A 54,093-nucleotide genomic window follows, 5' to 3' on the forward strand; every position below is an offset into this window, starting at 1 on the left:
CGAAGTTCTGTTCGTCGACATGTCGAACGGCTTCAAGTTCGTGACCCGTTCGTGCGCGAACACCAAGGAAATGGGCAAGACCGACGACGGCCGCGAGCTGCCCCTGTTCAAGCTCGACACCACGAGCGAATCGCACCCCTTCTACACCGGCACGCAAAAGTCGGTGGACAACATGGGTGGTCGCGTCGAGAAGTTCCGCAACCGCTTCGGCAAGACCGCTGCCAAGTAATCAGGCACGCGCTCTGGCGTCGAGGGCAGCCCGGTTTACCGCGCTGCCCTTTTTCTTTCCAATCACCCCTTCGCCTCTTCCGCCTCGCCCTTGAACCAGCCGACCCCCGCGATCGTTGCCCAGAATGCCGTACGCCGGCTGCCGCGCGTCGCGTTGCTGCTGCTGTGCGCGGCCTATCTGCTGCCGGGCCTGCTCGGCCGGGGCCCCTGGAAGAGCGCCGACATCACGGCCTTCGGCTACATGGCCGAGCTGGCCCGCAGCACCGAGGGCATCGCCCGCTGGTTCGATCCGCTGCTGCTGGGCATGCGCCCCGAGACCCCCGCGCTGATCCCCTACTGGATCGGCGCCTGGGCGATCCAGCTCGCCCCGTCGTGGGTCAATCCCGACTTGGCCGTGCGCTTCGTGTTCGCGCTGATGCTGTGGGGCACCTTCACCGCGACCTGGTACGCCGTCTACTACCTGGCCCGCACGCCGCGCGCCCAGCCCGTGGCCTTTGCCTTCGGCGGCGAGGCACGCCCCACCGACTACGCCCGCGCCATTGCCGACGGCGGCCTGCTGGCGCTGATCGCCTCGCTGGGCCTGGCTCAGCTGGGGCATGAAACCACGCCCGCGCTGGCGCAGCTGTACTTCGCCTCGCACCTCTTCTACGGCGTGGCCGCACTGCCCTACCGCCGCGTCGGCCCGGTGATCGCGCTCGTGGTCGGCACCCTCGGCATGACGCTGAGCGGCGGACCGACGGTCGGCCTTGCGCTGGCGATCGGCAGCGCCGTGTACATGGCCTACGAGCGCCACCAGCGCGCCATCCGTGCAGCGGAAGGCCGCAGCGACGACGAGAGCCCCGGCTTCACCCTGCCCGCCCTGCTGACGATGGTCGGCATCACCGTGCTGGCCGCCGCGCTGGTCTTCGGTCTGGGCCTGGCGCAATGGAAGATCACGCTGGGCCACTCGCTGCTGTCCGACGTGCGCAGCCAGGCCAAGCTGCTGCTGTGGTTCACCTGGCCGGTCTGGCCGCTCGCGATCTGGACGCTCTGGCGCTGGCGCCGCCAGTGGCTCGAGCGCCACGTCGCGCTGCCGCTGTGGTTCGCGCTGGTGCCGCTGGCCGCCACCTGGACCACCGATTTTTCCGACCGCTCCCTGCTGCTGGCCCTGCCCGCCTTCGCCACGCTGGCGGCCTTTGCGCTGCCGACCTTCCGGCGCAGCGCGGCCGCGCTGATCGACTGGTTCAACGTGCTGTTCTTCAGCGGCCTGGCCGTGCTCGGCTGGATGTACTGGATCGCCATGCTGACCGGCGCGCCGCGCAAGCCGGCCGCCAGCGTGGCGCGGCTGGTGCCGGGCTTCGTGGCCGAGTTCTCGCCGGTGGCCTTCGTGCTCGCCCTGGCCGCCACGCTGGCCTGGTGCTGGCTGGTGCGCTGGCGCACCGGGCGCCATCGCGCCGCGCTCTGGAAGACGTTGGTGCTGCCGGCCGGCGGCACCGCGCTGTGCTGGATGCTGCTGATGACGCTGTGGCTGCCGTCCATCGACTACGCGCGCAGCTACGTCCCGCAGGTGCGCGCCGTGACCGAGCGCATCGGCCACCCGCGCTGCGTCGCCGAGCTGGCGCTGAGCCGGCCGCACGTCGCGGCGCTGCGCCACCACGGCAACCTCAACCTGCAGCCGCTGCTGCTGGGCAACGACTGCCCGTGGCTGCTCGTGAGCCCCGACACCATCGAGCGGCTGCACACCATCATCCCGCTGGAACAGTGGCGCTTCAGCGGCACCCTGCGCCGTCCCAGCAGCCCTGCGGACGACCTGCTGCTCTACGAAAAGATCGTGCGCTGACCCGTGAGCAGCAGCACCGACAGCACACAGAAGAACACCACCAGCGAACGGGGACTCATCGCACGGCACGCCGGCACGGTGCTGATCGGCCAGCTGGCCGTGATGGCCTTCGGCGTGGCCGACACCATCATCGCGGGCCGCTATTCCGAAGGCGCACTGGCCGCGCTGTCGGTGGGCGCCGCGATCTTCGTCAGCGTGTATGTCTCGCTGATGGGCGTGCTGCAGGCGCTGCTGCCGGTGTGGGCCGAACTGCACGGCGCCAACCGGGGCAGCGAAATCGGCCGCTCGGTGCGCCAGTCGCTCTACCTCGCAGCCATCGCCGTCGTGGTCGGCATGACCGTGCTGCTGCTGCCCGGCGCCGCGCTGCGCTGGACGCAGGTGCCCGCCGACATGCGCGGCGAGGTCGAGGCTTACCTCGCGGTGCTGGCCTTCGCGCTGGCACCCGCCCTGCTCTTTCGCCTCTTCAGCACGCTGAACCAGAGCCTGGGCAAGCCCAAGCTCGTGACCTGGCTGCAGCTGGCCTCGCTGCTCGTGAAGCTGCCGCTGTCGGTCTGGTTCACCTTCGGCGGTGCCGGCCTGCCGGCGATGGGGCTGGTGGGCTGCGCCTGGGCCACGCTGTGCGTGAACTGGGCCATGCTCGGCTGCGCGGTCTGGCTGCTGCGCCACGGCGCGTTCTACCGCGGCTACCAGCTGTGGGAACGCATCGAGGCGCCCGACTGGCGCCAGATCCGCCTGTTCGCGCGGCTGGGCGTGCCCGGGGGCCTCGCGGTGCTGGTGGAAGTGACCTCGTTCACGCTGATGGCGCTCTTCATCGCGCGCCTGGGCACCGCGGCCGCGGCCGCGCACCAGATCGCCTCGAACCTGCTGGCCGTGGCCTACATGACGCCGCTGTCGCTCGCCATCGCGACCAGCGCACGCGTGAGCTTCTGGCTCGGCGCCGGCGACAGCGCCCGGGCACGCCGTGCCTGCCGGCTGGGCTTCGAGCTCACCGCCCTGTTTGCCCTGCTCTATGCCGGCGCGATGGCCGTGTTCCGCATGCAGCTCGCCAACGTGTACTCCGACAACCCGGCCGTGATCGCGATGGCGGCGGCGCTGCTGACCACGGTGGCGCTGTATCACATCGCCGATGCGTTCCAGACGCTGTGCGTCTTCGTGCTGCGCTGCTACCGCGTGACGCTGGCGCCGCTGGTCGTCTATTGCGCGATGCTCTGGGGCATGGGCCTGGGCGGCAGCTACCTGCTGGCCTACCGCGGCCTGGGGCCGTGGCCGGCCATGCAGTCGCCGCTGGCGTTCTGGATCATGAGCGCCGCGGCACTGGCGCTCACCGCGCTGTTGTTCGTGGCGCTGCTGCGCTGGACGATGAAGGCGCGGGCCCGCTGAAGGCCACGCGACTCGCTTACTTGCTCATCACGCGCGCTTCGCGCACGCGCGTCGCCGGGAACAGCAGCGCGAAGCGGCTGCCCTTGCCCACCGTGCTTTCGATGCGCAGCTCGGTGCCGTGGCGCTGCGCGATGTGCTTCACGATCGCCAGCCCCAGCCCCGTGCCGCCGGTCTCGCGCGAGCGGCTGCGGTCGATGCGATAGAAGCGCTCGGTGAGCCGCGGAATGTGCTCGGCGGCAATGCCCGGGCCCGTGTCGCGCACGGCGTATTCGCCGCGCCCGTCAGGCAGCACCCGCCAGGTCACGACCACCTCGCCGCCGCCCGGCGTGTAGCGGATGGCATTGCTCACGAGGTTCGACATCGCACTCTGCAGTTCGGTCGGCGCGCCCGACAGCTCGGACTCGGCTTCCGACGTGAACGTGAGCCGGTGCCCCTGCGGCGTGAGCCGGCCCGACAGGCCGCGCCCCTCGTCCTCGCACTGCGCCAGCAGCGCGCGCATGCGCACCCACTGGTTGCCCGACGGCGCCGCGCTGCCTTCGAGGCGCGACAGCGTCAGCAGGTCGTTCACCAGCGTTTCCATGCGATGCGACTGCTGCCCCATCAGCGACAGATAGCGCGTGCGCTCGTCGGCATCCAGCGGCAGGTTCTGCAGCGTCTCGACAAAGCCGGCCAGCACCGTGAGCGGCGTGCGGATCTCGTGCGACACGTTGGCCACGAAGTCGCGCCGCATCGCCTCGGCCTGCTCCAGCGCCGTGATGTCGCGCGTGAGCAGCATGCGCCGGTTGCCGGCGTAGGGATGCACCTGCACCGACAGCCGCACCGGGTGGCCGCGATGTTGTGCATGCACGAGGCCGGGCGCGTCGATGACTACATCGCGGCTGTAGTTCCACGACGCGAGGTAAGCCACGAACGCCGGATCGCGCACGAGGTTCGCCAGGTGCTGCAGCAGGTCGCGCTCGGCATCGATGCCGAACTGCCCCGCCGCTGTCTGGTTGCACCACTCGATGCGGCCCTGCTCGTCGAGCAGCACCACGCCGTTGGGCGAAGCCTGGATGGCGGCCAGGAATTCCTGCAGCCGGTCTTCGGCCTGTCGGGTCTGTTGTTCACGCTCGCGCAGCAGCTTGCGGATGCGCTCCGAGAGCTCGCCCCACACGCCCGGACCGCGCGACGGCAGCCCGGCAGCGTCGTTGCGCAGCACGCGCAGCAGGCGTTCGGCGCGCCAGGCATCGAAGCCCAGCCAGAGCACCGCGCCCAGCCAGGCGCCCAGCCAGCCGTACTTCCAGCCGAAAAGGCCGACAGCGCCCGCCGCAATTACGAGGGACGCTATTAAAAAAGTAGCAATACGGAAAGGCATGGCGGGCGATTATCCGCGCCCGCCGCCGAGGCTCACGGCGCTGCTCACACCGTGACTTGGGCCGTCAGCCGGTAACCCGCTCCGCGAACGGTTTCCACCATCGGCGCAGCCGCACCCAGCGACTCGCGCAGGCGCTTGACGTGCACGTCGACCGTGCGTTCCTCGATGTAGACGTGGTCGCCCCACACCTTGTCCAGCAGCTGCGCGCGGCTGTGCACGCGCTCGGCATGCTGCATCAGGTAGGCCAGCAGCTTGAACTCCGTCGGGCCGACCTTCAGCGCCCCGCCCTGCCACGTGACGCGGTGGGTGGAGGTGTCGAGGGCCAGTTCACCGATCTCGACGCGCTCGGTCACCACCTCGGGCGCGCGGCGGCGCAGCACGGCGCGGATGCGCGCCAGCATTTCCTGCGTGGAGAACGGCTTGGTGATGTAGTCGTCGGCGCCGGCATCGAGGCCGGCGACCTTGTCGGGCTCGTCGCCGCGCGCCGTGAGCATCAGGATCGGGATGGCCTTGGTGCGCGGGTCTTTGCGCCACTGGCGCGCGAGCTGCAGGCCGCTCTGGCCCGGCAGCATCCAGTCGAGCAGGATCAGGTCCGGCAGGAAGGCGTCGATTTCACGCTGGGCGGCGGCACCGTCTTCGGACCAGATCGGCTCGAAGCCGTTGTGGCGCAGGTTGACGGCGATCAGCTCGGCGATCGAGGATTCGTCTTCGACGATCAGGACTCTTGGTTTCTTCATGCGTTATGGGGAGTCTTTGCGGCGACGGTCGTCACTGCAATGCCGACTCGATTTCCTCCATCGAAGTGTGCCGCACATCGGCGCCCTTGACGATGTAGATGATGAACTCGGCGATGTTCTTGGCGTGGTCGCCGATGCGTTCGATGGCCTTGGCCAGGAACAGCAGGTCCAGGCTGGCGGAGATGGTGCGCGGGTCTTCCATCATGTAGGTGACCAGCTTGCGCACGAAGCCGTCGAACTCCTTGTCGATGAGGTCGTCGTCCTTGAGGATCGACAGCGCAGCGGCCGTGTCCAGGCGCGCGAAGGCGTCCAGCGCGGTGCGCAGCAGGTTCGAGGCCAGGTCGGCGGCAATGCGCAGTTCGGTGGTGGGCAGCTGGCGGGCCGATCCGCTTTCGATGATCGACTTGACCATGCGCGCGATCTTGTTGGCCTCGTCGCCCACGCGCTCCAGGTTGGCGGTGGTCTTGCTGATGGCGATCAAGAGGCGCAGGTCGCGTGCCGTGGGCTGGCGACGGGCGATGATCGACGACAGCTCGCGGTCGATCTCGATCTCCATCGCGTTGACGCGATGCTCGGTCTCCATCACGCGGTCGGCGGCTTCGGCGTCGAACTGCAGCAGGGCGTACACGGCCTGGTGGATCTGCGACTCGACCATGCCGCCGAGCTCCATCACGCGCGACGAGACGCCGTTGAGTTCGCTGTCGAACTGGCTGGAAAGGTGTTTCTCGGTCATGGTGTTTCCTTTGACTTCAACCGAAGCGGCCGGTGATGTAGTCCTCGGTCTCCTTGCGCTGCGGCTTGAAGAACATCTGTTCGGTGGCACCGAACTCGATCAGGTCGCCGAGGTACATGTAGGCGGTGTAGTCGCTGCAGCGGGCGGCCTGCTGCATGTTGTGGGTCACGATGACCACGGTGTACTCGTTTTTCAGCTCGGCGATCAACTCTTCGATCTTCGCGGTCGAGATCGGGTCGAGTGCGGAGCACGGTTCGTCGAGCAGCAGCACTTCGGGCTTGATCGCGATACCGCGCGCAATGCACAGGCGCTGCTGCTGGCCGCCGGACAGGCCCGAGCCACTTTGCTGCAGCTTGTCGCGCACTTCGGTCCACAGGGCTGCCTTCTTCAGGGCCCACTCGACACGGTCGTCCATTTCGCTGGCCGACAGATTTTCGAACAGCTTCACGCCGAAGGCGATGTTGTCGTAGATCGACATCGGGAACGGCGTGGGCTTCTGGAACACCATGCCGACCTTGGCGCGGATCAGCGCCACGTCCTGCTTGGACGTGAGCAGGTTCTCGCCGTCCAGCGCAATGGTGCCTTCGGCACGCTGCTCGGGGTACAGCTCGAACATGCGGTTGAAAGTGCGCAGCAGGGTCGACTTGCCGCAGCCCGACGGGCCGATGAAGGCCGTGACCTTGTTCTCGGGGATCTCGAGGTTGATGCCCTTGAGCGCGTGGAACTTGCCGTAGTAGAAGTTCAGGTCCTTGACCGAGATCTTCGAGCGCGACGGTTGTTGTTGTGCGACGGTGTTTGGCATGTTGGCGCCTTCTTGATTTAGTGTTTGTTGCGCGTCAGCACGCGCGCCAGGATGTTGAGGGCAAGCACGGCGACGGTGATCAGGAACACACCGGCCCAGGCCAGTTGTTGCCAGTTCTCGTACGGGCTCATGGCGAACTTGAAGATCGTGACCGGCAGGCTGGCCATCGGCTGGCTCACGTCGGCGGTCCAGAACTGGTTGTTCAGCGCGGTGAAGAGCAGCGGCGCGGTTTCGCCGGCGATGCGGGCCACGGCCAGCAGCACGCCCGTGACCACACCCGCGCGCGCGGCGCGCAGCGTGATGCTGAGAATGACCTTCCACTTCGGCGTGCCCAGTGCGTAGGCCGCTTCGCGCAGGCCCGGCGGCACCAGCTGCAGCATGTTCTCGGTGGTGCGGATCACCACCGGAATCACGATGAGCGCCAGCGACAGTGCGCCGGCCAGGCCCGAGAAGGTCTTGAAGTAGGCCACCACCACGGCGTAGACGAACAGGCCGATCACGATCGACGGTGCCGACAGCAGGATGTCGTTGACGAAGCGCGTGATCGAGGCCAGCAGGCCCTTGGGGTTGTACTCGGCCAGGTAGATGCCGGCCATGATGCCGATGGGCGTGCCCACGAAGGTCGCCAACATCACCATCACGAAAGAACCGAAGATGGCGTTGGCGATGCCGCCCGCCTCGTTCGGCGGCGGCGTCATCTCGGTGAAGGTGGCCAGCGCCAGGCCGCCCACGCCCTGGCGCAGCGTTTCCCAGAGGATCCACACGAGCCAGAACACGCCGAACGCCATCGCGGCGAGCGACAGCGTGAGGGCGATCTTGTTGACGCGGTTGCGCGCGGCGAACTTCGCCTGGCGCGTCTCTGCCAGGGTCTTGGCGTTGATCAGGTTTTGCGCGGTGCTCACGACTTGGTTCCTTCGCTCTTCTTCATCTGGGCCAGCAGCATCTTCGAGAGCGACAGCACGACGAAGGTGATGAAGAACAGCACGAGGCCGAGGTACATCAGCGCGGCCTGGTGCAGGCCCGCGCCGGCTTCGGCGAATTCATTGGCGAGGGCCGAGGTGATGCTGTTGGCAGCCTCGAACACCGACAGGGAGTTGAGCTGGTTCATGTTGCCGATCACGAAGGTGACGGCCATGGTCTCGCCCAGTGCGCGGCCCAGGCCGAGCATGATGCCGCCGATCACGCCGGCCTTGGTGTAGGGCAGCACGACCTTGGAGACGACTTCCCAGGTGGTAGAGCCCAGCCCGTAGGCCGACTCCTTGAGCAGCGCGGGCGTCACTTCGAACACGTCGCGCATCACCGAGGCGATGAACGGAATGATCATGATCGCCAGGATGATGCCGGCCGACAGAATGCCGATGCCCACGGGCGGACCGGACACCAGGGCACCGAGGTACGGCACGCCGGCCAGCAGCTTCTGCAGCGGCTGCTGCACCCAGGTGGAAAGAATGGGGCCGAAGACCAGCAGGCCCCACATGCCGTACACGATGGACGGCACGGCAGCCAGCAGTTCAATGGCGGTGCCCAGCGGGCGCTTGAGCCAGTTGGGCGAGAGTTCGGTCAGGAACAGCGCGATGCCGAAGCTCACCGGCACGGCAATCACCAGTGCGATGAACGAGGTGGCCAGCGTGCCGTAGATCATCACGAGGCCGCCGTACTCGTCCTTCACCGGGTCCCACACGCTGCTCGTGAGGAAGCCGAGGCCGTACTTCGAAATGGCGGGCCAGGCGCCAGCGACGAGCGACAGCAGGATGCCGATCAGCATCGCGAGCGTCAGCAGCGCGGCGCCCTTGGCGGCCCAGCCGAAGAGGCGGTCGGCCATGGGGCCAGAACGGGCCGCCTTGACGGGCGGCGGAGGAGCAGCGGAGGTGCGCGCGCGCTCGGCCGCGAGGTCGAGGGAGGCGGCAGCAGCGGGGAAGGTGGATGACACGGGTCGCTCCGGCAAAGACGAAAGCGGCGCGTCCTGGAGCGAAGAGTTGCTCATGGGCGCGCCGTCCTGGAGGGTGGATGAAGGGTTGCTTCTTACTTGAACGCGACCGGCTTGCCCGATGCGTCCTTCACTTCACCCCATGCCTTGGCAATGGTGGCCTTCACGGCGTCGGGCATCGGCACGTAGTCCAGCTCGTCGGCCGTCTTGTCGCCGCCCTTGTAGGCCCAGTCGAAGAACTTCAGCACGGTGGTGGCGCTGGCGGGCTTGTCCTGCACCTTGTGCATCAGGATGAAGGTGGCGCCGGTGATGGGCCACGAATCCTTGCCGGCCTGGTTGGTCAGCACCTGGTAGAAGCTCTTGTTCCAGTCGGCACCGGCGGCGGCGGCCTTGAAGGCGCTGTCGTCGGGCGAGACGAACGTGCCGGCGGCGTTCTGCAGCTGGGCGTAGGTCATCTTGTTCTGCTTGACGTAGGCGTACTCGACGTAGCCGATCGAGTTGGGCAGGCGGTTCACGAAAGCGGCGACGCCTTCGTTGCCCTTGCCACCCGCGCCGGTGGGCCAGTTCACGGCCGTGCCTTCGCCGACCTTGGACTTCCACTCGGCGTTGACCTTGCTCAGGTAGTTGGTGAACAGGAAGCTGGTGCCCGAACCGTCGGCGCGGCGAACCGGGGCGATGGCGGCGTCAGGCAGGGCCAGCGAAGCGTTCAGTGCCTTGATGGCGGGGTCGTTCCACTTGGTGATCTTGCCCAGGTAGATGTCGCCCAGCACCTGGCCGTTGAGCTTCAGCTCGCCCGGCTTGATGCCGGGGATGTTCACCACGGGGATCACGCCGCCGATGACGGTGGGGAACTGCATCAGGCCCTTGGCTTGCAGCTCGTCGTCCTTCAGGGGAGCGTCCGAAGCGCCGAAGTCGACGGTCTTGGCTTCGATCTGCTTGAGGCCGGCACCCGAGCCGACCGACTGGTAGTTGATCTTGACGCCGGTGGCCTTGTTGAAGTCGGAGGCCCACTTGGCGTACAGCGGTGCGGGGAAGCTGGCGCCGGCGCCGGTCACGTCTTGTGCGAAGGCGGAAATGGAGAACAGCGCGGTCACGAGGCCGGCGGTTGCAAATTTGAACGTCGTTTTCATAAAGCTTCCTTGAGAAGTAAGAAGTAGTCCCTTTGGGGGCTCGAACGGACTCTAAAAAGCTTTTGTGACATCGATGTGACACCCCTTCTGTCGAGGGAAAATGCCGCTGCGCCACCCCTGTTGTGTGTGACGCTGTCACACAACCGTCATTCACTCCGCCTAACCTCCAGCCCTCGCCGTGACGTGACTTGGGAGGCGGCGCCTGCTGTCACGGCGCTACGATCAGAGAACCGCCCTCTTCACTACAACATGCAAAACGGCACCCGCCTCGCAGCGGTCGATCTCGGCTCGAACAGCTTCAGGCTGGAAATCGGCCAGGTCGACCACGGACAGATCCACCGCACCGAGTACCTCAAGGAAACCGTGCGCCAGGGCAACGGCCTGGACAGCGCACGCAACCTCACCACCGAAGCCATGCAGCGCGGCTGGGACGCCCTCGCCCGCTTCGGCGAGCGGCTGGCCGGCTTCAAGCGCTCGCAGGTGCGCGCTGTGGCCACGCAGACCCTGCGCGAAGCGCGCAACCGCGAAGAGTTCCTGTTGCGCGCGCGCACCATCCTGGGCTTCGGCATCGACGTGATCCCGGGCCGGGAAGAAGCCCGCCTGATCTACCAGGGCGTGGCACACCACCTGCCGCACACCGACGCGTCCGACCAGGAACGCCGCCTCGTCATCGACATCGGCGGGCGCTCCACTGAAATGATCATCGGGCACGCCCTCGAGGCCGAGCGCATGGAGTCGTACCGCGTGGGCAGCGTCGCCTGGTCGATGAAGCATTTCGGCGAGGGCCAGTTCACCGCCCCCGCCTTCCGCGCCGCCGAAGTGGCGGCCAAGGCCGTGCTGGACGACGCGCTCTCCAGCTACACCCGCGACCAATGGGACGTGGCCTATGGCGCCTCCGGCACCATCGGCGCGGTGGGCGACGTGCTCGCGGCGGCCGGCGGCGAAGCTGGCCTTGTCACGCGCGAGGGCCTCGACTGGCTGCTCGACCGCCTGCTCAAGGCCGGCAGCATCGACAAGCTGCGCATCGACGGCATGCGCGAAGACCGCAAGGCCGTGATCGGCGGCGGCCTGAGCGTGCTGCGCGCGGTGTTCGACCTGCTCGACATCCAGGAAATGAAGGTCGCCCAGGGCGCCCTGCGCCACGGCGTGCTGTACGAATTGCTCGAACGCGACGAGAGCGTGGCCGACATGCGCAGCGCCACGGTGGCGCGGCTCGCTACCCGCTTCGCGGTCGATCCGGCGCAGGCCAAGCGCGTGAGCGACACCGCCGCCGCGCTGTTCGTGCAGCTCGCCCCCGCCGCCCGCGGCGGCAGCACCTCGAGCCGCGCCGGCCGCGCGCTGCGCAAGCTCGGCTGGGCCGCGCAGCTGCACGAGATCGGCGCGCTGGTCTCGCACAGCGACTACCACAAGCACGGCGCCTACATCCTCGACAACACCGACGCCCCGGGCTTTGCGGTGAACGAACTGCACGCCCTCGGCCAGCTGGTGCTGGGCCAGCGCGGCAAGCTGCGCAAGCTCGAAGCCTCGCTGGACGACGAGACCTTCGTGATGCAGCTGCTGGCGCTGCGCCTGGCGGTGATCCTGTGCCACGCGCGCCGCGACCCCGAGCCGCAGGCGCTGAACCTCGCGGCACTCGGTGCCAGGGCCTTCACGATCGCCTGCGCACCCGACTGGGCCGAGATGTACCCGCAGTCGGCGCACCTCCTGCGCGAGGAAGTGCTGGCCTGGCAAAAGACCGGCAACTGGCGCGTGGAACTCAGCGGCGCCTGAGCCGTTTCACTTCGTGTCGATGCCGGCCGTCTGCGTGACCGCCGCAGCGCTGGCCTTGCGCGGTTCGTCTTCCCCGAACAGGCTGACATAGGCCGGCTGCACGATCTGGTCAAGCCCGCGCTTCAACCCTTCGCGAGCGCCTGCGGTGTCCTTGAGCAGGCCGTCGTACAGGAGATAGGTCGGCTCGCTCAGGTCGGCGACCTGCAAGGTCTGGCCCACGACGGACTGCTTCTCGTCCCTCAGCAACTGCTCCACCCAGACGTACGGCTTGAAGCTCGATGTCGCATCGGCCGCGCCATAGGACGTCGTGATCCGCAAGATCAATGTGCTGTAGCCGGGCGTCGGCTGGAGTTCCTGCACCTGCATCTGCGCGTGCTCTCCGGTCGCGCGGAAGAAAGGCGTCAGCTTCACCTCGCGGCCACTGTCCCGCAGGCGCGCCGCCAGTCGCTCTGCGAACTGCCTGTTGAGCCCCATGGTCACACCGCTGTTCTTCACTGCGGCCGTGAACTCCTTGCTGCGCTGGTCGGTCCGGGCGGCCATCGTCAGTCGGCTGTTGGTATCGACGGAGATGGCCACCAGCGCAGCGACGGGTCCCAGAAACCCTGCGAAGCCCGTCAGCCCCGACCCGCCGCCATCCGTGACGATCAGTTGGTCTTCCTGGTTGTAGATGAGCTCGATCTTCTCGATCGACCGGGCGACATCGTGACGGGTCGGCGCCATAGGCGCGGCGGTGTTCGTCGCGCACCCCGACAGCAGGGCTGCGGCAACCAGCAGAAAAATCAGCGCCTTCAACCGCACGTCCGCGTCTGCACGCAGCATGTTCACGAAGCTTCCTGGCAGTGTGTTGAGCGGTTTCATGCGTCTTCCCCAGTGATGTGGTCGACCGGCACCGCTTCTTTCCCGCATCGGCGTCAAAAGCACGCTGCCGTGGAATCACACTGTAGAAATTGCGCCGCGCGCGCGCATGAGTGGTTCGCCCCTTTTTCCGGGAGACAAGCGCCCTGCCGCCTCTGCCCGCGACCGTGACAAAGCGCCTGTCCGCAAGCGTCAGGCAGGGTGTCCGCGGGGAAGGACGGCAGCTAGAGAAGTTCGGGCGCCTGCACCGTCACCACGACGGTCTGCACATCGCCGTCGCGCTCGCGGGTGCGGATCCACCACAGCGAGCCCTTGCGCACCGGGCAGCTGTCCTGCTTCAGGCCGAGCAGCAGCGAGATCGCCTGCCCCAGCGAGGGCTGGTGGCCGATCACCAGCACCACCGACTTGCCGTTGGGCCAGCCCGTGGCGGCCAGCAGTGCGTCGGGGGTGGTGTCGGGCGACAGCTCGGAACGCACCTTGTACTTGCGGCCCAGCGCCAGGGCTGTCTGCTCGCAGCGGCGCGCCGGGCTGCACACGATGCGTGTGCCGTCGGGCAGTTGCCGGTCGAGCCAGGAGGCCATGCGCTTGGCCTGTTTTTCGCCGCGCGGCGTGAGCGAGCGCTGCATGTCGTCACATCCTTCGGTCCAGTCCTCGGCTTCGGCGTGACGCCAGAAGATCAAGTCCATGCTCATCGTCTTTCGAACTTCTTCTTCAACTTCAATTGGAGGACGCATCACGGTGGTTTCCTCGTGATGCATAGCGGCCCATCAAGGCGGCCTGGGCGCCATGCGCTTCGATCGCGGGGGACGCACCCGCCTCGCCGGAGTGCGTGTCGTGGTCGACACGTCGGTAGACACCGTCGCCGCCCAGGTCCCAGGCGTCGCGCCCATCGTGCAGGTAAGCCACCAGGCACTCGTCGATGAGGCGCTGGCGCAGGGTGGGATCGGTCACGGGCCAGGCCAGCTCGATGCGCCGCATCATGTTGCGGTTCATCCAATCGGCGCTCGACAGGTACAGCGACTCGTCCTCGCCATGGCGGAAATAGAACACCCGCGAATGCTCGAGGAAACGCCCGATCACCGAGCGCACGCGCACGTTGTCGGTGAGCCCCGGCACCTGCGCCGGCAGCGTGCAGGCGCCGCGCACGATGAGGTCGATCTTCACGCCCTTCTGCCCCGCGCGAATGAGCGCGCCGATGATGGCCTCGTCGGTCAGCGCATTCATCTTGGCAACGATGCGCGTCGGCTCACCGCTGGCAGCAGCCTGCCCCAGCGCATCGATGCGCGCGACCAGGTTCTTGTGCAGGTCGAACGGTGCGAGCCACATGCGGTTGAGCTTGGGCAGGCGGCTCTGGCTGGCCAGATGGACGAACACGGCTTCCATGTCGGCCGTGAGCGCGGGGTCGGCCGTGAGGTGGCTGATGTCGGTGTACAGCCGCGCCGTGCGCGGGTTGTAGTTGCCGGTCGACAGGTGGCCGTAGCGGCGCAGCTGCTTGCCCTCGCGGCGCGTGACCAGCAGCATCTTGGCGTGGGTCTTCAGGCCCACCACGCCGTACACCACCTGGGCGCCGATCGACTCGAGCATCTCGGCCCAGTTGATGTTGGCCTCTTCGTCGAAGCGAGCCTTCAGTTCGACCACCACCGTGACCTCTTTGCCGCGGCGCACGGCTTCACGCAGCAGGTCCATCAGCTCCGAATCGGCGCCGGTGCGGTAGATGGTCTGCTTGATGGCGAGCACCTGCGGGTCGAGCACCGCGTCGCGCAGGAAGGCCAGCACGCCGTCGAAGCTCTCGAAGGGCTGGTGGATCAGCACGTCGCCGCGCTGCAGCCGGTCGAAGAACGACTGCGCAGGCGACAGCGTGACGGGGAACGACGCCGCGTACGGCGGAAAGCGCAGCTGCGGCTCGCCGATCAGGTCGATGAACTGCGTGAGCCGGGCCAGATTCACCGGGCCGTGCACGCGGTACAGCGCCTGCGGCGGCAGGTTGAACTGCGCCAGCAGGAAGCTCGCGAGCGATTCGGCGCAGCTGGCCGACACCTCGAGCCGCACGGCCTGGCCGTAGTGGCGGTGCTGCAGGCCCTGGCGCAGCGCGGTGCGCAGGTTCTTGACGTCTTCCTCGTCGACCGCGAGGTCGGAGTGGCGCGTCACGCGGAACTGCGAGAAGTCGCCCACCTCGCGGCCCGGGAACATGCTCGACAGGTGCGCGCGCACCACGCTCGACAGCGCCACGAACAGCGTCTTGCCGTCCGACACCTTGGCCGGCATCTTGATGAGGCGCGGCAGCACGCGCGGCAGCTTGACGATCTGGATCGGGTTCTCGCGGCCGAAGGCGTCCTTGCCGCCCAGGCGCACGATGAAGTTCAGCGACTTGTTCGCCACCTGCGGGAACGGGTGCGCCGGATCGAGCCCCACGGGGATCAACAGCGGGCGCACTTCGCGCTCGAAATACTCGCTGACCCACTTGCGCTGGGCCGGGTTGCGTTCGCCGTGCGACACGATGTGGATGCCGTGCGTGGCAAACGCCGGCATCAGCTCGTCGTTGTACAGCGCGTACTGGCGCGCCACCAGCGCATGGGCGGCCTCGGCCAGCCGCTCGAAGGATTCGACGGTGTAGGTGCCCTTGTTGTCACCGGCGCTGCCGGCGATCAGGTGCGGCGCGGCGCGGACTTCGAAGAACTCGTCGAGGTTCGACGACACGATGCACAGATAGCGCAGCCGCTCGATCAGCGGCACCTCGGGGCGGCGCGCCCAGTCGAGCACGCGTTCGTTGAACGAGAGGATGCTGTGGTCGCGGTCCAGCAACGCGAACGGAGGCGCCTCACCAGCGCGCGACGGGTCAGCGAAGAGGGAAGGCATGGGCACTGATTCTGGAGCAAGCGGCACGGGAGAACACGTCGGCTGAAATATGACAGTGTCAACGTCATCCATGACAGTTCCATGACATTCGCGTGACGCGCCCTCCCCCGCAGAGAGCGAACCTGACACATTCGACGACAGCGAAGCAGCGTGCGGCCCGGCGTCGGGCCGGATGGCCGCCGGCTTCATGCGCCGAGAAAGTGCTTGCGGTAGCGCGCCGGCAGGTCGTCGATGCGCATCAGCATCGGCAGGTCGGCGGTGTTGAAGTCAGGGTCCCAGGCCGGCGCGCCGAGCACCTTGGCGCCCAGGCGCAGGTAACCCTTGATGAGCGCAGGCGGCTCCACGTCGAGCGCGCTGTCGAGCCGTTCGACCGGCAGCGGCAGGCGCGGCTGCACCTGGTACTGGATCGGCGCGAGGTGGCTGGCCGAGAGCTGGCGCCAGATGCTGGCCGCCGCGTCGCCGCTGGTCACGCCGTTGTGTGACATCGGGATGCTCGCGCAGCCGATCATCGTGTCGAGCTTGTTGCGGTGCATGAAGCCGGCCAGCGCGCCCCACAGCGCGAGGATCACGCCGCCCTGGCGGTGTTCGGCGTGCACGCAGCTGCGGCCCAGCTCGACCATGCGCTCGCGCAGGTCGCGCAGGCGGGTCAGGTCGAATTCGGTGTCGCTGTAGGTGCTGCCGACGCGGCGGGCCTGCGCCGGGGTCAGCACGCGGTACGTGCCGATGACCTGGCCGGTGAGTTCGTCGCGCACCAGCAGGTGTTCGCAGAAGTCGTCGAAGAGGTCGATGTCGTGGCCGGCCAGCGGCGTGCTCAGGCGCGCGCCCATCTCACCGACGAACACATCGTGACGCAGGCGTTGCGCGGCGCGCACGTCATCCAGATGACGCGCCCAGCTCACCGTGATGCCCGGCTTGGCTTCGGCGGCCGGCGGCACGATGACGGCCAGGGGCGCCTCGGGGACCGACGTGCGGGTGGCCAGTGCGGCGACGGTGGCGGCGGCAGCAGCAACGGCGGGGGTTCCGGCAGCGGGTGCGGGCCACAAGGCTGCGCGCAGTCCGAGCTGCGAGAGCGGAAACGTCGGGTTCGGCAGTTCTTTCATGGGAAATCCCTTTCTGCTGACCGAGTCTGGACACGCGCAATGAAACCGGCATGTCAGCGGCGTGGCAGACACATGACGTTGTTACATCGCGCGTCAGCGTCGCTTTGGCGCCGCTTCGGCGTCTAATGCGGGGCATTCGCGACACGGAGTTCGACCCCATGGCCACCGACGCACCAGGCGCCCCCAACAGCCGCCTGCACCAGACTTTCCCCGTCCTCAGTGACGCCGAGATGGCACGCATCGCCAGCTTCGGCAGCGTGCAGCGCTTTGCGCGCGGCGAGCGACTGTTCACCGCCGGCGAGACCGGCGCCGGCATGTTCGTGCTGCTCAAGGGCGTGGTCGCCGTCACGCAGCGCGACGGCCTGGGCCATGTGGTGCCGATCGCACGCCAGGGGCCAGGCGAATTCCTCGCCGAGGTCGGCCAGCTGAGCGGGCGCCCTGCCCTGGTCGACGGGCATGCCGACGAAGAGGTCGAGGCGCTGGTCGTGCCGCCGGACCGCTTGCGCGCGCTGCTGGTGGCCGAGGCCGATCTGGGCGAACGCATCACCCGCGCGCTGATCCTGCGGCGCGTGGCGCTCATCGAATCGGGTGCGGCGGGGCCGGTGCTGATCGGGCGGCCCGATTCGCCCGAGATGGCGCGGCTGGAGAACTTCCTGCGCCGCAACGGCCATCCTTATCACCTGGTCGATGCAGCCGCCGATGCCGATGCCGCCGCGCTGCTCGCGCAATACGGCCCCGACCAGCTACTCGCCGTGTGCCCCGATGGCTCGGTGCTGGTCAACCCGAGCGACGAAGGCCTGGCGCGCTGCCTCGGCATGGTCGACACCGCCGCGCGCGACGAGCTCTACGACGTGGCCGTGGTCGGCGCTGGGCCGGCCGGCCTCGCGACCGCGGTGTATGCCGCCTCCGAGGGGCTGCGCGTGATCGTGCTCGACTGCCGCGCCTTCGGCGGACAGGCAGGTGCCAGCGCGCGCATCGAGAACTACCTGGGCTTTCCGACCGGCATCTCCGGGCAGGCCCTGGCGGGCCGCGCGTTCGTGCAAGCGCAGAAGTTCGGCGTCGAGATGCTGATCCCGGCGCAGGTGGCGGCGCTCGACTGCTCGCGCGAGAACGCGCTGGGCAGTCTCGCGCTGAAGCTCACCGACGGCCGCACGATCAGCGCGCGCACGGTGGTCATTGCGAGCGGCGCGCGCTACCGCCGACCCGGCGTGCCGCGCCTGGCCGAATTCGAAGGCCGTGGCATCTGGTACTGGGCCTCGGCCATCGAAGCCAAGATCTGCGCGCAACAGGAGGTGGCGCTGGTGGGCGGCGGCAACTCGGCCGGTCAGGCGGCGGTGTTCCTGTCGCGCCATGCGGCCAAGGTCAACGTGCTGGTGCGCGGGCCGTCGCTGGCGGCCAGCATGTCGCGCTACCTCATCGACCGCATCGAGGCCACGCCCAACATCTCGCTGCAGCCGCACACCGAGCTCGTGCGGCTGCACGGCGCGCCCGAAGAGGGCCTGACCGGCGCCACCTGGCGCTGCCACACCTCGGGCCAGGAGCACGACTGCCCCGCGCGCAACATCTTCCTGTTCGTCGGCGCGGAGCCCGAGACGTCATGGCTCGAAGGCTGCGGCGTGTCGGTCGACAAGCACGGCTTCGTGCTGACCGGTGCGGCCGCGAGCAGCGGCTTTCCGGCACGTCCGGCCACGGCGCTCGAATCGAGCGTGTCGGGCGTGTTCGCGGTGGGCGATGTGCGCTCGGGCTCGGTCAAGCGCGTGGGCGGTGCGATCGGCGAAGGCGCCGCGGTGGTGGCGCTCATTCACCAGCACCTGTCGTCGGCCTCGGCCGTGGCCTGAACCCATTCTTCTTGTCCTGAGACACCCATGCCCATTCAAGCTTGCGAACACCTTCCCGCCGACCTCGCCCCACCGCACACACCCCGCGGCTGCGAAGACTGCCTGAAGACCGGCGACACCTGGGTGCACCTGCGCCTGTGCGTGCACTGCGGCCATGTGGGCTGCTGCGACTCGTCGAAGAACCGCCACGCCACGAAACATGCGCGCGCCGAAGGGCATCCGGTGATCCAGTCGATCGAGCCCGGCGAGCATTGGATGTGGTGCAACGCGCACGAGCGGCAGGTGGGGTGACCAGCGGCTGAACGGCCAATGCCCGCACCCGCACGCGTCCGGATGCGCGTGTATATGCTGCCGTTCTCCCGTCACAACCCTCTCACTCCGGAGCCCGCGACATGCCCGCATCGCCCATCGAGGTTTATTCTTGGCCCACGCCGAACGGCCACAAGATTCACATCATGCTCGAGGAGTGCGGCCTGCCGTACCACGCGCACCCGGTGAACATCGGCACCGGCGACCAGTTCGCCCCCGAGTTCCTGAAGATCAGCCCGAACAACAAGATCCCCGCCATCACCGATCCCGACGGACCGGACGGCCAGCCGATCTCGCTGTTCGAATCGGGCGCCATCCTCGTGTACCTCGCGGGCAAGACCGGCAAGTTCCTGCCCACGGGCGACCGCGAGCGCTACGACGTGCTGCAGTGGCTCATGTTCCAGATGGGCGGCGTCGGTCCGATGCTCGGCCAGGCGCACCACTTTCGCATCTACGCGCCCGAGAAGATCGCCTATGCCGTCGACCGCTACACCAACGAGGCCCGGCGCCTGTACGGCGTGATCGACCGGCAGCTGTCCAAGCACAAGTTCATCGCCGGCACGAGCTATTCGATTGCCGACATTGCCATCTTCCCGTGGCTGCGCAGCTGGGAGAACCAGGGCATCACCCTCACCGACTACCCGCACCTGAAGGCCTGGTTCGACGGCATCGCCGCGCGCCCCGCCGTGCAGCGCGGCGTGAAAGTGCTGGCCGACCTGCGTCGTCCCATCACCGATGACAAGGCGCGCGAGATCCTTTTTGGCAAGACACAGTACGAGAAGCGCTGAGCGGCCTCTTATTCGGGCTAGAATGGAAGGCTTGGCGGGGTGTAGCGCAGCCTGGTAGCGCATCTGGTTTGGGACCAGAGGGTCGAAGGTTCGAATCCTTTCGCCCCGACCAAAAGAAAAGTGAAAGCCTGCAACGATGAAAATCGTTGCAGGCTTTTTTCTTTTCCGGGCCGCTCGCGATCACCGCGAATCTCACCGCCCTTTAGACGTTTCGTAGCACGACCCACGGCTTTCCGTACATCGGGCAACGCCGCTGCCTTGTTGTTACACCGTCAAGACAACCTTTTTCTTAAGGAACTACCCGCGAGGCCCTCGGCGCTCACGCAGAATCGAGCCAATCGTGATCGTGTTTACAAAGTAAGCGGAATCGCGTTTACAAAGCCGAAGAGCTGAGTCAGGGATGGACGTCGCAACAGAACCCTCACCCCTGGACCCTTTTCCGATGCTGAATTACTTTTCCCGCTGTTCTTGCGGCCTCAGGCATCTCGCACGCATCGAGCGCCGGCCATGGATGCGGCTCTTCTCGAGCCTGCGCTTCTACCAATGCAGCGCCTGCGGAAAGAAGCAACTGGCGTCCGAACGCGCGGTGAACGACGCGGTCTGGAAGTACCGCTCGGAAAACGTCTGACGCCCCTTCGGCCCCAGCGATCCACAGAGGCATCGGACGGTCGAAACGCCGTCCTTAGCAATCTGTTGCGCGTGCAGCCCTTTCGCTGCATGCCCTGCGCCCCCACAGAATCGAACGCGGGTGCTTCACGGTTGCGCAAACCGCGAAGCAGCGTCGGGGAAAGAGTGTCGACACCTTCCCGGTTTGAACTCTTCTGTGATGCTGCTGAATCTGTTTCTCCGATGTTCCTGCGGCCTGGCCAGCCTTCGCCGCATCGAGCGACGAGCCTGGATGAGGATGCTGCCGGCCCTCAGGTTCTACCGGTGCAGCACCTGCGGCAAGAAGCAGCTCGTGTCGAAGCAGGCCGCCGAGGCCGCCAGGGTGTCGTCCCGCGCCAGCCCCGCCCTTTCGCCCTCTCAACGACCGCCGCCGAAGGCGTCGTGCATGGAGGGATGTAGGTAGAATCCGCGCTTCCCCGGTCAGAGGCAGAAGCGTCCAGACCGTTGATTTTTCGGGTCTGTTGCCGCATCCCTTGCGGCCCGAGGACCGAAGGCTCCGGCCCTCGCTTCTCGACTTGAATCTGCCCGTAGCTCAGTTGGATAGAGCACCTGCCTTCTAAGCAGGTTGTCGGGGGTTCGATCCCCTCCGGGCAGGCCACTTGCGTCTCCAACCGCAACGGGTTTCTCCAACTTTTGCGCCGTTGCTCCGCCGGAAGGACGACGCACAGAGCACGCATGCGCGAGCTATCGTCAAGTCGACACGCTTGCTGCCCATGGATGCGGCAGTCGATTTAACCCGCCCGTCGCCTGCTCGCTCCCTCGCGGTACAGCCCCCTCCGATCTCTCCCAAGACCGCCCAGCCATCCTCCGAAAGGTGATCGCTGCCGTGCTACCGGTATCCGTTGACTCCCACAAATGCGGTATTTGGTTTGCAAAATGGCATGGATAGATTCGGGTCTTCCACCACGAGGAGACGTCGATGAATTACAAGAACCCGCTATTGGCATTCGGCCTTTTTCTTTACGCCGCCCTTGCGGGCGCCAATGAAGCGCAGCGCGCATGCGGGGACTTCGACAGCGCCGTCATGACAACGCGCGCGCAATGCCAGCGCGAGCGAACACAGGACGACAGAGAGTACTGCGCAGCCACCAGGCTCAAACGCGCCCAAGACGCACACGCCTCGTGCCTTGTTCGATTCAACACCCGGGGAGCGGGATCCGTTCAAGAAGCGAGGGAGCGCTCAAATCGCATCCGGCGGGAACCCTGAGGCGAAATAAAGCTTGCAATTCATCATTGACCAACAGGGTTTTATAGGAGTTCACATGATTCGATTTTCTCTCGCCATCTTGCTGGCATTCGTCTCTTCTCATGCACTCGCCAGCAATTGGACGACATCCATGGACAATAAAAGAAAATGTGAAACTGCCGCTCACGAGGCTGAGAAGAATCGCCGACCGATGGCGGCCAACCATTACAAGCAATGCGCCAAGGACTTTCAGACTGCTGCCCAATATTTTCGGGAGAATGACCAGGCGTACAACGGGAAAACGGCTTTTCAGCGTGGGCTCGACCAATACAACCGGGGGAACATGCAATAGCCAATATGCCTCGGCGCGCCGATCGAGAAGATCGGCCACCAGACTGAGTTCAGTGGTCCAATTTTTCTCTCCTCTCCTCAGGACCACCCTTGCCCGCCTTCGTGCGGGCTTTTTCTTGGCCAGCGCAGTCCCAGCCCACTGGTTTCCGTGGACTCCCACAAAAGAGGTATTTCGCTTGCAAATCGAGCGACTAGATTCGACTGGTCTCACATCGAGGGGATGACGCCATGACGATAAAGACCACCGCGCAAGAACCTAACGCCACCTCCAACCGCCGAGGTCGGCATGGCCTCTTGCACGCGATCCAGATCCCCACCCACTTCCTGTCGGTGCTCGTCCTCTCGGCCTGCGTACTGGCTGTTCCTGCGGACGCTCGGGCTCAAGTCAATCCCGAGATCGCCAACTGCGCCGAGCTCAAGGACGAGGCCACAGTCACCCAGGCCGATCTCTGCGCCGCGCATGTCGGCTGCCGCTTCGTGCTGAACGTGCAAAAGACCTGCGCACGCGCCAAGAGCTACCTGGAGCGGCTGCAGGCGGCCATTGGCGAAGGCACGCGCACGCTGCTGTTCGGCTATCGCAAGGAAGTCACCCCCGATGCCATCTTCACGGCAGAGCTGAACAGCGAGGAGCGCAGCAACGAGCGTGCGCTGGGCGCCCGACCCGACGTCCAGCCCCGTGCACAGGACATCGGCAACCGCGTGCGCGATGCGGGCACCGGCGATACCCTGAGCGGCAATGGCAAGAACGGCACCACCTGGGTCTATTACGGCCAGACCCGGGACGGGCAAGAAGAAGGCGCCGGCACGACGATCTTTTCCAGCGGCGAGATCCAGCGCGGCCAGTACCGGCAAGGCGAGAAGCAGGGGGCATTCGACGTCCTGCACCCCACCGGCGACCGGTTCGTGGGCGAGTATGTGAACGGCAAGCGTGTCGGCGCGGGCGCGTACGGCTTCAAGAACGGCGCCACCCTGGTCGGCCGCTGGACCGACACAGGCGCCGTGCAGGGCACCTTCACGCGCGCCGACGGCTCCCGCTTCGAGGGCCTGCGCGTGGACGGCAAGCCCGCCCAGGGCCGCGAGTACCGCGCCGACGGGTCGCTATCCGAGGAAGGCCGCTACGACAAGGGGGTACTGTCGGTAGGCGCGCGCATCGACACCGAGGGCAATCGGATCGACGTCAACCTGCCGCGCGACCGCGAGGCCGCCGCCCGCGCCGAAGCAGAAAAGAACCGGCTCGCGGCCGAAGCCGAACAGCAGCGCAAACGCGAGCAGGCGGCCCAGGCCGAACAGCAATTCCGAACCAGCCTGCAGACGATGAACCCAGGCCAGCTGTTCGCCCGCGCCGACGAACTGAACGCACAGGGCGACCGCGCCCGCGCGCGCGAAGTGCAGCGCACCTTGATGAGCCGCTTCCCCGACCATCCGCTGGCGGCCACGACGGCGCGGCAGATGACGGGCGAGTCGGGTGGCAGCACGACCGCGGGTGGAGGTTCGTCGCCAGCGGGCACGGCCAACGCGGCCAGCCGCCCGGCCGGAACGCGCCTTTCCAGCCAGACCTGCGAAGCCATGAAGCAGTCGGTCATCGCGACGAAGGTCGCTCCCAATGCCTCGATCACCGCCAGCCAGGAAACGGTGATGTTCATGACGAAGACGGTGCTGGACATGATCGCCTCCAACTGCCCCACCGAACCCGGCGTGACTCCCGCCCAGATCGCCGCGGAACGCCAGACGCGCCAGCAGCAGTACGCCGCCGCCGAGAACGCCTGCAATGCCGTGCAATCCGGCGGGCGCCGGTGCGTTGCGCAGAATCATTTCGGCCCCGGCCGTTGACGCCTGCGAGCGCAGGCCTCACGGCATCACGCGAATCCGTTTTTCCCGGGCCTCAGCACCTTGCCCTGAACTGCTGATCCCGGGCCTCCTTGCGCTGCTCGGCGATCCAGGACTGAGTCGCGCCACTCTGCGGTTGCCGCGCCAAACGGTCGTAGTACGCCACCCGCTCGTTGAAGTGCGCGCAACGCGACGTGTCGCCACTGGCCCCCGTCACACCCGGCGACGTCGCGCCGCGTTGCTGTGCGGCCTGTTGCTGGACCGCGTAGCCCTGCCTGGTTTGCCGGTCGGCCATCTCCACCTGCTGCTCCCATGGCAACCCGGCCGGGACCGGCTCGATGCGCTCGACCAATGCGCCCCGCTCGCGGCAGTGATTCGGCGACCAGAAACGCCCGCCACTGTTGCTCACGCAGAGAAACACCTGGGACGCACCGGCCGCCTCGAGGTTGCGCACCGGCGGCGACACGTCGACCACGCGGCCGCCGCTGCCGCCACACGGCTCACCGCTGTACTGGTTGCCGCATCGATAGACCTGCTGGGCATGGGCCATGCCGCTGGCGATCAGGAGAAGGCTGGCGAGGAAGGTGAGGCGCATGGACGCGATGGTAGTAGCGATGCCTCGCAGTGCACAGGTCATCGACGCCAGCCGCGCCGATGCCCCGCACGAACCCGTCACGCCCCGGCCTAGGCGCCCGCTGGCCGCAACGCCTCCCGCGCACGGGCGGAGAGCGGCACGCTCTCGGGCAGCAGCGACAACGCCTGCGCCCCGCACGCCGCCGTGCCCACATTGGCCACGAAAGTCCGCCGTGCGTCTTGGAACTCGAAGATCAGGTTGAAGGTGCCATAGGCCTCGCGCACGTCGACCTGGCGGATGTCCGCGAAAGGCCGCTCGCGCTGGCGCAGCACGCGATACACCAGCTGCTCGCTTTCGATGCGCAAGACAGGGTTCAGGCTGTTGGTCGCCAGCGCCACCCACGGCAGGCCGCGCAGGCCGGTGAAGGTGGCCACGACGGGCACCGCGCCGCCCTTGATCGCAAGGGGCGCAGCGCCCGCCCGGGGCGCCTTGGGCGTACGGAGCTTCTTCCAGAGCCAGTAGAGGAACCAGAACGACAGCCCTTGAAGGACGATCACTCCGACGGTCCCCAGGACGGTCATCCAATCCATCTGCACGTCGCCTTCCTCTGTGACACAGCCTGGGCCCTCCCCCGGCAAGGCGCCATTAAAGCAGAGGGCTCCACGCGCCAGATGCGCGCCGTCTGTCATTTGAATTCTGGATTCAATACTGTACATTTAAACAGTATTCTCAAGGAATCCACATGCCGAAGAACGCATCCCAGTCCAACGCGTGGGTGAACCATGACCCAAGCTGAACTCTTCTTCCCCCGGCCGGCGACGCCGCCCTCGCCCCTCTTCAACTTCCATGAGCCCGCCGCCGCTGCGGTCGCGCTCGAAGACACCGAAGACGAGCCGCGTGACGCCTTTTCCGCCAAGCTGATCGACTACCCCCATTCGTCGGCCGACGCGGTCAGGGTCGCCGAGCAACGCTTCCGGCGCGAACTCGAAAAGCAACTGGGCGCCGACGTGCTACCAGCCATGCGCGCCTTCCAGAACGCCAGCGAGTCGAGCGACACCGACCTCACCAAGCGCGAGATCGCGCTGGCCGCGCGCTGGGTCAAGGCCTACGACGCTGCGCGCACGGCGGGCTTTCGCGACCTGGGCGACACCGACGAAGCCTACTTCGAGGTCAAGGCGATCTAGCACCCCGGCGAGGGCTCGTACCAGTTTTCGGTGATGGCTCCCTCGAGGGCAAAAAGACACACTTCGACGCGTTTGTCTTGTTTGCTTTCACAGGGGAAGAGTCCATGCCGATCCACGTCCACATCCACGGTGTCCATGGACAACCGTCGCGCGTCCGCGCCCTTCGGCACCTGGCTGCCGTGGCCTTGCTAGCCGCGGGCAGCGTCCATGCGGCCGGCTTGACGCACGGCGATGCGGGCAGCGCAGGCACGAGCAGTTCGGTAGGAACAGGCGGCCTCGGCGGCGCCGCAGCCTCGGCCGCCTTCGACGGCGCGACAGCACTGGGTGCGGGCGGCAATGGCGGGTCCGCGACCTCTGGCGGAACCGGTGGCTCGGGTGGCACCGGTGCCAGCGCCACCGCCGGCGGCGCAACGGCCATCGGCGGCGGAGGGACCGGTGGACAGGGCGACGCAGGCGGCATAGGCGGCGCTGGAGGACGTGGCGCCGTGGCATCGGCGGGCGGGGCCATCGCACTCGGCGCGGGAGCCACAGGCAGCAACGGTTGTTGCGGCAACAACGGCCCATCGGGCGGCAGCGGCGCACAGGCATCGGGCAACGCCGCGGTCGCCATCGGCAGCGCTTTGGGCACCCAACAGGGCGCCCAGGCCTCCGGCAATGGCAGCACCGCCATCGGCGGCGCGAGCGACACCGCCTCGGGCGCCGCAGCACTGGCCACGGGCGGCGTGGCCATCGGCTCGGGCAGCCGGGTCGCGAACGGTGCGAACGGCGGCGTGGCCATCGGCGCGAACTCGGTCACCACCTCGGCCAACACCGTGTCTTTCGGCAGTGCGGGACAGACGCGCGGCCTGGTCAACGTGAGCGCCGGCGCGGTGAACGCCACCAGCACCGATGCCGTCAACGGCGGCCAGCTGTACACCGTCCAGCAGAGCGCGGCCAACGCACAGGCCACGGCCTCCGCCGCCAATGGCACGGCCCTCACCGCCATGGCCGACGCGGGCGCGGCGCAAAGCACGGCCAACACCGCAACCACGGCCGCAGCCACGGCCCAGAGCACCGCCAACACGGCACTGGGCGTGGCGAACAACTCCGTGCAGTACGGCGCGGGTGGTGCCCAGGTCGCGCTGAACGCCAACGGCGGCGCCGGCACCACGCTGAGCAACGTGCGCGCGGGCGTCGCCGCCACCGACGCCGCCAACGTCGGCCAGCTGCAGCAGGTGCAGCAAGGTGCGCTGACCACGGCCAACACCTTCACGATGCAGCAGATCGCCGCCTTGCAGGGCGTCATGAACCAGGCGCTGTCCAACGGCCTGTGCAGCTTCAGCGGCGGCAACGTGACCTGCGGCACCGGCACGCAGGCCACGGGCACGGGCGCCACGGCGCTGGGCACCAACGCCACGGCCCAGGGCGACAACACCACGGCGATCGGCAACGGGGCGCAGGCGCGCTACGCGGGCTCGGTGGCGATCGGCGCGGGCGCGAAGGCGCTGGCCGATCCGACGACCGCCGTCGGCAACGACGCCGTCGCCACGGGCAACAACGCGGTGGCACTGGGCGCCAACACGCTGGCCGCGGGATCGAACTCGGTCGCCCTCGGCCAGGGCTCCTTGGCCACGCGCGACAACTCGGTGTCGGTGGGCAATGCCGCCACCGGCCAGACGCGCAGCATCGCCAACGTGGCGCCCGGCGTGCTGCCCACCGACGCGGTCAACCTGCAGCAGGCACAGCAGCTGACGGCGGCCGCGGTGTCGGAGGCGCGCAGCTTCGCGGCCAAGGGCGTGGCCGCGGCGATGGCGATGGGCGACGCGCCGATGCCGTCCGCACCGGGCAAGACCAGCTGGGCCGCGCAGCTGGCGAACTACAAGGGCCACTCCGCGATGGGTGCCAGCGTCGTGCACCGCCTCGCGACGGACATGCCGCTGGCGCTCTCCGCCGGGGTCAGCGGCGCGAGCGGATCGGTGGGTGTGCGCGTGGGGCTGAAGGGCGAGTTCTGACGCGAGGGCGCAGCCCGTCCGCCGCGCATAAGAAAACACGAAAAGCGTATTTCCCAGCGACGGCCTGGCGCGGGCACAGTCCCACGCCTGTATCGCTCTTTTCCGGCGCGCCCTCGGGGCCGCCCGGCTCTCCATGGCATCCATCCACGACACGCCGACGCGCCCCGCCGCGCCCACGGCTCCCGCCCGCCCTTCCACGCTCGCACCCTCCTCTCAGCAACTCGCCGAGCGCTTCCGTCCCGTCTTCGCGCGCATCGCCGAGCACGCGGCGCAGCGCGAGAACGAGCGCGAGCTGGCCTACGCGCCGGTGGCCTGGCTCAAGGCCGCCCGCTTCGGTGCGCTGCGCGTGCCGCTCGCACACGGCGGCCTCGGTGCGTCGGTCGAGCAGCTGTACGACCTGCTGATCGAACTCGGCGAGGCCGACTCCAACCTGCCGCAGATCCTTCGCGCGCACTTCGGCTTCATCGAGCGCCTGTTCGCCGAGATCGACCCCGCGCTGCACGGCCCGTGGATGCGCCTGGCGGCCGACGGCGTGATCTTCGGCAACGCCACCACCGAACTCGGCGAAGGCGCGCTCGGCGCGCTGCAGACCACGCTCACGCGCGACGCGCAGAGCGCCGACACGTGGCGGCTCGACGGCGACAAGTTCTACAGCACCGGCACGCTCTACGCCGACTGGATCTCGGTCGCGGCCCAGCGCCTGAACGACGACGGCAGCAGCGACCGCGTGATCGCGCTCGTGCCCGCGGAGGCCACAGGCGTGGAGCGCGTCGACGACTGGCGCGGCTTCGGCCAGCGCCTGAGCGCTTCGGGCACGACGCGCTTTCGCCAGGTCCGCGTGAAGCCCGAGCATGTGCTGCTGTACGTGCGCGACCAGCCGACGCCGCTCACCGCGCACTTCCAGCTCACGCACCTGGCCACGCTGGCGGGCATTGCGCGCGCCATCGTGCGCGATGCGGTGGCCTTCGTGCAGCCGCGCAAGCGCGTCTACAGCCACGGCAGCGGCGCCACGCCGCGCGAAGACCCGTTGGTGCAGCAAGTGATCGGCCAGCTCGCGAGCACGGCCTTCGTGGCCGCGTCGACGGTGCAGGCGGTAGCACGCGGCCTGGGCGAGGTCGATCGCCACCTGCAGCGCGGCGAGGCCGTGCCCGAGCAGTTGCTGTTCGAGGTGGAGCTGAACACCGCCAAGGCGCAGGCCGGCATCGTCGATGCGGTGCTGCAGGCCGGCACGCGGCTGTTCGACATCGGTGGCGCGTCGGCCTTGCAGGAAGACCGGCGGCTCGACCGGCACTGGCGCAATGCGCGCACGCTGGCGTCGCACAACCCGACGATCTACAAGGGGCGCGTGGTGGGCGACCACCTGCTCAACGGTGCGCGGCCGACCTTCTACTGGGCGGTTGGCGCCATCGCGAGCTGAGACGGAAAGAAAGAAGGAAGAAGCCGCGAGGCGGTGTTCAGACCCGCGGCAGCGCCGCGAGAAAGGTCGACACCACGATGGCAGCCGCGCGATCGAGCTGCAGGATGTCGGCGACGTCGAAGGCGTTCGGCGCCGTGTGGCCGCTGGTGCCGAGCGGCTTGCGGATTTCGACCAGCACTTCGGCGGCGAGTTCGCGATCGCTGCGCGGACGGCCGTCGGGGTGCATCACCCACTCGTCGACCTGCTCGATGGGGATGCTGCGAAACACCCCCACGATCGGGACGTACTTGTAGCGGTCCTCGCCCACGAGGATGGGCACGCTGAGATTGCAAAAAAACGTATTCGTCGACATGCGGAACGCCGTCGCTAGCCAAAGCAAAAGTTGATTAATTGTTTTCGAGTGTGACTCCGATAGTCATTTTCCCGACCGAGGGCATACGGCAAGACGTGACCTTCTGCACACAAAGTGCGGTCAATTCCGCCGAATTACTCGGGAAAACAACTACTTAATTCTTACACAAAGACACGGATGGCGCGCTTTGTGTACGATTTTTGGCATACGAAATGTTGCGACCACCGCTTCGGCCGGCCGAAACGGGCGCGCAAACAGCTGCGCCTCGCAGTGTCCGCACCGCGAGGAACGCAAAAAAACCAGAAGAAGAAATTCAGGCCGGCGCGCTGAACTGCGGCGCCCGCCGCTCGATGTTGGCCTTCACGGCCTCGAGCTGGTTGGGGCTGCCGATCAGCGCCTGCTGCTCCACCGACTCGGCGATCAGCAGCTCGGCGGCGCTGTGCGCGAGCGACGCGTTCAGCAGCCGCTTGCCGGCGCGGATCGCGTCGGGGCTCTTGGCGGCGATCTCGTGCGCCATCTGCAGCGCCTCGGCCAGCGGGTCGGCGGCCACGCGCGTGGCCAGGCCCAGGCGCACGGCCTCTTCACCCGAGAAGATGCGGCCGGTGAAGGTGAGTTCGCGCACGACGTCGGTGCGCGCCAGTTCGCGCATCAGCACCATGCCGGCCATGTCGGGCACGAGGCCCCACTTGATCTCCATCACCGACAGCTTGGTGTCGGCCGCCACGAGCCGGATGTCGGCGCCCAGCGCCACCTGCAGCCCGCCGCCGAAGGCCACGCCGTGCACGGCCGCGATGACCGGCACCGGCACTTCGCGCCACACCATCGCCACCTGCTGCGCGGCGTTCGAGAGGCCGTGCGTGCGCGCGACCAGATCGGTGCCGCCGGCCGCCGCGCCCAGCACGTCGCTGGCGGCGCCCTGCCCCATGCGTTCGAACGACGCCATGTCGAGCCCCGCGCAGAAGGCCTTGCCGCGGCCCGCGATGACCACGGCGCGCACGCTCTTGTCGTCGCGCAGCGCTTCGCCCGCCTGGACCAGCGCGTCGAACATCGCGGGGTCGAGCGCGTTCATCTTGTCGGCGCGCGCCAGCTGCAGTTCCACCACGCCGTCGGCGTGGCGGGTCCATTCGATACGGTCGCTCATTGCATGTCTCCTGTCGGTGTCGGGGTATCGGCTCAGTATCGCGCGACCGGGCCGCTGGGCGATGATGCGCACTGTCGCCGACCCAACACCTCCGCCGCCTCGCCATGCCCCTGGACCGCCGTCACTTCCTCCTGCAATCGGGCGCCACCGCCGCCGTCGTCGCGCTGTTCGGCCAGGGCTGCGCGCGTTCGCAGTTGCCGCCTTCCACGGGCGCGACGACCCCGTCGGGCTTCTTCACCAGCGTGCCCATTTCGCAACGCGATGCGGTGGTGGTGCCGCCGGAATACGAGTGGCAGATGCTCTACCCCTGGGGCGCGCCCACGGGCGTTGCGGGCCGCATGCCGGCCTTCGCGCCCGACGCCGGCAACAGCGCCGACGAGCAGGCCCTGCAGGCGGGCATGCACCACGACGGCATGCACTTCTTCGCGCTCGATGCGCGCGGCGAACGCGGCCTGCTCGTGATGAACCACGAGTACACCGACGAGCAACTGCTGCACACCGACGGCGTGAAGGCCTGGAACGCCGACAAGGTCCGCAAGTCGCTGCATGCGATGGGCGTGTCGGTGATCGAGGTCCGCCGCACACCCGAAGGCTGGCGCCAGGTGATGCCCTCGCCCTACGCGCGCCGCGTGCACGGCCGCACGCCGATGCGCATCGCCGGCCCCGCCGCGGGCACGCCGCTGATGCGCACCGCCGCCGACCCGGCGGGCACCACCGTCTTCGGCACCTTCGCCAACTGCGCGATGGGCGTCACGCCCTGGGGCACCTACCTGACCTGCGAGGAGAACTTCCACGGCTACTTCGGCGGCCCGAAAGAGGCCGCGAACCGCGCAACACCCGCGCAACGCCGCTACGGCACGGTGCCGGGCGCGCAGTGGGTCGAGTACTGGCGCTTCGACGAACGCTTCGACCTGAGCCGCCATCCGAACGAGCCGCACCGCTTCGGCTGGGTGGTCGAGATCGATCCCTTCGACCCCGACTCGGTGCCCGTCAAGCGCACCGCGCTCGGCCGCAAGCGGCAGGAAAGCGCGACCTGCACCGTGGCGAAGGACGGCCGCGTGGTGGTCTACATGGGCGACGACGCGCGCTTCGAATACATCTACAAGTTCGTGAGCCGCGACCCCGTGCGCCCCGGCACCGATGCCGCCGCGCGCGCGGCCAACCGGCACCTGCTCGACGAAGGCACGCTGCACGTTGCGCGCTTCGACCCCGATGGGCGCGGGCGTTGGCTCGAACTCGTGCACGGGCGCCACGGCATCGACGCCGCCAGCGGCTTCGCCGATCAGGCTGAAGTGCTGATTCATGCGCGGCTCGCGGGCGACATCGTCGGCGGCACGAAGATGGACCGCCCCGAATGGATCGCCGTGCATCCGCACAGCGGCGAGGTGTACGTCACGCTCACCAACAACACGCAGCGCGGCGACCTCGGCAAGCCCGGCGCCGACGCCGCCAACCCGCGCGCGCCCAACTTCTTCGGCGGCATCCTGCGCTGGCGCGAAGACGGCGGCGACGCGGCCAGCACCGCCTTCGCCTGGGAGCACTACGCGCTCGCAGGCGACCCCGCGCAGCCCGGCGCCGGCACGCGCTACCCCGGCGACCACGCCGACGTGTTCGGCTGCCCCGACGGCCTGCACTTCGACAGCGGCGGGCTGCTGTGGATCCAGACCGACATGAGCGGACAGTCCATGGGCAAGCCGCCCTATGCCGCGCTCGGCAACAACCAGATGCTGTGCGCCGACCCGGCCACGGGCCGCATCCAGCGCTTCCTCACGGGGCCCAACGGCTGCGAGATCACGGGCTGCGTGGTCACGCCCGACCGGCGCACGCTGTTCGTCAACATCCAGCACCCGGGCGAGTCGCGCGATGACGGCGACGCGAAGCACAACAGCGCCTGGCCCGATGGCACGCAGCCCGGCAGCGCGCGCCCGCGCTCGGCCACGCTGGCGATCCGCCGGCGCGACGGCGGTATCGTCGGCACCTGACAGTCGAACACATCACAACAACAGCCCCAGGAGATCCCCGTCATGAGCATCCGCATCGTCCGCCTCGGCACCCCGCGCGCACCCGGCGAGGGCCTGCGCATCGGCACCGTGCGCCGCCCGCCGCGCGGCGTGCCGAAGACCGAGTTCGCCTCGCAGAACTGGTACGACGTGTGGTACCCCAATCTCGCGCCGTCGGCCGAGACGATGAAGCTGGGGCAGGAAGCCGAGACGCCGGCGCAATGGAACGCCTTCATGCGCAAGTACAAGGCCGAGATGGCCGAGGCCGACGCCAGCCGCAGCCTCGACCTGCTCTCGGCGCTCTCGCACACCGCCGCGCTCGCGGTCGGCTGCTACTGCGAGGATGAATCGCGCTGCCACCGCTCGCTGCTGCGCGGCCTGCTGGCCGAGCGCGGAGCGGACATCGCAGCCTGAGCGAAGTCGTTCAGACCAGCGGCGCGCCGACGAACACGGGCAGTTGCTCTGCCTGCGCCGTGTAGGCGGCGAGCAGCGGAAAGTCCGACGGGCGCACCGCGTCGGGCAGGATGAACTGCGTGAAGGTCCAGGCCACCGCCGCCGAAATGCCGCCCTGCGTGATCGTTTTTTCTGCGGGTGCTGCCAGCGGCGCAGCCGCCAGTTCGCGCTCCACCTCGGCATAGGCCGTATTCAGCTGGCCCTGCACGCGATCGACCCACGGCTGGTGCTGCTTCTCACTGGGGCGCAGGTTGCGCTCGTAGACGATCTGCACCGTCTTCTCGCAGGCCGCGAGCGCGAGCCCCGTGAGGCGCAGGTCGCGCAGCCGGGCGGCCGGGTCGGCAGGCCACAGGCTGCGGCCGGCGACCGCTTGCGCGTGGTCGATGATGAGCGTCGAATCCATCAGCACCGTGCCGTCGTCGCACACCAGCGTCGGGGCCTTGACCACCGGGTTGATCGCGCGGAACTGCTCGAAGGTGCTGAAGACCGAGATCGAGCGGTGCTCGAAACCGAGGCCGAGCAGGCGCAGCGAGATCGCGGCGCGGCGAACGAAGGGCGAGTCGAGCATGCCGACGAGTTGCATGGGGTCTCCTGGAAAAAGATGACCGCCACCATAGCGCCCGCGCCGCGCGCGCAGAAGGGCAACCCATCGAAAATCAGCGCACCTTACCGATCGATCATCGGTCCCCTCTTCTTCCGCTGCACGCCATGACCATCGACAAGAAAGACCGCCTCATCCTCGAAGCCCTGCAGACCGACGCGCGCCAGAGCCTGGCCGCGATCGGCAAGCGCATCGGCCTGTCGCAGCCCGCGATGAGCGAGCGCGTGCGCAAGCTGGAGCATGCGGGCGTGATCGAAGGCTACGGCGCGCGCGTGAACCTGCGCGCGCTGGGCGTGGGGCTGGAGGCCATCATCCGCATCGACACCACGCACGCGGCCATTGCGCGCTACCTCGCGCTCTTCGAGGCCATGCCCGAGGTGCTCGCGGTGGACCGCGTGACCGGTGCCGACTGCTTCTTCGTGCGCTGCGCCATCGCCGAGCCGACCGACCTGGAGCGCGTGGTGGACGCGCTCGCGGTCGACGGTTCGGTGACCACCTCGCTGGTGCTGTCGAGCCCCGTGCGCAAGCAGGTCACGGTGGGCGCCGCGAAGCCGCCGCGCAAGTAGCGTTCAGCGCTGCGCCTTGTCCTTCTGGTTCTGCGCCTCGATGCGTTCGCGCGCGGCCAGCCAGTCGGCGTCGCTCCATTCGCGCAGCTCGTAGAAGTTGCCGCCGGTGGCCAGCGCATTGCCGCCGTCCATCATGATGCTCTGGCCCGTGAGCCAGTCGCACTGGCCCGGCGCCATCAGGAAGGAGGCGAGGTTCTGCAGCTCGCTCATGCGGCCCACGCGCGCCATCGGGTTGGTCTTGATGCTGCGTGCGCCGGGTTCCTCGCCGGGGTTCAGGCGCTTGCTCATGCCTTCGGTCGGGATCTCGCCGGGGCCCACGGCGTTCAGGCGGATGCCGTGGCGCGCCCACTCCACCGCGAGCGACTTGGTCATGACCTCGATGCCGGCCTTGCTCATGGCCGAGGGCACCACGTACGGGCTGCCGTTGTCGACCCAGGTGACGATGATGCTCATCACGCTGCGAAAGGCATCGCCCGGCTTCCACGCGCCCGACTTGGCCTGCGCCACCCAGCGCTTGCCCACGGCCTGCGTCACGTAGAAGCTGCCGTGGAACACGATGTTGGCCACGGCGTCGAAGGCGCGCGGCGAGAGGTTCTCGGTCGGCGAGACGAAGTTGCCCGCCGCGTTGTTGACGAGGCCCGTGAGCCCGCCGCTCTGGAACAGGCTCTCGACCATCTCGTCGACCTGCTGCGCGATGCGGATGTCGACGCCGAAGGCATCGATGCGCCGATCGGGAAACTGCTGGCGCCAGGCGGCGGCGGTTTCTTCGCAGACCGCCTGGCGCCGGCCGCAGATGGCGACATCGGCGCCCAGGCTCAGAAATCGCTCGGCCATGGCACGGCCGAGGCCGGTGCCGCCGCCGGTGACGAGGATGCGCTGGCCGCGCATCAGGGATGCTTCGAACATGAGGGGTCTCCTTGGCGTTGCGGCAGCGGCAGGAGCGCGTGCTGCCATCGGCCGCATGCTACGACTGCCAGGGCGCCATGGCTTGCGGAATCTGGCTCTGCCGGCGGGTGAAAATGGCCGCGCCCCCTTCCCTTCACCCCTGGACCTTCCGGACACACGACCCATGCCCCGTTCCTCCGATGCTTCCTTCCTGCCGCTCGCCGGCGTGCGCGTGCTGAGCCTGGCGCTCAACCTGCCGGGCCCCGCCGCGCTGCTGCGCTGCCGCACGATGGGCGCGGCCTGCCTCAAGCTGGAGCCGCCCGGCGGCGATCCGATGGGGCTGTACAACCGGTCCGCGTACACGGCGCTGCACGAGGGCGTCGAGGTCCGCACGGTCGACCTGAAGACCGAGGCCGGCCAAGCGCAGCTGCACGCCGAGCTGGCCCGCACCGACGTGCTGCTGACCTCGTTTCGCCCGTCGGCGCTGCAGAAGCTGAAGCTCGACTGGGCCTCGCTGCAGGCGCGGCACCCCGCGCTGTCCCAGGTCGCCATCGTCGGCGCGCCGGGCGAACGCGCCGAGGAGCCGGGCCACGACCTGACCTACCTCGCCGAGAGCGGCCTCGTCACCGGCACCGAACTGCCGCCCACGCTGTACGCCGACATGGGCGGCGCACTGCTGGCGAGCGAGGCGGTGCTGAAGGCCGTGCTGCAGCAGACGCGCCAGCGCGGTGGCGTGTACCTCGAGGTGGCGCTGAACGCCTCGGCCGACTGGCTCGCCCTGCCCCGCACCTGGGGCCTGACAAAGCCCGACGGCGCGGTGGGCGGCGCGCACGCCGGCTACCGCGTCTACCCCTGTGCCGACGGCCGCGTGGCCGTGGCGGCGCTGGAACCGCACTTCGCCGCGCGCCTGTGCGACGTGGCCGGCGTGGCGCCGCCGGACATGATGGCGCCGGCCACGCACGCGGCACTGGCCGCCTGGCTCGCGACGCGCACGCGCGCCGAGCTGGAGGCCATGGGCCGTGAGCGCGACGTGCCGCTGCTCACGCTGGCCGACTGACGGCGCTCAGGACGCCGGCAGGCGCAGGTCGCTCAGCTTGCGGTCCAGCTTGATGAGCCAGATGCGCGTCGGCCGCTCCAGGTCGGAGCCGCGCGTGATGCGCGCCCGGGTTGCGCCCGCGGGGCAGCCGCTGAGCTGGCCGTCGACGGCGGCCGTGCAGTCTTCCACGCTGCCGGCCAGGCGGGTGCCATCGGCGCCGAGCAGCACGGTGCCCAGGCCGAAGTCGTTGTCGTTCACCAGCGCCAGGGTCTGGTCGTCGACGATGGTCAGGCCCTCGGCCTTCTCGGCCAGCCAGCCCAGCGCGTTGAGGTCGAGCAGCTCGGTCTTGCGCATCGTCACCACGGTCGAATAGTCGACGCCATTCGAGGGGGCCTGCGTGATGCTGCTGATCTCGAGGTTGTGGTTGAACTCCGGGGCGGCGATGTTCGTCGCGTTGGCCGGCAGCTCCACCAGCATCAGCTTGTTGAACACCTTGCCGTCGCTCTTGCGCGCGCCCTGCTCGATGACGATGAAGCGGCCGTTGCCCAGGCTCACCATGTCGCCGAGCTTGGCGTTGCCGGTGCGGTCCTTGTCGTACTGGCTGCCGTCGATCGGGTAGGCGTAGAGCTTCGAGGTCTCGGTGGCCGGATCGAACGCGAGCCAGCGCGTGAACTTGGCGATGTGGCGCACGTCAGTGTTGCTGCCGCCCGGCGGCTTGGCCTTGATCGACTTGCCGTTGGCGTCGCGCGGGTCGATCGGGCTCTGCAGGAAGCCGTGCAGCACGCCGCTGGCCGCATCGAGCGTCAGGCCTTCCATGCCGCGGTTGGGGCGGCGCTGGGCCAGCACCGCCGGCAGGTCGGTGGCGCCGGGGCCGGGCGCGTACTTCTTCTCGACCACGCCGCTGGCGATGTTCAGGCGCGCGATGAAGGGGCCGTACTCGTCGCTGGTCCACAGCACGTTGCGCGCCTTGTCGAGCACCAGCGTCTCGGGGTCGAGGCCGTTGGCGTCGTAGCCGGCCTTGGCTTCGTCGAACTTGTACTGGTCGGTCAGCGGGGTCTCGCCGGTCGAGCCCACGCCCGAGCGCGGCGGCAGGCCGGTGATCTTGGTGTTGGCGTCGCGCTTGAGCGGCACGCTGGTGCTGAGCACCGCGCCGGTCTTGCCCACGCGCACGATGCCGAAGCTCGGCGCGAACGATGGCGCCGGGAACACCTTGCTGATGCTGGTGACACCGTCGCCGCCGCCGGGCACGGGCGCGGTCGGGCCGTCGCCGTTCGGGCCGCGGTCGGTGATGGCGTAGAACTCGAGCGCGCCGTCGTCGGCTTTGCCCTTGAACGCCAGGCCCGAGCCGTAGGCCGGCAGGAAGCCCTGCGGAAAGTCGGCCTTGATGTCCGCGTTGTCGCCCTCATAGGGCACGTGGAAGCGGGTGTCGGCCTGCAGCTGGTAGCGCGTGACGGCGATGCCGATGGCACCGAGCTGGTTGGTTTGCGTCGACGCCTCGGTGACCGGTGCGGCCAGGCGCGAGGCCAGCGTGTCCTCGAAGTGTTCGCGGGCCAGCATGCGGCGGTTCGAGTCGACCATGCGGGCATTGTAGGGAGCGGGCAACGCGGCCAGCACCGCGTTGAGCGCGGTGTGGAAGGCGTCGGGCGAGGCGTTGAAATCGAGCGCGCCGGCCGTCAGCGCGGCCTTGAGCGCGGGCGTCAGGCGGATGCCGTTGGCGGGGTCGCGGTCCTCGTCGAAGCTCTGCAGCGCGAGCAGGCGGTTGACCACGGCATCGGCCTTCACGTCACTGCCGCCGGCCAGGGTCAACGGGGTGATCGCTTCGCCGCACGCGGCGCTGCCCAGGGCCAGCGCGCCGGCGCTGAAGGTGACGGTCTCGCCGTCCTTGCAGATGAATTCGCCCTTGGCGTTGGTGGCGGCCTTGGGGGCGCTGCCGGCCACGTAGTCGAGGCCTTCCACCGCGGCATCGAGGAAGGTGCCGGTCTTCGACTGTGCAGCGGGCGGATTGGTGGTGCCGCCACCGCCCACGGGAAACGACCAGCCGCCCCCGCCGCCGTTGCCGCCGCCGCAGGCGGTCAGCACCGCGCCAGCGCCCACGAGCGCCAGCCATCCCATCCTCGATCCTCTTGTTGTCTTGCGCATTGCTTGTTGTCCTTGTGATGCGCCCGCGCAAAGGCGCAAGCCCCGGCGATTAGTGCCGAGGCAGATGACAAGCCCGTGAAACTGCAACCGAAAGGTTGCGGTGGTCGGCGCCTTTTCAGCGGCCGCTGCCGTCGCGCTGGCGGTCTTCGCGCTTGACCGCGAGGTAGGTGTCGAGGTCGACCTCGTGCAGCTGGCGCGGGTAGCGCTCGGCCGCCGCGAACCAGTAGCGCTGCCGGCGCTCGGCCGGGTCGTTGGCGCCGGTGGCCAGGTAGGCGTCGAGCGTGAGGAAGTAGCGCATCGCATTGCGCTCCACCAGCCCGCGCAGGCCGCGGATGTACTCGGGCTGGCCGTCGGCGCCCTTGCCCACCACGGTGAAGCCCACCTTGGAACTGCCGAAGGTGGCCAGGTAGGCCTGCGTGGCCAGCCGCACCATCGTGTTGTGGTTATAGCCGTAGCTGAAGTGCAGGAAGGTCTTGCGCTCGTCGAGCGCCACCGCTTCGAGCCGCACGCGGTAGTTGCTGGTGCCGAACGGGCCGGTGTCGGCCGACATCTCGACCTGCAGGTGCTCGGGCGTGGCGCTGGCCACGCGGTAGGCAAATGGCAGCTCGAAGGCCTGGTCGACCGGCTTGTCGTAGCGGCGCACCACGAACAGCGTGAGCGTCTCCTTGCCCTGCGGCGAGGTGCTGATGCGGCAGCGCCGGTTGTTGATGTGCAGCGTGAGCAGTTCGCACCAGTGGTCCGAGCCCTTGAGCGCCGCGCTGACCTTCGACAGCGGGTGCTCGACCACGGCGTAGATGTCGCCCTCGAGGCCGCCGGGCGTCTCGGTGGAGTCGAGCTGCACGGGGCGCCCGAAGCGGCTCTGGTCGAGCTTGTCGCTGAGCTTCTGGTGCTCGGCGCGCAGGGCCTGGGCCCCCGCAGGCGCGGAGGCCTCGGGGGCCGCCGCCTGCGCCAGCAGCGACACGCCGCAGCAGGCGGCCACCGCCAGGATGCGCTTCCACGAAACCGGCACGGGGGGCGAACTGCTCGTCATGGGGCTACACGATACCCCGGTTCCGCCGCACCAGCAGCAGCATCGCCCCCGCCAGCAGCGCCGCCCCCAGCCATTGGCGCGGCGCCATCGGCTGGGCCAGCCACAGCGCCGCCAGCCAGGCGGCCACCAGCGGTTCGATCAGCGTGCCGACCACCGCCGCCGTCGGCGACAGCCGACGCGCGCCCCAGGCGAAGGCCAGGTAGGCGACCGAGGTGGTGGCCACGCCGGTGTAGGCCGCGCCCGTCCATTGCGCCGTGCCCTCGGGCCAGGTGATGCCGTTCGCAACGGCGACGCCGAGCATGCACAGCGCCGCGGCGCTCATGCCCCAGGCGGACGCGGTCACGGCCGGCACCCGCGCCGGCATGCGCGCGTTGCCCAGCACCACCAGCGCGTAGCAGACGGCCGAGCCAAAAGACCACGCGAGCCCGGCGCCGTAGCCCGTCGGCAAGGCGCCCCAGCCGGCGGCCGGCATCACCAGCAGCAGCACGCCCGCCAGCGCCAGCACGAGGCCACCGAGCAGGCGCGCGCCGAAGGGTTCGTAGCCGCGCAGCACCGACACGCAGGCCACGATCAGCGGCGCGCAGCAGATCGAGATCACCGTCGGCAACGCGGCACCCAGGTGCGCGATGCCGGCGAACCAACAGCTCACGTTCAGCGCCATCGCGGCGCCGGTGCCGACGACGTGGCCCTGCTCGCGCCGCGTCAGATGCCGCCACCCGGCATCGGCGACCGGCGAACGCCGCGTCGCCTGCCAATGCAGCCACCACAGCAGCGGCATGCCCAGCGCGAAGCGCGCTAGCGACAGGCTGTGCGGCGCGATGCCGCCATCGATCAGGAATTGCGCCACCAGGGCGCCGCCGCCCCAGAGCACGCCGGCCAGCAACACGCCGCCCCAGGCCAAGGCGGCCGTTGTTCTTGCATTCATGTTGAAACTCTCCGTGAGGCCCGCCGCCTCGGCGTCGCGTCGACGCATTGCCGGGGGCGGGCATGACCATCCGGCCGCCGCCCGGCCTGTCTTCGCTCAGCGGAAGAAGGCGGACGGCAGCGACCACTTGCGGGCCTGACGGGCGCGGCGCGAGGCGCGCGCGAACGTCAGCGGCAGGTCGACGAAGGGGGAGAGTGATGCAGGTGCATGAGCGGCCGATGATAGGAGCGGCGCCCCGCGCCCACAAGAGAGAATCGCCCGCATGTGCCCTGCCCTTTCTCACTGCATGCCATGAAGCGCCAAGGTCGACTCGTTCGTTGGGAGGCCGAGCGCGGCTTCGGTTTCATCCGCAGCCCGGAGGTGTCGGCCGACGTGTTCGTGCACCTGCGCGACTTTCGCGACCGCCAGCTGAAGCCTCAGGTCGGCATGGCGGTGCACTTCGAAGAGATCCATGTCGGCGGCAAGGGGCCGCGGGCGATGGCCGTGGAGGCTGCGGCCTCGGCGGGTGCCGTACCCCGCGCAGCATCACGCGCGCAGCCGCGCCGGCCTTCGGGTCGCAGCACGGCCGGCACGCCGTGGGGTGCGTGGCTGATCGTGATCTACGCCGCGGGCTTGGGCGCCGCCGTCTGGCTCGGTCGCCTGCCGCTGCTCGTGTTGGCGGTCGTCGCGGGGCTGAGCCTGCTCACCTTCGCGGCCTACGCCTTCGACAAGAGCGCAGCGCAGGCCGGGCGCTGGCGCACGCAGGAAAGCACGCTGCACCTGCTCGCACTCGCGGGCGGCTGGCCGGGCGCGTGGTGCGCGCAGCGGCTGCTGCGGCACAAGTCGAGCAAGGCGAGCTTCCTGTGGAAGTTCTACGTCACGGTCGCGCTGCATGGCGCGGCGCTGGGGGCGTGGGTGTTCTGGCTGTCGAAGCACGCGGCCTTGGCCTGACCGCGCCTTCAACTCAACGCCTCAACGCACCTTGCGTGAAGGCTTGTTGAGCGGCTTGCCACCGCTGCCGTTGTCGCGCGGCGGCAGGCCGGTGTGCTGCGTGAGGATGCGGCCCTTGGAGGGCTTCACGGGCGTCAGCCTGACCGGCGCTGCGGCCTTGGCGGCCACCGGCGCCGAGGTCGAATTCTTGCGACGCGCACTCGTGTAGCCGCCATCGGTCAGCGGCTGCCACGTCGGAATGAGGTGATGCTTGCCATTGCCGATGAGGTCGGCGCGGCCCATGCTCTTCAGGGCCTCGCGCAGCAGCGGCCAGTTATTGGCATCGTGGTAGCGCAGGAACGCCTTGTGCAGGCGGCGGCGCTTGTCGCCGCGCACGATGTCCACCGTCTCGCTCTCGCGCGTGATCTTGCGCAGCGGGTTCTTGTTGGTGTGGTACATCGTCGTCGCCGTGGCCATCGGGCTCGGGTAGAACGTTTGCACCTGGTCGGCGCGGAAGCCGTTCTTCTTGAGCCAGATCGCGAGGTTCATCATGTCCTCGTCGCTCGTGCCCGGGTGCGCGGCGATGAAGTACGGAATGAGGTACTGCTTCTTGCCCGCCTCGGCCGAGTACTTCTCGAACATCTGCTTGAACTTGTCGTAGCTGCCGATGCCGGGCTTCATCATCTTCGTGAGCGGGCCCTGCTCCGTGTGCTCGGGCGCGATCTTCAGGTAGCCGCCGACGTGGTGCTGCACCAGCTCCTTCACGTACTCGGGCGACTGCACGGCCAGGTCGTAGCGCAAGCCGGAACCGATGAGGATCTTCTTGATGCCCTTGAGCGCCCGCGCGCGGCGGTAGATCTTGATGAGCGGGTCGTGGTTGGTGCCCAGGTTCGGGCAGATGCCCGGGTACACGCAGCTGGGCTTGCGGCACGCCGCCTCGATCGCGGGGCTCTTGCAGCCCAGGCGGTACATGTTGGCCGTGGGGCCGCCCAGGTCGGAGATGGTGCCGGTGAAGCCGCTGACCGAGTCGCGGATGGCCTCGACCTCCTTGATGATCGAGTCTTCCGAGCGGCTCTGGATGATGCGGCCCTCGTGCTCGGTGATCGAGCAGAAGGTGCAGCCGCCGAAGCAGCCGCGCATGATGTTCACGCTGAAGCGGATCATTTCCCACGCGGGGATCTTGGTCGCGCCGTCGTGGCTGCCGTTCTCGTCGGCGTAGCGCGGGTGCGGGCTGCGCGCGTACGGCAGGTCGAACACGTGGTCCATCTCGGCCGTGGTGAGCGGAATGGGCGGCGGGTTGATCCACACGTCGCGCGCCGTGGCGCCCTCGCCGTGCGCCTGCACGAGCGCGCGGGCGTTGCCGGGGTTGGTTTCCAGGTGCAGCACGCGGTTGGCGTGGGCATAGAGCACCGGGTCGCTGCGCACCTGCTCGTACGAAGGCAGGCGGATCACCGAGCGGTCGCGCGGCGGCACGGCGATCTTGCCGCGGCCTTGCAGCGCCGGGTTGGGCACGAAGTTCAGCGGCTTGATGGCGGGGTTGACGACCGAACCGGCGGCGGAGCCCGCGGCTTCGGCGGCCTTGGCGACGGCTTGCGCCTCGTCTTCCTTCGCGCAGGTGGCGCCGTTGGCCTTGGCCTGATCGGACACCATCAGGTACGGGTTGACGTGCGCCTCGACGCGGCCGGGTTCATCGACGCTGGTGGAGTTGATCTCGAACCAGGCCTCGGGCGTTTCGCGGCGCACATAGGCGGTGCCGCGCACGTCGGTGATCTGCTGCACCGGCTCCTTGGCGGCCAGGCGGTGCGCGATCTCGACGATGGCGCGCTCGGCGTTGCCGTACAGCAGCAGGTCGCACTTGGCGTCGACGACGATGGAGCGGCGCACCTTGTCCGACCAGTAGTCGTAGTGCGCGATGCGGCGCAGCGAGCCTTCGATGCCGCCCAAGATGATCGGCACGTCGTTCCAGGCTTCCTTGCAGCGCTGCGAATACACGATGGCCGCGCGGTCGGGGCGCGAGCCGCCGACGTCGCCGGGGGTGTAGGCGTCGTCGCTGCGGATCTTCCGGTCGGCCGTGTAGCGGTTGATCATCGAATCCATGTTGCCGGCCGTGACGCCGAAGAACAGGTTCGGTTTGCCCAGCACCTTGAAGGGCTCGGCGCTTTGCCAGTCGGGCTGCGCGATGATGCCCACGCGAAAGCCCTGCGCCTCGAGCATGCGGCCGATGACCGACATGCCGAAGCTCGGATGGTCGACGTAGGCATCGCCCGTGACCACGATGATGTCGCAGCTGTCCCAGCCGAGCGCGTCCATCTCCTTGCGCGAGGTCGGCAAGAACTTGGCCGTGCCGAAACGGGCCGCCCAGTACTTGCGGTAGCTGGTCAGCGGCTTGGCGGCACGCGCAAAAAAGGAGACGTCGACGGGGGCGTTCATCGGTGGGAGCGGACAGCGCCGGGGCGCCGCCTGTGTGGGCAACCCTCGATTTTAGGGTTTTCCAGCATTTCTGTCGCCCCGAAGATCCCTTGCCCCGGGATGCGAGGGCTCTTATTTGATTGCCAAAGTCAAGCAACTTGAATGACAATGGCAACCATGTCCACGCCAACGCCCTCCGTCGACCCGTCCGCCGTCAAGGCCATCCGCCGGTTCAACCGCTTCTACACGCGCCGCATCGGCGCCCTCGACCCCTACCTGGGCAGCGACCTGTCGCTGACCGACGTGCGCGTGCTCTACGAGCTGGCGCACCGCGAAACCCCCGTCGCCAGCGAGATCGGGCGCGACCTGGGCTTCGACGCCGGCTACCTCAGCCGCATCCTGCGCCGCTTCGAAACCCACGGCTGGCTCACGCGCGAGCCGCACCCGCGCGATGCCCGCCAGAGCGTGCTGCGCCTGACCGAAGCCGGCCACGCCGCGTTTGCGCCGCTGCAACAGAAATCGCGCGACGAAGCCGCCGCCCTGCTCGCCGCGCTGCCGCCGGCGCAGCAGAACCAGCTGGTGCAGGCCATGGACACGGTGCAGGCGCTGCTCGAACCGGCCGCGCCGCCGGCCCGTCCCCAGGCCGCCGTGCTGCGCGACCCGGCGCCCGGCGACATCGGCTGGGTGGTGCAGCAGCACGGCGAGCTGTACGCGCGCGAATACGGCTGGGACCACCGCTTCGAGGCGCTCGTGGCGGGCATCGCGGGCGAGTTCCTGCTCAAGTTCCAGCCCGAGTGGGAGCGCTGCTGGATCGCCGAGCTCAACGGCGAGCGCGTCGGCGCGATCTTCGTGGTGCGCAAGTCGGCCACCGTGGCGCAGCTGCGCATGCTGATCCTCACGCCCGCCGCGCGCGGGCTGGGCCTGGGCGGACGGCTCGTGGACGAGTGCATCGCCTTCGCGCGCCGCAAGGGCTACAAGAAGATGACGCTGTGGACCAACAGCTGCCTCACGGCCGCGCGCAGCATCTATGCCAAGCGCGGCTTCCAGCTCGTGCACTCGGAGCCGCACGAGGGCTACGGGCAGCCGCAGGTGGGCGAGACCTGGGAGCTGAAGCTGTAGCGCTTACTGCATGTACCAGCCGTGGCTCACGACGAGCGATTGGCCGGTCAACGCGTTGGTCGGGAAGGCCGCGAACAGCAGCGCCACGCGCGCCACGTCGTCCGTGGTGGTGAACTCGCCATCCACCGTCTCCTTGAGCATCACGTTCTTGATGACCTGCTCTTCGGTGATGCCCAGCGTCTTCGCCTGCTCGGGAATCTGCTTCTCGACCAGCGGCGTGCGCACGAAGCCCGGGCAGATCACGTTGGCGCGCACGCCGTGCTTGGCGCCTTCCTTGGCGACCGTCTTGGCCAGCCCGATGAGGCCATGCTTGGCCGTCACGTACGGCGCCTTCAGCAGCGACGCTTCCTTCGAGTGCACCGAGCCCATGTAGATCACGCTGCCGCCGCGGCCTTGCGCGTACATGTGCTTCAGGCATGCCTTGGTGGTGAGAAACGCACCGTCCAGGTGAATGGCGAGCATCTTCTTCCAGTCGGCGAAGCTGAACTCGTCGACCGGATGCACGATCTGGATGCCGGCGTTGCTGATGAGGATGTCGATGCCGCCGAAGGCCTTCGCGCCCTCTTCCACCGAGGCATTGACCTGGTCTTCATTCGTCACGTCGACGCCCACGCCGATGGCCTGCGCGCCCGTGGCCTTCAGTTCGGCGGCGGTGGCGTCGGCCGCTTCCTTGTTGAGGTCGGCAATGATGATCTTCGCGCCTTCCTGCGCGAACAGGATGGCGATTTCCTTGCCGATGCCGCTGGCCGATCCGGTGATGTAGGCGACCTTGTCCTTGAGTTGCATGGTGAAGCGTCCTTGGAAGTGGTGGATAGGAAAAAAAACGAGCAAGAACCGGGCACGCGCCCGGCTGACCTCCCTCAGCGCGACAGCCCCGGCCGCTTGATGCGCCCGGTGCCCGGCTCGCCGAGGTCGAAGGTGGTCACGCCGTTCACCGTGGCGTCGGCGCGCAGCGTTTCGGGGTGGGCGAGCGTCTTGCCCATGTCGCGCACGCCCGATTCCCAGTGCTCCTCGACCGCGGCGCGCGAGAACTCGTAGTCCTTCGACTCGAGCTCGTACGTCTTGTCGCGGTAGATCAGGTGAAAGATGTCGATCGGCTCGTGCGTGAGCTGCGCCTGCACCTCGACCACGCTCGGGTCGTTGCGCAGGCCGGGCGGCAGCTTGGCGATCAGGTCGGCAATGGCCTGCTGCAGATTCATGTTGGCCGCCAGCGCATCTGTGTTCAGGCGCGTGCGGCTCGAGTAGGTGATGTCCTTCTGGCGCTCCATCACGCCCGACAGCGTGTGCGGCATCTCGCCGCGCGCATTGAACAGGTCGACCTGCAGCACCACCAGCGCCTCGGAACGCGGGTGCGTGTCGAGCACGTACTGCAGCGGCGTGTTCGAGACGATGCCGCCGTCCCAGTAGTCGTCGCCGTCGATGTGCACCGGCGCAAAGCCCGGCGGCAGCGCGCCGCTGGCCATGATGTGCTCGGAGCCGATGCGCTGGCGTGTGTTGTCGAAGTACACCGAGTTGCCGGTGCGCACATTGACGGCACCGACGCTGAAGCGCGCCTCGCAGGCGTTGATGCGGTCGAAGTCGATGAGCCGCTCCAGCGTGGCCTTCAGCGGCGAGGTGTCGTAATAGCTTAGGAGCGGCGCGGCACCGCCCAGCAGCAGGGCCGGCGAATAGCGCGGCTCGAAGAAACCCGGAATGCCGACCAGCGACGCCATGGTGGCGCTCCACTGGTTCTGCGTGGCGCGGTCACCCAGCCACGACGGCAGGCGCTGCGCCGGCCCCGAAGACACCAGGTGCCAGAACTCACGCAGCCGGTCGACCCGCTGCGCGGGCGCGTTGCCGGCGATGAGCGCGGCGTTGATGGCGCCGATCGACACGCCCGCGATCCAGTGCGGCTGCAGGTCGGTCTCGCTGAGCGCTGCGTACACGCCCGCCTGGTAGGCGCCGAGCGCACCGCCGCCCTGCAGCACCAGCGCCTTGCGGGCGGTGCGCATGCCTTCGCGGCGGGCGATGAACGGATGGGGTGGTGCGGCGTGAGAAGCTGAGGATGAAGAAGAGGAAGCAGCGGTGGCGGCGCGAGGCTTTTTCTTGGGTGTCGTCGTCATGCGGTCATTGGACACCAGCCCCGCGACAGCCACCTGACCAGGGGCCTTTTCGCGGCTTCAGCCCGGACGAATCTCACATCTTCGGCAGCATCTGCCCGCGGATCTCGCCGCCCGGGTTGGCGGCTGTGTGGATGTTGGCGTACCACTTGCCGGCCACGAGGTCGGCCGCCTGCGCCGGCGTGAGCGTGGCCTGGCCCTCGATCGGGCTGGCCGGACTCGCGAAGGGCAGCACCACGCCGGCATTCGCGCCCGCGGCGGCGGGCCCGTGGAAGTGGGCCGCCGTGGCCGGGCCGCTCAGGCCTTCGTAGGTAATCTTGTACTTGAGCACGTTGGTGTCGCGGTTGAGCCAGGCCTCGGCCATGCCGCTGCCGCGCGTCATGTTGGGCGGCACCTGGCTGGCCGCGTTCATCGCGCCGCTGAAGCTCGCGACGTTCGACTTCGACATCATTCCGCAGCCGGCCAGTGCGACGGCGGCCAGGCCCGCGACGAGGGTGCTGCGCCAGAGTGTGCGAGTGTTGTTCATGGTCGGGTCTCCTGTGGATGAAAGCATTCAGCATAGGCAGACGCCGCCTGCGGCCTTGTCGGCCAGCACCCCTTCTTCGCACGCCTGTGCAAGAGAATGCAACGATGATTTCCGACGACAAACTCCCTTCCGCACACGACGTGGTCGCCTTCTGGCGCGATGCCGGACCCGAGCGCTGGTTCGCGAAAAGCGCCGCCTTCGATGCCGCCTGCATCGATCGCCTGGCCGCCGCCCACCAGGCCGCGGCCGGCGGCCGGCTCGACCACTGGGCCGACACCGGCGAAGGCGCCCTGGCCCTGCTCGTGCTGCTCGACCAGTTCCCGCGCAACGCCTGGCGCCAGAACCCGCACATGCTCGCCACCGACGGCCTCGCGCTGGCCGTGGCGCGCCGCGCCGTCGAGGCCGGCTTCGATCGGCAGGCCGAGGCGCTGATGCAGCGCTTTTTCTACCTGCCCTTCATGCACTCGGAGGTGCTGGCCGAGCAGGAGCGTTCGGTGGAACTCAACGCCACGCAGGACGCCAGCACGCAGCACTTTGCCGTGCTGCACCGCGACATCGTGGCGCGCTTCGGGCGCTTTCCGCACCGCAACCGGATGCTCGGGCGCACCACCACGCCGGAAGAGCAGGCGTTTCTCGACGAAGGCGGCTTCGCCGGTTAGGGCGGTTAGGCCGTGTCGACGTGCGCGGGCAACGGCACGTCGCGCGTCGGCGACGCCTGCCCCGCCGGCTCGCCGATGGCGTCCTTCATCGAGCCGTAGGTGCGCGCATAGACCCAGGTGAACTCGGCGCCCAGCAGGAAGATCTGCGCCGAGTAGTACACCCACACCAGCACCACCACCAGCGAGCCGGCCGCGCCGTAGCCCGAGGCCACGCTGCTCTTGCCGATGTACAGGCCGATGAGGTGCTTGCCCACGGTGAACAGCAGCGCCGTCACCGCCGCGCCCACCCACACGTCGCGCCACTGCACCTTGGCGCGCGGCATGATCTTGTAGATCATCGCGAAGATCACCGTGACCATCGCGAAGCTGAAGACGAAGTTCACCACCTGCGCCAGCGTGGCCCAGGCACCGAACATCGGCGACCACCACTTGCCCAGCGCGGCCAGCGCCGCGCTCGCCACCAGCGACACCATCAGCAGGAAGCCGATGCCCATGATCATGCTGAACGACAGCAGCCGCACGCGCAGCATGTTGAAGACGCCCTTGTTGCGGGTGCGCGCGGGGGCACGCCAGATGCGGTCGAGCGCGTCCTGCAGCTCGCCGAAGACGGTGGTCGCGCCCACCACCAGCAGGCCGATGCCGACCACCGTGGCCACGATGCCCTCTGTCGGCTTGTTGACCGCCTTCAGCATGCCCTGCACCGCCGCCGCGCCCTGCTCGCCCATCAGGCCCGAGAGCTGCGCGAAGATCTCGCCGCGCGCGGCCTCCTGCCCGAAGACCAGGCCGGCCACCGCGATCACGATCAGCAGCAGCGGCGCGATCGAGAACACCGTGTAGTAGGCCAGCGCGGCGCCCATGCTCGGGGCGTAGTCGTTGGACCAGGAAGCAAAAGCGCGCCGGCAGAGATCGAAGAGTGCGCGAAGTCGAATGAGCATGGCGTCGGGTCCCGGTGAAGCAGTGCGCCTACGATAATCGTTCCACATGCATCCGTCCGCCCCCGCCGCGGCATCGCCGCCCGACCACCCGCAGCCCGCGTCGCCACGCGACCTTTTTGTTTCATTCACCTGGCTCGCGCTGCAGGGCTTCGGCGGCGTTCTCGCCATCGTCCAGCGCGAGATGGTCGAGAGGAAGAAGTGGCTCACGCCCGACCAGTTCCTCGAGGACTGGGCCGTGGCCCAGGTGATGCCGGGGCCGAACGTGATCAACCTCGCTCTGATGATCGGCGACCGCTACTTCGGCCTGCGCGGCGCCGTGGCCGCGGTGGCGGGCATGCTCACCGTGCCGCTGTTCGTGATCCTCGCGCTGGCCGTGCTCTACGCGCACTACGCCGCCAACCCGCAGGTGGCGGCCGCGCTGCGCGGCATGGGCGCGGTGTCGGGCGGGCTCATCGCGGCCACGGGCATCAAGCTGATCCCGCAGCTGCGCAAGCACCCGCTGGGCTTTGCGACCTGCCTCGCGTTCGTGGCGCTGGTGTTCGCGGCCATCGCGCTCCTGAAGATTCCGCTGGGGTGGGTGCTGCTCGCTGTGGGCGGCGTGGCCTGCCTGTGGACCTGGAAGAAGATCGCGCCATGAACATCGTCATGCAATGGCACGACTGGCTGGCCCTCTTCGGCCAGTACCTGCTGCTGTCGCTGCTGTCGATCAGCGGCGCGATCACCACGGTGCCCGACATGCACCGCTACCTCGTGGCGCAGCACGGCTGGCTCACCGAGGCGCAGTTCACCTCCTCGGTCGCCATCGCCCAGGCCGCACCGGGGCCCAACGTGCTCTTCGTCGCGCTGATGGGCTGGAACGTCGGGCTCAACGCGGGCGGAGGCATCGGCGCCGGGCCCATGGCCTGGCTGCTGGGCTTCTTCGGCCTGATGGTCACCATGGTCGGCATCATGCTGCCGAGCACCACCCTCACCTACGTCGCCACGCGCTGGGGCCACCGCAACCGCACGCGCCGCGAAGTGCGCGCCTTCAAGCAGGGCATGGCGCCGGTGGTGGTCGGGCTGCTCATCGCCACCGGCTGGGTGCTGGCCGGCGGCAACCAGTCGAGCGGCGTGCCGGCCTGGCACCTGTGGCTGCTCAGCGGCGTGGCCGCGCTGGTGGTCTGGCGCACGCGCATCCACCTGCTGTGGCTGCTGGGCTGCGGCGCGGCGCTGGGCGCGGTAGGCTTCGTTTGAGCCTTTTTCCTTTCTGCATACTTTTTCTTTCAGGAGCCCTCTGCCATGTCGCAACTTCGTCCGCTCGGCCGTTCCACCCTTCGGGTGTCTCCCCTCGCCTTCGGCGGCAACGTGTTCGGCTGGACCGCCGACGAGGCGACCTCGTTCAAGCTGCTCGACGCCTGGCTCGACGCCGGCTTCAACTTCGTCGACACGGCCGACGTCTACTCGGCCTGGGTGCCGGGCCATGTGGGCGGCGAGTCGGAGACGATCATCGGCAAGTGGCTCAAGCACAGCGGCAAGCGCAACCGCTTGGTGCTCGCAACCAAGGTCGGCAAGCCGATGGGCGAAGGCAAGGTGGGCCTGTCGCCCACCTACATCCGCGAAGCCGTCGAGGCGTCGCTCAAGCGCCTGCAGACCGACTACATCGACCTGTACCAGTCGCACGACGACGATGCCAACACGCCGCTCGAAGACACGCTGGGCACCTTCGACGCGCTCATCAAGGAGGGCAAGGTGCGCGCCATCGGCGCCTCGAACTACACGGCGCCGCGGCTGGCCGAGGCGCTCGACGTGTCGGAGCGCCTGGGCATCGCGCGCTACGAGAGCCTGCAGCCGCTGTACAACCTGTACGACCGCGCAGTGTTCGAGGACGCACTCGAGCCGCTGTGCCTCAAGCGCGAAGTGGGCGTGATCAACTTCTACGCGCTGGCGGCGGGCTTTCTCACCGGCAAGTACCGCACCGAGGCCGATGTGGCCAAGAGCGCACGCGGCACCACCACGAAGAAGTACCTGAACCCGCGCGGCCTGCGCATCCTCGACGCGCTGGACAAGGTGGCCCAGCAGTACAACGCCAAGCCCGGCCAGGTCGCCATCGCCTGGCAGATCGCACGGCCCGGCGTGACGGCGCCGATCGCCAGCGCCACCTCGCTGGCGCAGCTCGAAGAGCTGGTGGTGGCCACGCAGCTCAAGCTGGACGCGGGCACCATCGACATGCTCGACCGCGCCAGCGCCGAGACGTCAGCCTGAGCCTCGACTAGCCGTCGACGGGGTTCAGCGGCGTCGCCAGGATGCGCTGGTAGAACGCCACGTCGAGCCAGCGGCCGAACTTGAAGCCGGCCTGCCGCACGGTGCCTGCATGCGTGAAGCCCAGGCGCTCGTGCAGCGCGATGCTGCCGGCGTTCGACGCGTCGATGGCGCCGACCATCACATGCACCTCGCGCGCGATCGCCTCGGCCACGATCGCCTCCATCAGCGTGCGACCCAGGCCCTCGCCGCGGTGCGCGGCATCGACGTACACCGAGTGCTCGACCGTGTACTTGTAGGCCGGAAAGGCGCGGAAGGTGCCGTAGCTGGCAAAGCCCAGCAGCTTGCCGTTGTCGTCTTCCGCACCGATCACGGGAAAGCCGCCGGCGCGCTTGGCGGCGAACCACGTCACCATGTTCTCGGGCGTGCGCGGCCTGTAGTCGTACAGCGCGGTGGAGTTGACGATGGCCTCGTTCAGGATCGCCAGGATGGCGCCTGAATGGGCTTCTTCGGTGCAGGCGATGAGACGCATGGTGTTTCTCTGTCGTTCAATATAAGAGAATAATAATCTCATATGGGAAACACTTCACCTTCCACCTTCTCGCCGGCGCCGGCCGATGGCCACATCGACGCGCTCATCGCCACCCGGCTGCTGGCGCTGCGCCAGGCGCAGGGGCTCAGCCTCGCCGACCTGGCCGGGTTGTCGGGCGTGAGCAAGGCGATGATCTCCAAGGTCGAGCGCGCGCAAAGCAGCCCCACCGCCGCGCTGCTGGGCAGGCTGGCCGCCGGCCTCGGGGTTTCGCTGGCCCAGCTTCTCACCGAGGACAAGGCGCAGCCGCAACGGCTGCGCAAACGGGCCGCGCAGGAAGTCTGGCGCGACCCCGAGGCAGGCTACCTGCGCCGCCAGGTCGCCGAGCGCGGCGCGGGCAGCGGCGTGGAGCTGGTCGAGGTCGAACTGCCACGCGCCGCGCAGGTCGGCTATCCGCGATGGAGCGGCACGCCGTACCGGCAGAGCCTGTGGATGCTCGAAGGCGCGCTGCAGGTCGACTACGGCGACGAGCGCTTCGAACTCGCCCCGGGCGACTGCCTCGACTTCGGGGTCGACCGGTCGCTGGTCTTCAAGGCACTGGGGCCCAGCGCCTGCCGCTACCTGCTGGTCGCCGTTCCCGATTGATTAAGTGAACGATTGCCTGACCGATGCGGTAGGCAAGCTCCCACACGCAGAGACGACTCAGGCCGGTCCGGGCCGCGGGGTGTGTCGGGATACTGCAAGGCATCTCAGCTACCGGAGCCGCACGATGTCCTTTGCGCTTTACATGATCGGCTTTCTGATCTTCCTGGCCGGGGTCGCCTGGGGCGCCTCGGTGGCCGGCGTGCCCACGCTCTACATCGGCATCGGCGCGCTGATCCTGCTGGGCATCGGCGTCTTCAGCGCCGTGGCCCGCACGCGCAGCAAAGACCCGTCCTGAAGGGGCCTGATCGCTTCACAGATCAGTTCACACAGGCTTCACGCCCGGCGCACATGGCGTCGCTAACTTCGCAGGCGCACCACACCCCGTGGTGCGCTTTGCAAGTCAGCCTCCCATGCACGCCTCTTCTTCCTGCCTCTTTTCTCCCCACGCACCTTCCTCGTCGGTCGCGCCCTGCCCCGCACCGGCCTTCGTGAGCGACCCGGGAACGGCCTGCACCCAGGTCGACCTGCTCGTCATTGGCGCGAGCTTTGCCGGGCTGGCCTGCGCCCGCGCCGCCGCCAAGGCCGGCCTGCGCGTGATGGTGCTCGAGAAGAAGGCCGCCGCCGGCGCCAAGCTGCACACCACCGGGATCATCGTCAAGGACGCGGTCGACAGCGTGCCGTGGCTGGCCGAAGTGCCGCCCGCGCTGGTGCGCCGCATCGAAGGCGTGCGGCTGTACGCGCCCGACATGCACCACGTCGACCTGCACGCGCCCGGCTACTGGTTCTGGGCCACCGATGCGCCCGCGCTGCTCGACTGGATGGTGGAGTCCACCCGGGCCTGCGGCGTCGAGGTGCGCCTGGGCACGCTGTTCGAGCAGGCGCTGTGGGCGAACGGCCGCTGGGAGGTGCCGGTGGCGCAGGGCCCGTGCATCCGCGCGACCTACCTCGTGGGCGCCGACGGCCCGCATTCGCGCGTCGCCAAGGCGCTGGGCCTGTCGCGCAACACGCGCTTTCTCTACGGCGTGGAGCACGAGTACCAGGGCGCGCGCATGGCGCCCGACCTGCTGCATTGCTTCATCGATCGCCGGCTCGCGCCGGGCTACATCGGCTGGGCGCTCGACGGCGTGGGCGTGAGCCAGATCGGCCTGGCGCGCCGCATGGGCCGCCACGACACGGGCGCGCTGCGGCTCGATCCGCTCTTGCGCAAGATCGCCGCCGTGGTGTCGCCCGGCGACGCGCCGCCGGTCGCCGTGCGCGCCGGGATGATCCCCTGCGGCGGCGTGCTTCCGGTGGTGGCCCGCGAACGAGCACTGCTGGTGGGCGATGCGGCGGGCATGGTGTCGCCCGTGACGGCCGGCGGCATCCACACGGCGCTGCAGCACGGCGAGCGCGCCGGCGAGGCCGTGGCGCGCTTCGTGCGCGGCGAGGCGGACGACCCCGCGACCTGGTTCGTGCGCGGCTACCCGCGTTTCCTGATGAAGCGCACGCTGCGCTGGGCCTTCGACCACTTCCAGAGCGACTGGATGTTCAACCGCCTGCTCGGCACGGCGCCGATGCGGCGTGCGGCGGAGCTGGTGTACTTCCACCGCAAGGGCAGCGGGCCGGTGGCCCGCTAGCCCCCGCTCAGGCGCTGCGCTGGCGCATGGCCTCGTAGAGGCACACGCCGCTGGCCACCGAGACGTTCAGGCTCTCGACCGCGCCGGCCATGGGAATGCTCACCAGCTCGTCGCAGGTCTTGCGCGTGAGCTGGCGCATGCCCTCGCCCTCGGCGCCCAGCACCAGCGCCAGCGGGCGCTTGAAGTCGCTCTGGTAGATCGTGCCCGGCGCGTCGTCGCTGGTGCCCACGCACCAGATGCTGCGCTCCTTGAGCTCGTTGAGCGTGCGCGCGAGGTTGGTCACCATGAAGTACGGCACGGTCTCGGCCGCCCCGCTCGCCACCTTGGCGACGGTGGCGTTGATGCCGGCCGCATGGTCCTTGGGCGCGATCACCGCATGGGCGCCGGCGCCGTCGGCCACGCGCAGGCAGGCGCCCAGGTTGTGCGGGTCGGTCACGCCGTCGAGCACCAGCAGCAGCG

54 protein-coding genes and 2 tRNA genes (2 of these 56 cut by a window edge) are annotated in these 54,093 nt (G+C 68.5%); 29 read left to right on the forward strand and 27 right to left on the reverse strand.

Annotated features, from left to right (window positions below):
* The 3 genes from ACAM42_RS19640 to ACAM42_RS19650 all read left to right on the forward strand — a co-directional run.
* Positions 1 to 229 carry the 3' portion of a type B 50S ribosomal protein L31 gene (locus ACAM42_RS19640; RefSeq protein ID WP_056580149.1) on the forward strand. The gene continues 32 nt to the left of window position 1, outside the view, so only the last 229 of its 261 coding nucleotides appear in the window; its start codon lies off the left edge, out of view; its stop codon occupies positions 227 to 229.
* A gap of 90 nt (positions 230 to 319) precedes the next feature.
* A complete protein-coding gene (locus tag ACAM42_RS19645; RefSeq protein WP_369629089.1) occupies positions 320 to 2,047 on the forward strand; it encodes a hypothetical protein in 1,728 nt (575 codons plus the stop codon).
* Between the two features lie 3 nt (positions 2,048 to 2,050).
* On the forward strand, positions 2,051 to 3,427 hold the full coding sequence (locus tag ACAM42_RS19650; protein WP_369629090.1) for an MATE family efflux transporter: 1,377 nt from the start codon (positions 2,051 to 2,053) through the stop codon (positions 3,425 to 3,427).
* Between the two features lie 16 nt (positions 3,428 to 3,443).
* Here ACAM42_RS19650 and phoR read toward each other — a convergent pair whose 3' ends face one another.
* The 7 genes from phoR to pstS are packed head-to-tail and all read right to left on the reverse strand — an operon-like array spanning position 3,444 to position 10,110.
* Positions 3,444 to 4,781 (reverse strand): phosphate regulon sensor histidine kinase PhoR, encoded by a 1,338-nt coding sequence (phoR, locus tag ACAM42_RS19655; protein WP_174254361.1) that lies wholly within the window; start codon positions 4,779 to 4,781, stop codon positions 3,444 to 3,446.
* Between the two features lie 44 nt (positions 4,782 to 4,825).
* A complete protein-coding gene (phoB, locus tag ACAM42_RS19660) occupies positions 4,826 to 5,518 on the reverse strand; it encodes a phosphate regulon transcriptional regulator PhoB (protein WP_007836652.1) in 693 nt (230 codons plus the stop codon).
* Between the two features lie 31 nt (positions 5,519 to 5,549).
* Positions 5,550 to 6,251 (reverse strand): phosphate signaling complex protein PhoU, encoded by a 702-nt coding sequence (gene phoU / locus ACAM42_RS19665; RefSeq protein WP_062473142.1) that lies wholly within the window; start codon positions 6,249 to 6,251, stop codon positions 5,550 to 5,552.
* Positions 6,252 to 6,267: 16 nt separating this feature from the next.
* A complete protein-coding gene (gene pstB, locus ACAM42_RS19670) occupies positions 6,268 to 7,053 on the reverse strand; it encodes a phosphate ABC transporter ATP-binding protein PstB (protein WP_056580144.1) in 786 nt (261 codons plus the stop codon).
* A gap of 17 nt (positions 7,054 to 7,070) precedes the next feature.
* Positions 7,071 to 7,955: a phosphate ABC transporter permease PstA gene (pstA, locus tag ACAM42_RS19675; protein ID WP_095950235.1), complete on the reverse strand. Its 885-nt coding sequence runs from the start codon at positions 7,953 to 7,955 to the stop codon at positions 7,071 to 7,073.
* Positions 7,952 to 9,037 (reverse strand): phosphate ABC transporter permease subunit PstC, encoded by a 1,086-nt coding sequence (gene pstC / locus ACAM42_RS19680; protein WP_095745556.1) that lies wholly within the window; start codon positions 9,035 to 9,037, stop codon positions 7,952 to 7,954. The genes pstA and pstC overlap by 4 nt, the downstream gene beginning before the upstream one ends.
* 38 nt (positions 9,038 to 9,075) lie before the next feature.
* Positions 9,076 to 10,110 (reverse strand): phosphate ABC transporter substrate-binding protein PstS, encoded by a 1,035-nt coding sequence (gene pstS / locus ACAM42_RS19685; protein ID WP_062473144.1) that lies wholly within the window; start codon positions 10,108 to 10,110, stop codon positions 9,076 to 9,078.
* Positions 10,111 to 10,359: 249 nt separating this feature from the next.
* On the opposite strand from pstS, the gene ACAM42_RS19690 reads away from it, so the two are divergent.
* A complete protein-coding gene (locus ACAM42_RS19690; protein ID WP_095745557.1) occupies positions 10,360 to 11,880 on the forward strand; it encodes a Ppx/GppA phosphatase family protein in 1,521 nt (506 codons plus the stop codon).
* A 6-nt stretch (positions 11,881 to 11,886) separates the two neighbouring features.
* Here the strand turns inward: ACAM42_RS19690 and ACAM42_RS19695 are convergent, their stop codons facing one another.
* The 4 genes from ACAM42_RS19695 to ACAM42_RS19710 all read right to left on the reverse strand — a co-directional run bounded on the left by ACAM42_RS19695 (position 11,887) and on the right by ACAM42_RS19710 (position 16,691).
* Positions 11,887 to 12,738 (reverse strand): hypothetical protein, encoded by an 852-nt coding sequence (locus ACAM42_RS19695; protein ID WP_369629091.1) that lies wholly within the window; start codon positions 12,736 to 12,738, stop codon positions 11,887 to 11,889.
* A gap of 221 nt (positions 12,739 to 12,959) precedes the next feature.
* A complete protein-coding gene (locus tag ACAM42_RS19700; RefSeq protein ID WP_369632787.1) occupies positions 12,960 to 13,421 on the reverse strand; it encodes a histidine phosphatase family protein in 462 nt (153 codons plus the stop codon).
* A gap of 31 nt (positions 13,422 to 13,452) precedes the next feature.
* Positions 13,453 to 15,591, reverse strand: a complete 2,139-nt coding sequence (ppk1, locus tag ACAM42_RS19705; RefSeq protein ID WP_369629092.1) for a polyphosphate kinase 1 — start codon at positions 15,589 to 15,591, stop codon at positions 13,453 to 13,455.
* 185 nt (positions 15,592 to 15,776) lie between these two features.
* On the reverse strand, positions 15,777 to 16,691 hold the full coding sequence (locus ACAM42_RS19710) for a GNAT family N-acetyltransferase (protein ID WP_369629093.1): 915 nt from the start codon (positions 16,689 to 16,691) through the stop codon (positions 15,777 to 15,779).
* 158 nt (positions 16,692 to 16,849) lie between these two features.
* On the opposite strand from ACAM42_RS19710, the gene ACAM42_RS19715 reads away from it, so the two are divergent.
* The 9 genes from ACAM42_RS19715 to ACAM42_RS19755 all read left to right on the forward strand — a co-directional run bounded on the left by ACAM42_RS19715 (position 16,850) and on the right by ACAM42_RS19755 (position 23,659).
* Complete coding sequence (locus ACAM42_RS19715; protein WP_369629094.1) at positions 16,850 to 18,529, forward strand: FAD-dependent oxidoreductase; 1,680 nt, start codon at positions 16,850 to 16,852, stop codon at positions 18,527 to 18,529.
* 27 nt (positions 18,530 to 18,556) lie between these two features.
* Entirely contained in the window at positions 18,557 to 18,820 is a 264-nt protein-coding gene (locus tag ACAM42_RS19720) for a UBP-type zinc finger domain-containing protein (protein WP_369629095.1), read from the forward strand.
* Positions 18,821 to 18,921: 101 nt separating this feature from the next.
* The gene (locus tag ACAM42_RS19725; protein ID WP_095745562.1) at positions 18,922 to 19,626 is read left to right on the forward strand and encodes a glutathione binding-like protein; all 705 of its coding nucleotides are present in this window, start codon (positions 18,922 to 18,924) and stop codon (positions 19,624 to 19,626) included.
* 35 nt (positions 19,627 to 19,661) lie between these two features.
* Positions 19,662 to 19,738, forward strand: a tRNA-Pro gene (locus ACAM42_RS19730).
* 288 nt (positions 19,739 to 20,026) lie between these two features.
* Positions 20,027 to 20,254, forward strand: coding sequence for a hypothetical protein (locus ACAM42_RS19735; protein ID WP_139140219.1), 228 nt, complete (start codon positions 20,027 to 20,029; stop codon positions 20,252 to 20,254).
* Between the two features lie 559 nt (positions 20,255 to 20,813).
* A tRNA-Arg gene (locus ACAM42_RS19740) sits at positions 20,814 to 20,890 on the forward strand.
* Between the two features lie 321 nt (positions 20,891 to 21,211).
* Positions 21,212 to 21,499, forward strand: coding sequence for a hypothetical protein (locus ACAM42_RS19745; RefSeq protein ID WP_139704572.1), 288 nt, complete (start codon positions 21,212 to 21,214; stop codon positions 21,497 to 21,499).
* A 55-nt stretch (positions 21,500 to 21,554) separates the two neighbouring features.
* The gene (locus ACAM42_RS19750) at positions 21,555 to 21,830 is read left to right on the forward strand and encodes a hypothetical protein (RefSeq protein ID WP_369629096.1); all 276 of its coding nucleotides are present in this window, start codon (positions 21,555 to 21,557) and stop codon (positions 21,828 to 21,830) included.
* Between the two features lie 227 nt (positions 21,831 to 22,057).
* Positions 22,058 to 23,659 (forward strand): hypothetical protein, encoded by a 1,602-nt coding sequence (locus tag ACAM42_RS19755; RefSeq protein ID WP_369629097.1) that lies wholly within the window; start codon positions 22,058 to 22,060, stop codon positions 23,657 to 23,659.
* A gap of 52 nt (positions 23,660 to 23,711) precedes the next feature.
* Here ACAM42_RS19755 and ACAM42_RS19760 read toward each other — a convergent pair whose 3' ends face one another.
* Together ACAM42_RS19760 and ACAM42_RS19765 are read right to left on the reverse strand one after the other, a co-directional pair.
* Entirely contained in the window at positions 23,712 to 24,251 is a 540-nt protein-coding gene (locus ACAM42_RS19760) for a hypothetical protein (protein ID WP_369629098.1), read from the reverse strand.
* Between the two features lie 89 nt (positions 24,252 to 24,340).
* Entirely contained in the window at positions 24,341 to 24,820 is a 480-nt protein-coding gene (locus ACAM42_RS19765) for a hypothetical protein (RefSeq protein ID WP_369629099.1), read from the reverse strand.
* A gap of 192 nt (positions 24,821 to 25,012) precedes the next feature.
* Here ACAM42_RS19765 and ACAM42_RS19770 point away from each other — a divergent pair, with 192 nt between their 5' ends.
* The 3 genes from ACAM42_RS19770 (at position 25,013) to ACAM42_RS19780 (ending at position 28,822) form a co-directional block, all read left to right on the forward strand.
* Positions 25,013 to 25,414, forward strand: coding sequence for a hypothetical protein (locus tag ACAM42_RS19770; RefSeq protein ID WP_369629100.1), 402 nt, complete (start codon positions 25,013 to 25,015; stop codon positions 25,412 to 25,414).
* Positions 25,415 to 25,518: 104 nt separating this feature from the next.
* The gene (locus tag ACAM42_RS19775; protein WP_369629101.1) at positions 25,519 to 27,405 is read left to right on the forward strand and encodes a YadA family autotransporter adhesin; all 1,887 of its coding nucleotides are present in this window, start codon (positions 25,519 to 25,521) and stop codon (positions 27,403 to 27,405) included.
* Between the two features lie 133 nt (positions 27,406 to 27,538).
* Positions 27,539 to 28,822 carry an acyl-CoA dehydrogenase gene (locus ACAM42_RS19780; protein WP_369629102.1) on the forward strand — a complete coding sequence of 428 codons (1,284 nt, stop codon included), beginning with the start codon at positions 27,539 to 27,541 and terminating at the stop codon, positions 28,820 to 28,822.
* A 37-nt stretch (positions 28,823 to 28,859) separates the two neighbouring features.
* On the opposite strand, the gene ACAM42_RS19785 is transcribed toward ACAM42_RS19780, so the two are convergent.
* Positions 28,860 to 29,174 carry a hypothetical protein gene (locus tag ACAM42_RS19785; RefSeq protein ID WP_070060970.1) on the reverse strand — a complete coding sequence of 105 codons (315 nt, stop codon included), beginning with the start codon at positions 29,172 to 29,174 and terminating at the stop codon, positions 28,860 to 28,862.
* A 313-nt stretch (positions 29,175 to 29,487) separates the two neighbouring features.
* Entirely contained in the window at positions 29,488 to 30,315 is an 828-nt protein-coding gene (locus tag ACAM42_RS19790; protein WP_369629103.1) for a crotonase/enoyl-CoA hydratase family protein, read from the reverse strand.
* 104 nt (positions 30,316 to 30,419) lie between these two features.
* On the opposite strand from ACAM42_RS19790, the gene ACAM42_RS19795 reads away from it, so the two are divergent.
* Both ACAM42_RS19795 and ACAM42_RS19800 read left to right on the forward strand, forming a co-directional pair.
* Positions 30,420 to 32,297, forward strand: a complete 1,878-nt coding sequence (locus ACAM42_RS19795) for a PhoX family phosphatase (RefSeq protein ID WP_369629104.1) — start codon at positions 30,420 to 30,422, stop codon at positions 32,295 to 32,297.
* Between the two features lie 42 nt (positions 32,298 to 32,339).
* The gene (locus tag ACAM42_RS19800; protein ID WP_369629105.1) at positions 32,340 to 32,729 is read left to right on the forward strand and encodes a DUF488 domain-containing protein; all 390 of its coding nucleotides are present in this window, start codon (positions 32,340 to 32,342) and stop codon (positions 32,727 to 32,729) included.
* A 10-nt stretch (positions 32,730 to 32,739) separates the two neighbouring features.
* Here ACAM42_RS19800 and ACAM42_RS19805 read toward each other — a convergent pair whose 3' ends face one another.
* Positions 32,740 to 33,351 carry a glutathione S-transferase gene (locus ACAM42_RS19805; RefSeq protein ID WP_369629106.1) on the reverse strand — a complete coding sequence of 204 codons (612 nt, stop codon included), beginning with the start codon at positions 33,349 to 33,351 and terminating at the stop codon, positions 32,740 to 32,742.
* Between the two features lie 125 nt (positions 33,352 to 33,476).
* On the opposite strand from ACAM42_RS19805, the gene ACAM42_RS19810 reads away from it, so the two are divergent.
* Positions 33,477 to 33,935 (forward strand): Lrp/AsnC family transcriptional regulator, encoded by a 459-nt coding sequence (locus ACAM42_RS19810; protein WP_369629107.1) that lies wholly within the window; start codon positions 33,477 to 33,479, stop codon positions 33,933 to 33,935.
* A gap of 3 nt (positions 33,936 to 33,938) precedes the next feature.
* Here ACAM42_RS19810 and ACAM42_RS19815 read toward each other — a convergent pair whose 3' ends face one another.
* The gene (locus ACAM42_RS19815; protein WP_062481608.1) at positions 33,939 to 34,841 is read right to left on the reverse strand and encodes an SDR family oxidoreductase; all 903 of its coding nucleotides are present in this window, start codon (positions 34,839 to 34,841) and stop codon (positions 33,939 to 33,941) included.
* A gap of 163 nt (positions 34,842 to 35,004) precedes the next feature.
* Between ACAM42_RS19815 and ACAM42_RS19820 the strand changes: the two genes are divergently transcribed.
* On the forward strand, positions 35,005 to 35,877 hold the full coding sequence (locus ACAM42_RS19820; RefSeq protein ID WP_369629108.1) for a CoA transferase: 873 nt from the start codon (positions 35,005 to 35,007) through the stop codon (positions 35,875 to 35,877).
* Positions 35,878 to 35,883: 6 nt separating this feature from the next.
* Here ACAM42_RS19820 and ACAM42_RS19825 read toward each other — a convergent pair whose 3' ends face one another.
* The 3 genes from ACAM42_RS19825 to ACAM42_RS19835 all read right to left on the reverse strand — a co-directional run bounded on the left by ACAM42_RS19825 (position 35,884) and on the right by ACAM42_RS19835 (position 39,950).
* A complete protein-coding gene (locus ACAM42_RS19825; protein WP_369629109.1) occupies positions 35,884 to 37,968 on the reverse strand; it encodes an esterase-like activity of phytase family protein in 2,085 nt (694 codons plus the stop codon).
* A 142-nt stretch (positions 37,969 to 38,110) separates the two neighbouring features.
* Positions 38,111 to 39,025: a hypothetical protein gene (locus ACAM42_RS19830; protein ID WP_307586849.1), complete on the reverse strand. Its 915-nt coding sequence runs from the start codon at positions 39,023 to 39,025 to the stop codon at positions 38,111 to 38,113.
* Positions 39,026 to 39,029: 4 nt separating this feature from the next.
* Positions 39,030 to 39,950, reverse strand: a complete 921-nt coding sequence (locus tag ACAM42_RS19835; RefSeq protein ID WP_369629110.1) for a DMT family transporter — start codon at positions 39,948 to 39,950, stop codon at positions 39,030 to 39,032.
* A 291-nt stretch (positions 39,951 to 40,241) separates the two neighbouring features.
* Here ACAM42_RS19835 and ACAM42_RS19840 point away from each other — a divergent pair, with 291 nt between their 5' ends.
* A complete protein-coding gene (locus ACAM42_RS19840; RefSeq protein ID WP_369629111.1) occupies positions 40,242 to 40,880 on the forward strand; it encodes a DUF1294 domain-containing protein in 639 nt (212 codons plus the stop codon).
* Between the two features lie 21 nt (positions 40,881 to 40,901).
* Here the strand turns inward: ACAM42_RS19840 and ACAM42_RS19845 are convergent, their stop codons facing one another.
* The gene (locus ACAM42_RS19845) at positions 40,902 to 43,289 is read right to left on the reverse strand and encodes a YgiQ family radical SAM protein (protein ID WP_369629112.1); all 2,388 of its coding nucleotides are present in this window, start codon (positions 43,287 to 43,289) and stop codon (positions 40,902 to 40,904) included.
* A gap of 147 nt (positions 43,290 to 43,436) precedes the next feature.
* On the opposite strand from ACAM42_RS19845, the gene ACAM42_RS19850 reads away from it, so the two are divergent.
* Complete coding sequence (locus ACAM42_RS19850; protein WP_369632788.1) at positions 43,437 to 44,387, forward strand: GNAT family N-acetyltransferase; 951 nt, start codon at positions 43,437 to 43,439, stop codon at positions 44,385 to 44,387.
* Between the two features lie 3 nt (positions 44,388 to 44,390).
* Here the strand turns inward: ACAM42_RS19850 and ACAM42_RS19855 are convergent, their stop codons facing one another.
* From ACAM42_RS19855 to ACAM42_RS19865, 3 genes are all read right to left on the reverse strand, one after another.
* Complete coding sequence (locus tag ACAM42_RS19855; RefSeq protein WP_307586858.1) at positions 44,391 to 45,173, reverse strand: 3-hydroxybutyrate dehydrogenase; 783 nt, start codon at positions 45,171 to 45,173, stop codon at positions 44,391 to 44,393.
* A gap of 74 nt (positions 45,174 to 45,247) precedes the next feature.
* A complete protein-coding gene (locus ACAM42_RS19860) occupies positions 45,248 to 46,489 on the reverse strand; it encodes a patatin-like phospholipase family protein (RefSeq protein WP_369629113.1) in 1,242 nt (413 codons plus the stop codon).
* Between the two features lie 73 nt (positions 46,490 to 46,562).
* Entirely contained in the window at positions 46,563 to 47,012 is a 450-nt protein-coding gene (locus tag ACAM42_RS19865) for a CHRD domain-containing protein (RefSeq protein WP_070060984.1), read from the reverse strand.
* A gap of 104 nt (positions 47,013 to 47,116) precedes the next feature.
* Here ACAM42_RS19865 and ACAM42_RS19870 point away from each other — a divergent pair, with 104 nt between their 5' ends.
* The gene (locus tag ACAM42_RS19870) at positions 47,117 to 47,671 is read left to right on the forward strand and encodes a DUF924 family protein (protein ID WP_369629114.1); all 555 of its coding nucleotides are present in this window, start codon (positions 47,117 to 47,119) and stop codon (positions 47,669 to 47,671) included.
* A gap of 5 nt (positions 47,672 to 47,676) precedes the next feature.
* Here the strand turns inward: ACAM42_RS19870 and ACAM42_RS19875 are convergent, their stop codons facing one another.
* Positions 47,677 to 48,606 carry a YihY/virulence factor BrkB family protein gene (locus ACAM42_RS19875; protein ID WP_369629115.1) on the reverse strand — a complete coding sequence of 310 codons (930 nt, stop codon included), beginning with the start codon at positions 48,604 to 48,606 and terminating at the stop codon, positions 47,677 to 47,679.
* A 46-nt stretch (positions 48,607 to 48,652) separates the two neighbouring features.
* On the opposite strand from ACAM42_RS19875, the gene ACAM42_RS19880 reads away from it, so the two are divergent.
* The 3 genes from ACAM42_RS19880 to ACAM42_RS19890 are packed head-to-tail and all read left to right on the forward strand — an operon-like array spanning position 48,653 to position 50,847.
* Positions 48,653 to 49,243: a chromate transporter gene (locus tag ACAM42_RS19880; RefSeq protein ID WP_369629116.1), complete on the forward strand. Its 591-nt coding sequence runs from the start codon at positions 48,653 to 48,655 to the stop codon at positions 49,241 to 49,243.
* A complete protein-coding gene (locus ACAM42_RS19885) occupies positions 49,240 to 49,839 on the forward strand; it encodes a chromate transporter (protein WP_139704537.1) in 600 nt (199 codons plus the stop codon). Before ACAM42_RS19880 ends, ACAM42_RS19885 begins: the two co-directional genes overlap by 4 nt.
* A 45-nt stretch (positions 49,840 to 49,884) precedes the next feature.
* Complete coding sequence (locus ACAM42_RS19890) at positions 49,885 to 50,847, forward strand: aldo/keto reductase (RefSeq protein ID WP_369629117.1); 963 nt, start codon at positions 49,885 to 49,887, stop codon at positions 50,845 to 50,847.
* Between the two features lie 7 nt (positions 50,848 to 50,854).
* Here ACAM42_RS19890 and ACAM42_RS19895 read toward each other — a convergent pair whose 3' ends face one another.
* Entirely contained in the window at positions 50,855 to 51,376 is a 522-nt protein-coding gene (locus ACAM42_RS19895) for an N-acetyltransferase family protein (RefSeq protein WP_369629118.1), read from the reverse strand.
* A 42-nt stretch (positions 51,377 to 51,418) separates the two neighbouring features.
* On the opposite strand from ACAM42_RS19895, the gene ACAM42_RS19900 reads away from it, so the two are divergent.
* The 3 genes from ACAM42_RS19900 (at position 51,419) to ACAM42_RS19910 (ending at position 53,634) form a co-directional block, all read left to right on the forward strand.
* On the forward strand, positions 51,419 to 52,018 hold the full coding sequence (locus tag ACAM42_RS19900; RefSeq protein WP_369629119.1) for a helix-turn-helix domain-containing protein: 600 nt from the start codon (positions 51,419 to 51,421) through the stop codon (positions 52,016 to 52,018).
* A 124-nt stretch (positions 52,019 to 52,142) separates the two neighbouring features.
* Positions 52,143 to 52,313 carry a hypothetical protein gene (locus ACAM42_RS19905; protein WP_167395039.1) on the forward strand — a complete coding sequence of 57 codons (171 nt, stop codon included), beginning with the start codon at positions 52,143 to 52,145 and terminating at the stop codon, positions 52,311 to 52,313.
* Positions 52,314 to 52,428: 115 nt separating this feature from the next.
* Complete coding sequence (locus ACAM42_RS19910) at positions 52,429 to 53,634, forward strand: NAD(P)/FAD-dependent oxidoreductase (protein ID WP_159276535.1); 1,206 nt, start codon at positions 52,429 to 52,431, stop codon at positions 53,632 to 53,634.
* Positions 53,635 to 53,641: 7 nt separating this feature from the next.
* On the opposite strand, the gene rlmB is transcribed toward ACAM42_RS19910, so the two are convergent.
* Positions 53,642 to 54,093, reverse strand: partial view of a 23S rRNA (guanosine(2251)-2'-O)-methyltransferase RlmB gene (gene rlmB / locus ACAM42_RS19915; protein ID WP_062481059.1) — the 3' portion only. It continues 295 nt past the right edge of the window; only the last 452 of its 747 coding nucleotides appear in the window; its start codon lies off the right edge, out of view; it ends in the stop codon at positions 53,642 to 53,644.

The sequence above is a fragment of the Variovorax sp. V35 genome (assembly GCF_041154465.1).
Classification (GTDB): Bacteria; Pseudomonadota; Gammaproteobacteria; order Burkholderiales; family Burkholderiaceae_C; genus Variovorax; species Variovorax boronicumulans.

Bases quoted from the DNA above. Each gene is read 5' to 3' on its own strand.
- phoR (WP_174254361.1), bottom strand. From the start codon at position 4,781: ATGCCTTTCCGTATTGCTACTTTTTTAATAGCGTCCCTCGTAATTGCG.
- phoB (WP_007836652.1), bottom strand. From the start codon at position 5,518: ATGAAGAAACCAAGAGTCCTGATCGTCGAAGACGAATCCTCGATCGCC.
- phoU (WP_062473142.1), bottom strand. From the start codon at position 6,251: ATGACCGAGAAACACCTTTCCAGCCAGTTCGACAGCGAACTCAACGGC.
- pstB (WP_056580144.1), bottom strand. From the start codon at position 7,053: ATGCCAAACACCGTCGCACAACAACAACCGTCGCGCTCGAAGATCTCG.
- pstC (WP_095745556.1), bottom strand. From the start codon at position 9,037: ATGAGCAACTCTTCGCTCCAGGACGCGCCGCTTTCGTCTTTGCCGGAG.
- pstS (WP_062473144.1), bottom strand. From the start codon at position 10,110: ATGAAAACGACGTTCAAATTTGCAACCGCCGGCCTCGTGACCGCGCTG.
- ACAM42_RS19690 (WP_095745557.1), top strand. From the start codon at position 10,360: ATGCAAAACGGCACCCGCCTCGCAGCGGTCGATCTCGGCTCGAACAGC.
- ACAM42_RS19695 (WP_369629091.1), bottom strand. From the start codon at position 12,738: ATGAAACCGCTCAACACACTGCCAGGAAGCTTCGTGAACATGCTGCGT.
- ACAM42_RS19700 (WP_369632787.1), bottom strand. From the start codon at position 13,421: ATGGACTTGATCTTCTGGCGTCACGCCGAAGCCGAGGACTGGACCGAA.
- ppk1 (WP_369629092.1), bottom strand. From the start codon at position 15,591: ATGCCTTCCCTCTTCGCTGACCCGTCGCGCGCTGGTGAGGCGCCTCCG.
- ACAM42_RS19710 (WP_369629093.1), bottom strand. From the start codon at position 16,691: ATGAAAGAACTGCCGAACCCGACGTTTCCGCTCTCGCAGCTCGGACTG.
- ACAM42_RS19715 (WP_369629094.1), top strand. From the start codon at position 16,850: ATGGCCACCGACGCACCAGGCGCCCCCAACAGCCGCCTGCACCAGACT.
- ACAM42_RS19720 (WP_369629095.1), top strand. From the start codon at position 18,557: ATGCCCATTCAAGCTTGCGAACACCTTCCCGCCGACCTCGCCCCACCG.
- ACAM42_RS19725 (WP_095745562.1), top strand. From the start codon at position 18,922: ATGCCCGCATCGCCCATCGAGGTTTATTCTTGGCCCACGCCGAACGGC.
- ACAM42_RS19735 (WP_139140219.1), top strand. From the start codon at position 20,027: ATGGACGTCGCAACAGAACCCTCACCCCTGGACCCTTTTCCGATGCTG.
- ACAM42_RS19745 (WP_139704572.1), top strand. From the start codon at position 21,212: ATGAATTACAAGAACCCGCTATTGGCATTCGGCCTTTTTCTTTACGCC.
- ACAM42_RS19750 (WP_369629096.1), top strand. From the start codon at position 21,555: ATGATTCGATTTTCTCTCGCCATCTTGCTGGCATTCGTCTCTTCTCAT.
- ACAM42_RS19755 (WP_369629097.1), top strand. From the start codon at position 22,058: ATGACGATAAAGACCACCGCGCAAGAACCTAACGCCACCTCCAACCGC.
- ACAM42_RS19760 (WP_369629098.1), bottom strand. From the start codon at position 24,251: ATGCGCCTCACCTTCCTCGCCAGCCTTCTCCTGATCGCCAGCGGCATG.
- ACAM42_RS19765 (WP_369629099.1), bottom strand. From the start codon at position 24,820: ATGGATTGGATGACCGTCCTGGGGACCGTCGGAGTGATCGTCCTTCAA.
- ACAM42_RS19770 (WP_369629100.1), top strand. From the start codon at position 25,013: ATGACCCAAGCTGAACTCTTCTTCCCCCGGCCGGCGACGCCGCCCTCG.
- ACAM42_RS19775 (WP_369629101.1), top strand. From the start codon at position 25,519: ATGCCGATCCACGTCCACATCCACGGTGTCCATGGACAACCGTCGCGC.
- ACAM42_RS19780 (WP_369629102.1), top strand. From the start codon at position 27,539: ATGGCATCCATCCACGACACGCCGACGCGCCCCGCCGCGCCCACGGCT.
- ACAM42_RS19785 (WP_070060970.1), bottom strand. From the start codon at position 29,174: ATGTCGACGAATACGTTTTTTTGCAATCTCAGCGTGCCCATCCTCGTG.
- ACAM42_RS19790 (WP_369629103.1), bottom strand. From the start codon at position 30,315: ATGAGCGACCGTATCGAATGGACCCGCCACGCCGACGGCGTGGTGGAA.
- ACAM42_RS19795 (WP_369629104.1), top strand. From the start codon at position 30,420: ATGCCCCTGGACCGCCGTCACTTCCTCCTGCAATCGGGCGCCACCGCC.
- ACAM42_RS19800 (WP_369629105.1), top strand. From the start codon at position 32,340: ATGAGCATCCGCATCGTCCGCCTCGGCACCCCGCGCGCACCCGGCGAG.
- ACAM42_RS19805 (WP_369629106.1), bottom strand. From the start codon at position 33,351: ATGCAACTCGTCGGCATGCTCGACTCGCCCTTCGTTCGCCGCGCCGCG.
- ACAM42_RS19810 (WP_369629107.1), top strand. From the start codon at position 33,477: ATGACCATCGACAAGAAAGACCGCCTCATCCTCGAAGCCCTGCAGACC.
- ACAM42_RS19815 (WP_062481608.1), bottom strand. From the start codon at position 34,841: ATGTTCGAAGCATCCCTGATGCGCGGCCAGCGCATCCTCGTCACCGGC.
- ACAM42_RS19820 (WP_369629108.1), top strand. From the start codon at position 35,005: ATGCCCCGTTCCTCCGATGCTTCCTTCCTGCCGCTCGCCGGCGTGCGC.
- ACAM42_RS19825 (WP_369629109.1), bottom strand. From the start codon at position 37,968: ATGGGATGGCTGGCGCTCGTGGGCGCTGGCGCGGTGCTGACCGCCTGC.
- ACAM42_RS19830 (WP_307586849.1), bottom strand. From the start codon at position 39,025: ATGACGAGCAGTTCGCCCCCCGTGCCGGTTTCGTGGAAGCGCATCCTG.
- ACAM42_RS19835 (WP_369629110.1), bottom strand. From the start codon at position 39,950: ATGAATGCAAGAACAACGGCCGCCTTGGCCTGGGGCGGCGTGTTGCTG.
- ACAM42_RS19840 (WP_369629111.1), top strand. From the start codon at position 40,242: ATGAAGCGCCAAGGTCGACTCGTTCGTTGGGAGGCCGAGCGCGGCTTC.
- ACAM42_RS19845 (WP_369629112.1), bottom strand. From the start codon at position 43,289: ATGAACGCCCCCGTCGACGTCTCCTTTTTTGCGCGTGCCGCCAAGCCG.
- ACAM42_RS19850 (WP_369632788.1), top strand. From the start codon at position 43,437: ATGGCAACCATGTCCACGCCAACGCCCTCCGTCGACCCGTCCGCCGTC.
- ACAM42_RS19855 (WP_307586858.1), bottom strand. From the start codon at position 45,173: ATGCAACTCAAGGACAAGGTCGCCTACATCACCGGATCGGCCAGCGGC.
- ACAM42_RS19860 (WP_369629113.1), bottom strand. From the start codon at position 46,489: ATGACGACGACACCCAAGAAAAAGCCTCGCGCCGCCACCGCTGCTTCC.
- ACAM42_RS19865 (WP_070060984.1), bottom strand. From the start codon at position 47,012: ATGAACAACACTCGCACACTCTGGCGCAGCACCCTCGTCGCGGGCCTG.
- ACAM42_RS19870 (WP_369629114.1), top strand. From the start codon at position 47,117: ATGATTTCCGACGACAAACTCCCTTCCGCACACGACGTGGTCGCCTTC.
- ACAM42_RS19875 (WP_369629115.1), bottom strand. From the start codon at position 48,606: ATGCTCATTCGACTTCGCGCACTCTTCGATCTCTGCCGGCGCGCTTTT.
- ACAM42_RS19880 (WP_369629116.1), top strand. From the start codon at position 48,653: ATGCATCCGTCCGCCCCCGCCGCGGCATCGCCGCCCGACCACCCGCAG.
- ACAM42_RS19885 (WP_139704537.1), top strand. From the start codon at position 49,240: ATGAACATCGTCATGCAATGGCACGACTGGCTGGCCCTCTTCGGCCAG.
- ACAM42_RS19890 (WP_369629117.1), top strand. From the start codon at position 49,885: ATGTCGCAACTTCGTCCGCTCGGCCGTTCCACCCTTCGGGTGTCTCCC.
- ACAM42_RS19895 (WP_369629118.1), bottom strand. From the start codon at position 51,376: ATGCGTCTCATCGCCTGCACCGAAGAAGCCCATTCAGGCGCCATCCTG.
- ACAM42_RS19900 (WP_369629119.1), top strand. From the start codon at position 51,419: ATGGGAAACACTTCACCTTCCACCTTCTCGCCGGCGCCGGCCGATGGC.
- ACAM42_RS19905 (WP_167395039.1), top strand. From the start codon at position 52,143: ATGTCCTTTGCGCTTTACATGATCGGCTTTCTGATCTTCCTGGCCGGG.
- ACAM42_RS19910 (WP_159276535.1), top strand. From the start codon at position 52,429: ATGCACGCCTCTTCTTCCTGCCTCTTTTCTCCCCACGCACCTTCCTCG.